Here is a 55893-nt window from a genome sequence, read left to right as displayed (position 1 = left end):
CTACCAGCACGGCGCCGGCACCCGTACGGCGTACGTCGACGGCGAGGTCGTGCTCGCGGGCGGCGCGGTCAACTCCCCGCAGCTGCTGATGCTCTCCGGCATCGGGCCCGGCGCGCACCTGCGCGAGGTCGGGGTCGACGTGGTCGTCGACCTGCCCGGCGTGGGTCAGAACCTGCACGACCACCCGGCCGTGCCGCTGGTCTTCCGCACCCGCGGGACGAGCGACCTGATGGACCACAACAACCTCGGCCAGCTCCTCCGCGCCAAGGCGACCGGCACCGGCCCGCTGGTCTCCAACGTCGGGGAGGGCGGCGGCTTCTGGCGCTCCCGGGACGACCTGCCGGCCCCCGACCTCCAGGCCCACGTGGCGCCGACCGGCTTCTGGGACAACGGCCTGCACGAGGCGACGGCCCGCAAGGTGACGCTCGCCCCGACCCTGGTCTCGGTGGCCAGCCGCGGCACCCTGCGGCTGCGCTCGACCGACCCGCGGTGGCACCCCGACATCGACCCCGGCTACTACGACGACCCCGCCGACCTCGACGCGATGGTCGCGGGGATGCGCCGGATGCTGGAGACCACCGCCACCGGCCCGCTCGCCGAGCACGTCGCCGGGCCGGGCCTGCCGACGATGGAGGCGTGGGGCGACGACCCGACCGACGCCCAGCTCGCCGACCACGTCCGCGCCTACACCCAGACGCTCTACCACCCGGTCGGCACCTGCGCGATGGGCGGCGACGAGCGCTCCGTGGTCGACCCCGAGCTGCGGGTGCGGGGCGTCGACGGCCTCCGCGTCGCCGACGCCAGCGTCATGCCGATGGTGACCCGCGGCAACACCAACGCCCCCACGATCATGATCGGCGAGCGGGCCGCCGACCTGCTGCGCGGAAAGGCCTGAGATGACCACCACGACCACCGCCCCCTCCGACGCGGCGCCCGGCGGCGACCGGCCGACGCTGGAGTCGATCAATCCCGCCACCGGCGACGTCGTCGGGGTCCACCCGGTCCACGAGGAGGCCGACGTCCGCGCGGCGGTCGCCCGCGCCCGCGCCAGCGCGGAGTGGTGGGCCGGGCTCGGCTTCGACGGCCGCCGCGAGGTGCTCACCCAGTGGCGCGGGGTGATCACCCGCCGGCTCGCGCAGCTGTGCGACGTCGTGCACCAGGAGACCGGCAAGCCCCACGGCGACGCCCAGCTCGAGTGCGCGCTGGCCATCGACCACCTCGCCTGGGCCGGCTCCCACGCCGAGAAGGTGCTCGGCCGCCGCCGGGTCTCGCCGGGCCTGATGCTGGCCAACCAGGCGGCGTCGGTGGAGTACCGCCCGCTCGGGGTCGTCGGCGTCATCGGGCCGTGGAACTACCCCGTCTTCACCCCGATGGGCTCGATCGCCTACGCCCTGGCCGCCGGCAACACGGTCGTCTTCAAGCCCAGCGAGCTCACCCCCGGGGTCGGCACCTGGCTGGCCGACAGCCTGCGCGAGGTCGTGCCCGACCACGACCTGCTCCAGGTGGTGACCGGGTACGGCGAGACCGGCGCGGCGCTGTGCCGGGCCGGGGTCGACAAGGTCGCCTTCACCGGCTCGACCGCCACCGGCAAGCGGGTGATGGCCGCCTGCGCCGAGACCCTGACCCCGGTGGTGATCGAGGCCGGCGGCAAGGACGCGCTGCTCGTCGACGAGGACGCCGACCTCGAGGCCGCCGCCGACGCGGCCGCCTGGGGCGCCTTCGCCAACGCCGGGCAGACCTGCGCCGGGGTCGAGCGGGTCTACGTCCACGAGCGGGTCCACGACCGGTTCGTCGAGCTCCTCGCGGAGCGGGCCCGGGCCGTGCACGCCGGCACGGACGTCGACGCCAAGATCGGCCCGATGACGATGCCCGGCCAGCTCGACGTCGTACGACGCCACGTCGCGGACGCGCTCGCCCGCGGCGGGCGCGCGGTGGTCGGCGGCAACGAGGCGGTGGGGGACCGGTTCGTCCAGCCGACCGTGCTGGTCGACGTGCCCGAGGACAGCGAGGCGGTCACCGAGGAGACCTTCGGGCCGACGGTGACCGTGCGCCGGGTCCGCGACATGGACGAGGCCGTGGAGCTGACCAACGCCGGGAAGTACGGCCTGGGCTCGGCGATCTTCACCGCCAAGCGCGGCGAGGACCTGGCCCGGCGGCTGCGCACCGGGATGACCTCGATCAACTCGGTGATCTCGTTCGCGGGCGTGCCGACCCTGCCGTTCGGTGGCGTGGGCGACTCCGGCTTCGGGCGGATCCACGGGCCCGACGGGCTGCGGGAGTTCACCTACGCCAAGGCGGTCACCCGCACCCGGTTCAAGGCCCCGCTCAACCTCACGACCTTCGACCGCACCCCCGAGCAGGACTCGACGGTGGCCACGCTGCTGCTGGCCCTGCACGGGCACGCGACGCAGCTGCCCAAGCTCCCGCGCCGGCCGCTGGAGACCATCCGCGGGCGACGCCGGGAGCAGGCGGGAGCAGGCCGAGGTCAGGCGACCAGGTCGTCCCAGCCGGCGGCGAGGTAGTCGATGAAGGCCGGGCCGACCTTCTCCTCCCGCAGCACCTCGCGGGGGACGGGCCGCTCGCGCACGCGGAAGTCGGGGTCGGCCACGGCCCGCGCCGCGAAGTCGTGGTGCAGGATCGCGCCGGTGCCGACGGAGACGAAGTCGGCGCCCTGCTCCAGGCACCAGCGGGCGTCGGTGGCCGAGACGACCTTGCCCGCGACGCCGAGCCGGGTGCCCTCGCGGGGCAGGTCGGTGAAGTGCTCGATGAGCAGCCCCTCGGCGCCGAAGCGCGAGCCCATGAAGACGTCCCACAGCGACATGTCGAGGTGGTCCAGCAGCCCCGAGGCCATCACCCGGCGGGCGGTCTCGCGGCCCTCCTCCAGCGTGATCCCGCTGCCCTCGGGGGTCAGCCGCAGCCCCAGCTGGAAGTCGGGGCCGGTGGCGGCGCGGATGCCCTCGAGCACCTCCTGCACGACGCGGAAGCGGTCGTCGAAGGAGCCGCCGTACCCGTCGGTGCGCTGGTTGTGCCGGCCGTCGAGGAACTGCCCGATCAGGTAGCCGTGGGCGCCGTGCACCTGGACGCCGTCGAAGCCGGCGCGCTCGGCGCGGACCGCGGCGGCCACGAAGTCGGCGACCATCTGCTCGACCTCGCCGGTAGTCATCGCGACCGCGCCCTTGGCGGGCTCGTCCCACGGGCACTGGTTCGGTCGGCCGCTGACCGCGGGGTCGGCCCGCCGGCCGCCGTGGTGCAGCTGCACCGCGGACGCGGCGCCGGTCGCCCGCAGGGCCTCGGCGAGCCGGGCCAGGCCGGGGAGGTGGTCGTCGGAGGCGATGCCGAGCTGGCCGGCCCACGCCTGCCCCGCCGGCGCGACGTACGCCGCCGCCGTCATGACCAGGCCGAAGCCGCCGCGGCCGCGCGCCTCGAGCCAGTGGTGCTCGTCGTCGGACAGCGTGCCGTCCGCGTGGCTCTGGGTGTTGGTGAGCGGGGCGAGGGCGAACCGGTTGGCCCACGCCGGGCCGTGGGTGAACGCGAGCGGGTCGGCGAGTGAGGTCACCGCACCATCCTGCCGAGCGGGCGGTCACGGGCGCGGGCTCGGGTACCTTCGACGACGATGAGCGACTCACGCCGCGGCCTGCGCGCCGTACCCTCCAGCCTCGCGCGCGGCCGCGACCGCCTGACCGGCGCGCTCCAGCACCGCTACCCGACCGTGGCCGTCACCGGCATGACCGGCGTCGGCAAGAGCGAGCTGGTCGACCACCTCGCCGGCCGGCCGCGCCGCGAGGAGCCCTCGGAGGCCGGATCGGCGGTCATGGAGCGGCGGGTCCGCCGGGACCGGCGGCTGCGCGGCTTCCGGTTCCGGGTGGTGCCGGGGGAGAACGCCGCGACCCGGCTGGGCGCGCTCGACGAGGTCTTCCACGACGACCCGGTCGACGGCGTGCTGCACGTGGTCGCGAACGGCTACGCCACCGGCCGGCGCCCGGCCGGCACGACCGGCGCGGTGCCCGTCGACCGCGAGGAGCAGCTGGCTCGCGAGCTGGAGGACTGGACCGTCACCGCCCACCGGATCGCCTCGATGGCGGTGCGCCGCCCCCGGCCGACCTGGCTGGTCGTCGTGGTGACCAAGGTCGACCTCTTCCTCGACGACGTCGACGAGGTCGTCCGCTCCTACTCACCGGGCAGCGGCACGCCGTTCGGCGACCGGGTCGACGAGCTGCGCGCCCTCGCCGGGGCGGCGAAGCTCTCGATCGACGTGCTGCCCGCGTGCAGCCGGCTCGAGCCGGACAGCCGGCTCAGCCCGCAGCAGCGCGACGCCTACCTGGCCGCGCTCGAGACCCGGATGGGGCAGCTCGCCGGCCACGTCTAGGCCGGGCCCGTCCAGGCTGGCACGTCCCGGTCGGGCGCCCGCTCAGATGGTGAGGACCGCCCGGCCGTGGACCTCGCCGCGCTGCTGACGGGTCCACGCCTCGGCGGCGTCCTCGAGCGGGAACGCCTCGTAGGGCACCGCGAGCCGGCCGGCCGCGGCGTGCGCCTCGATGGCGGCCATCGCCGCGCGACGCTCCTCGGCGGTGAGGTCGTTGTTGGTGTAGCCCAGCACCTGGCGGGTGCCGCTGCGCAGGTGGGCGGAGGAGAACGTCGCGACCTCGCCGGCGCTGCTGCCGAGGTTGACCAGCCGCCCGCGCGGCGCCAGGCACAGCAGCGCGGCTGAGGCGGGCACCCCGCACAGCGGGTCGAGCACCAGGTCGACCTCGCCGACGACCTCGCGCATCCGGGCGGCCAGCCCCGCGACGTCGTCCTCGCGGCGCAGCGGCACGAAGCCGTCGGCGCCCAGGGCCGCGGCGTCGCCGTCGGCCGTCGGCTCGAGCGCCGCGCCGAAGACGGCCCCCGCGCCGATGAGCCGGGCGGCCTGCAGCCCCACCCGGCCGACCACGCCGCTGGAGCCCAGCACGAGCACCCGCTCACCCGCCTCGAGCCGGCCGGTCAGCGTCAGCGCGGTCCACGCGGCGATCGCGGAGAGCCCGAGGGCGGCGAGGTGCACGTCGTCGACGCGACCGGTCAGCGGCACCAGGTCGGCGTCGGGCACGACGGCACGCTCGGCCATCGCGCCGTCCCCGGGCGCCATCCCGGCGGAGGTCGGGAACCACACGCGCGTCCCCGGGGCGTGCACGGCCGAGGCCACGACGGTGCCGACCCCCTGCACGCCGGGGACGTACGGCGTCGCCGGCTCCCCGAAGTACGACGTGCCGCTCGCGCAGAGCAGGTCGAGCGGGGTGATCGGCGCGGCGGAGACCGCGACCAGCGCCCGGCCCTCGCCCGGGAGCGGCTCGGGGACGTCGATGGCCTGCGGCGGCTCGCCGCAGGTGTGGAGCCGGGCGGCGCGCATCAGGCGTCCTCGCCGCCGGTCGCGGGGGCTGGGTCGGGGGCGACGTACACCGCGTGCCGCTCGACGTCGGCGAAGACGTCCGCGGCCACGTGGTGGCCGCGGGCCTCCTCGGCGATGTGCCCGAGCAGCCCGGCACACCGGGCCAGGAGCACCACGCCGCGCAGCAGCTCCAGCGGGATGCCGATGTCGGCCAGCGCCGCCCCGCAGGCGCCCGCCCCGTTGAGCGGCAGCGCCTTGCCGGTCACCTCGGGGGCGACCCGGCCGACGGCCTCGAAGAGCGCGAGGTGCGGGCCGAGCTGGCCCTCCTCGCGGGCGATGTCGTACAGCGCCGGGATGCGTGGGTCGCCGTCCTTGTGCAGGTGGTGGCCCAGGCCGGGGACGAACCGGCCGGCCGCTTGCTGGCGGCGGACGGCGTCGGCGGCGAGTGCGTCCCAGCCCTCGGGCGTCGTCGGCAGCTCGTCGGCTCCCGCGAGCGCGTCGGCCAGGAACCGGCCGGTGTCCTCGCTGACCCCGAGGAACCGCGACCCGCCGCCGAGCAGCCCCGAGGCCAGGGCGCCCTGGATCGACTCGGGCGCGCTGAGGTAGGTCATCCGCGCCGCGATCGCGGTGGGGGTGAACCCGTGGTCGGCCAGCGCGACCAGGACGGCCTCGAAGACGCGGGCCTGCGGGGCGGTCGGCTCCCGCAGCGTGATCAGCCGGTAGGCGAGGTGGCCGAAGCTCACCTTGCCGATCAGGTCGGTGGAGAGGTCCTGGCCCAGCAACGAGATCGTGTGCCGGTCGGAGACGCCCAGCGAGGTGGGGTACGTCGGATGGTCGCTCATCGCGATGGTCGGGTCCTCTCGGGCGGGCGGGGTGCGGGTCAGGCGGGTCAGGCGGGTCAGGCGGAGGGCGCGGGCGGCTCGGCGGGGGCGGCGCCGGCGTGGGCGTGCGGCGCGAAGCCGAGCCAGCGGCGGATCTCCTCGCCGTGGCCGTCCAGCGCCGGCGGCGGCAGGTCGTAGCGGGCCGGGGTCGCGCTGAGCCGGATCGGGTTGCGGACCGTCGGCACGCCGGCGACCTCCACGACCGGGTCCAGGCCGAGGGAGGTGGCCAGCTCGACGCCACCGCGCACGTCGTTGATCGGGCCGCAGGGGATGCCGGCGGCACTGAGGTCGGCGAACCACTCCTGCGCCGAGCGGGTGGCGAGCCGGTCCAGCAGCAGCGGCCGCAGCTCCTCGCGGTGGTCGTTGCGCAGCCCCACGCTGCGGAACCGCTCGTCCTCGGCGAGCTCGGGCAGCCCCATCGCCTCCACCAGCTTGCGGAACTGGCCGTCGTTGCCCGCGGCGATCACGAGGTCGCCGTCGCCCGTCGCGAGCGGCTCGTAGGGGAACAGGCTGAGGTGGGCGTTGCCCATCCGTCCGGGGACGACCCCGCCGGCGACGTACGCCGAGGTCTGGTTGACCAGGGAGGACATCGCCGTCGCGAGCAGGTTGGTCTCGACGTGCTGGCCCTCGCCGGTGGCGTCGCGGTGGCGCAGCGCGGCGAGGATGCCGATGACCGAGTGCAGGCCGGTCATCACGTCGAAGACCGAGATGCCGGCGCGGTACGGCGGCCCGTCGGGGTCGCCGGTGAGGCTCATCAACCCCGACATCGCCTGGACGAGCAGGTCGTAGCCGGGCAGGTGCGCGCCGCCGGTGGAGCCGAACCCGCTGATCGAGCAGTAGACGCTGCCGGGGTTGCGGGCCGCGACGTCGTCGTACCCGAGGCCGAACCGGTCGAGGCCGCCGGGCTTGAAGTTGTGGATGAACACGTCGGCGCGGCGCGACAGCTCGTGGGCGACCTCGACGTCGTCCTCGTCCTTGAGGTCCAGGACGATCGAGCGCTTGCCGCGGTTGATGGCCAGGTAGTAGGTGCCGGTCTCGCCGCGGCGCGGGGGCACCCAGTGGCGGGTGTCGTCGCCGGCGGGGCTCTCCACCTTGACCACCTCGGCGCCGAGGTCGGCCAGCAGCATCGTGGCGTACGGCCCGGCGAGCACGCGGGAGAAGTCGGCGACCAGGAGGCCGGCCAGCGGTCCGTCCGCGCGGGGGTCGGGCACGGACGGGGGATCGGTGCTCACTACGGTGGCTCCATCCGTATAGCGGACAACTGTCCGGCTCACAGTGCCCGATCGGCCGGAGCGGCGTCAACGGCCGCCGTCTTGCTCGCTGTGGGTCGGGATGCCCGCGGGCAAGTCGGTGCGCCAAACCCTTGACGTGTGACCGGCGTTACAGCCAGGCTGGCGCGAAACGGACAGATGTCCGCTGGCCCGGACCACCGGAGGTCGAGATGCCCACGCCTGCCACTCCCGCGACCGACCTCGCCGGCGCGCCCGCCGTCGTCCTGCGCGGCGGCACCGTGCTCACGATGGACGATCGCCGCACCGTGCTGACCGACGCGGACGTGCTCGTCGTGGGCCAGCGAATCGAGGCGGTCGGCCCCTCGCTGGAGGTCCCCGAGGGCACCGTCGAGATCGACGCCACCGGCGGCATCGTGATGCCCGGCATGGTCGACACCCACCGGCACATGTGGCAGACCGCCGTGCGGGGGTACGGCGCGGACTGGACGCTGACCCAGTACTTCGTGTGGAACTACCTCGAGCACGGCAAGAAGTTCCGCCCCCAGGACATCTACGCCGGCAACCTGCTCAGCGGTCTCGAGGCGCTCGAGGCGGGGGTGACGACCAGCGTCGACTGGTCGCACAACCTGCACACCGTCGACCACGCCGACGCGGCGGTCGACGCCCTCGAGGAGGTGCCGGGGCGCTTCGTCTTCGCCTACGGCAACATCCAGGCCGGCCCCTGGGAGTGGTCGGCGAGCCCGGAGTTCCGCGACTTCGTCGAGCGCCGGATGACGCGCAGCGACATGCTCGGCTTCCAGATGGCCTTCGACGTCACCGGCGACCCGGAGTTCCCCGAGCGGGCCGCCTTCGAGGTCGCCCGCGACCTCGGCGTCCCCGTCACCACCCACGCCGGGGTGTGGGGCGCGACCAACGACAACGGCATCCGGCTGATGCACGAGCACGGCTTCATGACGCCCGAGACCGTCTACGTCCACGCCGCCACGCTCAGCGACGACTCCTACCAGCGGATCGCGGCCACCGGCGGGCACGCCTCGGTCGCGGCGGAGAGCGAGGCCAGCTGCGGCCAGGGCTACCCCTCGAGCTGGTCGCTGCGCCGCCACGGCATCCCGATCTCGCTGTCGATGGACACCAGCGTGTGGATGAGCGCCGACATCTTCTCCGCGATGCGCTCCACGCTCAACGCCGACCGCACCCGCGAGCACCACGAGGCGCACGCCGGGAACGAGACCGTCACCCACCTCGCCGTCCGCGCCGCGGACGTCGTGGAGTGGGCCACGCGCGGCGGCGCCCGGGCCCTCGGCCTCGACGACGTCACCGGCAGCATCGAGGCCGGCAAGAAGGCCGACGTGGTGCTGATCAAGAACGACGACTCACCGGTGATGTTCCCGGTGCTCAACCCCTACGGCCACGTGGTGCTGCAGGCCCAGCGCGGCGACGTCCACACCGTCCTGGTCGACGGCCGGGTCGTCAAGCACGACCACAAGCTCGTCGACGTCGACCTCGCCCAGGCCCGCCGGGTCGTCGAGGACACCGTGACCCACCTCCAGGACACCCTCGGCGCGGAGGCGTGGGCGGCCGGGATGAGCCCGGACGTGGTGGCCGGCTCGGCGGTGCTGGACAACCCCTACACCTACACCGAGTACGCCGACTCCTCGACGCACCAGCGCTGAGCCGGCGATGCGTGGGGGAGGGGAGTGCTCAGCCGCCGACCTGCGGGCGGGCCTGCCACAGCGCCCAGTCCGCGGCGACGTCGCTCGCGGTCTGCATCAGCCACGGGAGGTACTCCCCGGTCAGGGTCTCCACGCTGGTCTCGGCCGCGTGCACGGTGACGTTCATGGCCGCGCGGACCACGCCGTCGCCGTCGCGCACCGGCACCGCGATCGAGCGGATGCCGCGGGCGAGCTCCTCGTCGGCCAGGGCCCAGCCGCGGGCGCGGACGGTCCGCAGGTCGGCCTCCAGCTCCTCGGGGTCGTAGGCCGGGGCGGGCAGGCCCGACCGGGTCGGCTCGGCGAGCGCGGCGGCCCGGGCGGCCGGGTCGAGCGCGGCGAGCAGGACCTTGCCCTGCGAGGTCGGCACGGCCGGGAAGCGGGTGCCGATGTCGACGCGGAGCGCGATGATCTTCGGCACGGCCACGCGGGCGACGTACACCACGTCGGAGCCGTCGAGCTGGGTCATCGAGGAGGACTCCCCGGTCCGCGCGACGAGCGACTCCAGGTGCGGCCGGGCCATGTCCCACAGCCCCAGCGAGGCGGCGTACGCCGCACCCAGGCGCAGGACGCGCGGGGTGAGGGCGAAGCGGCCCTCGCTCGTGCGCACGTAGCCGAGCTCCTCGAGGGTGAGCAGCAGGCGTCGAGCGGTCGGTCGCGCCAACCCGGTCGCCCCCGCGACGTCGGCGAGCGTCATCTCCCGCCGCTCGGCGTCGAAGCAGGTGAGCACGTCGAGCCCGCGCGCGAGCGCCTCGACGAAGTCGGGTCCGGTGCCACGTCCTGCCATGGACCGATGCTCGCACAGCGGACGCTCATCGGTCGGCTGAAGCCACGGATCGGCCGCACCGCGGACACCTGTACGCACCGTCTCGGAGAGCCGGTCCGCGAGCGCGGGCCGTACGGAAGGACCCGCTGATGGCGAAGCTGGTGGCGATCCTCGCCACGACCCACCACCCCTTCTTCTACAAGACCAGCCGGCTCCCGGCGGAGGAGGCGCCGCCGTTCGCGGCGGACTGGGTGCGGAAGGTGGAGGCCTACCGCGAGACGCTCACCCGCGCCCGGCCCGACGTGTTGGTGATGGTCGGCTCGGACCACTTCCACCAGATGTGGCTCGACAACATGCCTCAGTTCCTCGTCGGCAAGGCGCCGTACTACGACGGCAACTGGGACAACGAGGTCCGCGAGTTCGGCATGCCGAAGCTGTTCTTCCAGGGCCACGAGGAGCTCTCGGCCTACATGCTGCGGGAGGGCATCGACCGCGGCTTCGACCTCGCCTTCTCCCACGAGCTGCGGGTCGACCACTCGATCACCTGCCCGATCTTCACCGTGCGCCCGCAGAACGACCTGCCGATCGTGCCGATCTACACCAACATCTTCGCGCCGCCGCTGCCCCGGCCCGAGCGCTTCGTGAAGCTGGGGCAGACGATCCGCGAGATCATCGACGCCTGGCCCAGCGAGCTGCGCGTCGCGGTGATCGGCACCGGCCACCTCTCCCTCGAGCTCGGCGGACCGCGCCAGTTCGGCCCGCACGGCCCGGACCCGGAGTTCGACGCCCGGGCCGTGGAGTGGATCCGGACCGGCGACATCGACGGGGCGCTGGCGAACGTGACGCTCGACAGCCTCCACGCGCCGGGCAACGCCACCCACGGGTTCATGGACTTCATGCTGATGATGGGGATCGCGGGCTACGAGAAGGCCGACTACGCCGACAACCTCGACCTGTTCCACACCATGGAGGCCTACTTCACCTGGTACCCCGACCCGAGCCTCGTCCCGGGCCTCCCGCTCGTCTCGAAGGGGTCCCTCTCGTGACCTCACCCCACGGCATCGCTCCGCTGGCGCTCCACGATCCCGAGGGGACCCCGAGATGAGCAAGTACCTGGTCAACAAGTTCCTCTTCACCATCGATCGCGACGCCGCGCTCACCGAGCGCTACCGCGAGGACCCCGCCGGCACCGTCGCGTGGTGGGAGGCCGAGGAGGGCAACCGGATCCTCAACTGCGTCGCGGCGGAGCGCTCGACCTGGCTCGCGTTCACCGAGGAGGAGCGGCAGGCGCTGGCCACCCACGACCACGTCGCGCTCTTCGAGATGGGCGCCCACCCGTTCCTGACGCTGACGCTGTGGATCGCGATGTTCGAGCGGGACTGGGAGGAGCCGCTGGGCATGCAGCTGGACTACGCCGCGCGGCTGGCGCACGTCACCCAGCCTTATCCCGACATCGGCTGCTGAGTCGCTGCTGAGCCGCTGCTCCGCGGCCGCCAGGAAGCAGCCCGCCCCGGACGGGCTGCGTGAGTCACCGGCCGGGGCGGGCGCTGTTCCCGGTGGGTCGATACCCCCTGCGGGTGTCCGCCAAACCACGGCGCTGAGCCGGCGCGACCCGGGAACGGAGAAGGGCCCCGCCGGTTCCGGCGGGGCCCTTCTCGCAGGCCGGGGCCTGCTTCGCTGGGTGGGCAGGGGCGGGGTCGAACCGCCGACCTTCCACTTTTCAGGCGGACGCTCGTACCAACTGAGCTACCTGCCCCACTCCGGGCCCCGACGGGTCGGCCTGGCCGTCCCGTCCGGCAGCGTCCCGGACGGGCAGCAGCATACATGCTCGCGGGGCCGCCCCTCGCCGCCCCCACGCCCGCGTGCCCGGACCCCGCGGGGGCAGGCGATCTCGTATGCTGTGCGGGCAGTCCGGCCCCCATCGTCTAGCGGCCCAGGACCCCGCCCTTTCACGGCGGTAGCACGGGTTCGAATCCCGTTGGGGGTACTCCGTCCGCCGCCCGTCGTCCCCGATTGGGTCCGCCGGGCGGGTCTGGGTTAGAGTTCCACCGCTTCGCCGATGTGCGAGGCGCAGCACGATCAGCAGTACAGCGAGGCCCCGTAGCGCAGTTGGTTAGCGCGCCGCCCTGTCACGGCGGAGGCCGCGGGTTCGAGTCCCGTCGGGGTCGCCACCGAGCGCCCCGGACCACCAGGTCCGGGGCGCTCAGTCGTTTCCCGGGCCCTTCCGAGGGGTGTTCCCGGGGTCCGGCACACTGGCAGCGTGCCGATCGACATGGAACCCGACCGCTTCGACGCGCTCGTCGACCAGGCGCTGGACGGCATCCCGGACGAGCTGGCCCGGCTCGTCAGCAACGTCGTCGTCCTGGTCGAGGAGGAGCCGCCCGAGGGCGAGCCCGACGACCTGCTGGGGCTCTACGACGGCGTCGCGCTGACCGAGCGGACCAGCTGGACCGAGGGCGCGCACCTCCCCGACCGGATCTTCGTCTTCCGCGGTCCGCTGCTCGACCTGTGCGAGAGCGAGGAGGAGCTCGTCGAGGAGGTCCGGATCACCGTCGTGCACGAGGTCGCCCACCACTTCGGCATCGACGACGCGCGGCTGCACGACCTCGGCTACGCCTGAGCGCCCACCCAGAAGCCCAGCGCGCACGCCGCCAGCGCCGACCCGAGCGTCACGGCCGCGTACGTCGCCCCCGACCGCGGCCCGAGGTCGTGGGTCTGCACCGCGAACGCCGACCAGGTGGTCAGCCCGCCGCAGAACCCCACGCCGAGGAGCGCGTACGCCGCGTCGCCGGTGTCCCGGCCGACGAGCAGCCCGAGCAGCGCCGAGCCGGCGAGGTTGACCGCCAGCGTGCCGCGGGGCCAGCGGGCGTCGAGCGCCGACGCGGCGACGTACCGCAGCAGCGAGCCGAGCGCCCCGCCGGCGGCGACGAGCAGCAGGGTCACGCCGCGCTCCTCGAGCGGGCCGTCCACCGGCCGGCCAGGGCGACGGCGGCCAGCGTGGCGGCCAGCGTGCCGAGGAGGTAGCCCAGCGCCAGGGCCGGGCGGCCGCCGGCGAGCAGCGCCCGGGTCTGCTCCGAGGCGGCCGAGAGCGTCGTGAAGCCGCCGAGCAGGCCCGGGCCGGCGGCGGCGCAGAGGGCGGGGGAGCGCCGGACGACCGCGAGGGCGGGCAGCAGCGCCAGCAGCAGGCTGCCGACGACGTTGATCGCCAGCGTGGTGCCGGGCAGGCCGGCGCCGTCGGGCACCGCCTCGCCGCACGCCCAGCGCAGGGCCGCGCCGGTCGCGCCGCCCGCGGCCACCGCCGCGAGCAGCCGCGGGGTCACGACACGCTGCTCTGCCGACCCGGGTCGGCAACGGCCTCGAGGTGCCCGGCCGCGGAGCCCTCGGCGTCCGTCTCCCGCCCGCCGGTCCACCGGCGCGGCGGGGCGCCGTGCGCCTGGCGGACCAGCTCGCCGAGGAACCAGCGCTGGAAGTCGCGCTGCTCGGGGGTCCGCGCCAGCGACAGCAGCCGCTGCTGGCGGCAGAACTCGTCGGCGAGGTCGAGCAGCTCGAGGAACCGGTCGATCGTCTGCGCGCCGCGGCGCGGCATCACGATGCGCAGGTCGGCCGTCTCGAGGCCGGAGGCCTGCGCGGTCTCGATCTGCTCGGAGCCGATGCCCTCGCGCAGCTGCCGCTCGAGGGAGCTGAAGAGGTCGGAGAGGTTCTTGGCGAGGGGGTAGTCCGCCTCGTGGGCCAGCGCGAGCAGGCGGACCTCGCGGCGCAGCTCGCGGTAGTGGCGCTGGAAGCCGAGGTAGCTGCGGAGCGGGACGGAGAGGACCTCGATCTCGAGGAGGTCCTCGTCGTCGGTGCCGGCGAGGACGGTCTCCTCGGCCACCCCCGTGATGACGCCCGGGGCCCCGTCGTCCTCGGCGAAGCTCGCGGCCGGCGCGAACCACACCGTCTTGCCGTCCTCCTCGATCTCCGCCCCCCAGGCATCGGAGCTGCGGGCGACGATGGACAGGCCGCGGCCGAAGGTGAGCAGCACGTCGTCGTCCTGGTCCTCGGCCGGGGTCGGCAGCACAGGCCGCTCGCGGGAGGCGTCCCGCACCTCCACGCGGGGGTGCTGCACGGTGCCGCGGACCCGGACCTGGATCGGCTGCTCGCCGTGGAGCAACGCGTTGGTCACCAGCTCCGAGACGCCGAGCTCGGCGCACTCCGCGAGGTCCTCGCGCCCGATGTCCAGGCACGTCGCGACCACCCAGCGGCGGGCGTCTTGCACTCCGCGGGGGCCTGGACCCAGGGAGAGTGCGGGCCGGTTCAACGGCACGGTGCGGCTCCGGGACGGACGGTGGACGGGGGACGACCGAGAGGTGGTGCGGGGAATGCTCGAGGACGTCCCCCATTCTCGGCCTGCATACCCGCCACCGCTGTGACCAAACCCATGTCGTTGAAAATTGCTCCATGGAATCGGCTCCGCGGTGGCGCTGTTCACCTGGTAGCCCGTCCTCACCGTTCGCAGAACCCCGACCTGCCCGCCGTCGTACGGCTCGCCGCCCGAGGCGTGTGGCCAGGGGCGGAACGGTCACCGGATTCGTGATCGGCGTTCGCGGCGGGACAATGATCCAGACTTCGGCGGAGCTCGGTGCACGTCACGCGCACGGCCCCACCCCTCGCACCAGGAGGAAATGATGGCAGCGACCGCGCCCCTCGACGACGAGACCCGGACGACCGGCCAGGGTGGCCGGGGCCAGGGGGACCGCCACCAGGTGGTGGTCATCGGCTCGGGCTTCGGCGGCCTCTTCGGGACCAAGGCGCTGCGGCGCGCCGACGTCGACGTCACGATGATCGCGAAGACGACCCACCACCTGTTCCAGCCACTGCTCTACCAGGTCGCCACCGGCATCCTCTCCGAGGGCGAGATCGCCCCGCCGACGCGCGAGATCCTGGCGGGCCAGAAGAACGCCAAGGTGCTGCTGGGCGAGGTCACCGAGATCGACCTCGAGGCCCAGACGGTCCGCTCGCACGTCCTCGGGCGCGAGACGGTGACGCCGTACGACTCCCTCATCGTCGCCGCCGGCGCCGGCCAGTCCTACTTCGGCAACGACCAGTTCGCCGAGTTCGCACCCGGCATGAAGTCCATCGACGACGCCCTCGAGCTCCGCGGCCGCATCTTCGGCGCGTTCGAGCTCGCCGAGCTCGGCGCCTCCCGCGGGGAGGACGTCGACCACCTGCTCACCTTCGTCGTCGTCGGCGCGGGCCCGACCGGGGTGGAGATGGCCGGGCAGATCGCCGAGCTCGCGCACCGCACGCTGCGTCGCGACTTCCGCGCCATCAACACCCGCCAGGCCCGCGTCGTCCTCGTCGACGCCGCCCCGCAGGTGCTGCCGCCGTTCGGGCAGAAGCTCGGCGGCAGGGCCCAGAAGGAGCTCGAGGGCCTCGGCGTCGAGGTCGTCCTCGGCGCGATGGTGACCGACGTCGACGAGCGCGGCCTGTCGATGAAGTTCAAGGACGGCCGGGTCGAGCGGATGGAAGCGGTGACCAAGATCTGGGCCGCCGGCGTCCAGGCCTCGCCGCTGGGCAAGCAGCTGGCCGAGCAGACCGGCGCCCCCCTCGACCGCGCCGGCCGGATCGGCGTGAACCCCGACCTGACCCTCCCCGGCCACCCCGAGGTCTTCGTCGTCGGCGACATGATCGCCCTCGACAACCTCCCCGGCGTCGCTCAGGTCGCCATCCAGGGCGCGAAGTACGCCGCCAAGGAGATCGAGGGCCGGGTCCAGGGCGCGGCGCCGCAGAAGCCGTTCAAGTACTTCGACAAGGGCTCGATGGCGATCATCAGCCGGTTCCGCGCGGTCGCCATGGTCGGCAAGCTGCGCCTGACCGGCGTGCTCGCCTGGCTGATGTGGCTCGCGGTGCACCTCGTCTACATCACCGGCTTCAAGAACCGGCTCACCGCCGTCCTGCACTGGGCGGTCTCGTTCCTCGGCCGTGGTCGCTCGGAGCGGACCACCACCGAGCAGCAGATCTTCGCCCGGTCCGCCCTGCAGCGGCTCGAGCGGGGCGCGACCGACCTCGTCTCGCAACCGGGCGACTACGACGCCCAGCGCGAGCAGGCGCGACGCGACGAGCTGGAGGCGCAGGCCGCCGAGGAGGTCCGCCTCACCGACGCCGGCGAGCGCGGCACCCGCCCCTCCGAGCGCGTCTGAGGAGGTACGTCGTCGAGCCCGGCCCTCCCCGAGGGCCGGGCTCGTTCGTCGTCACTCGAAGGTCGGCGGCACCTCGGTGGCCCCGCGCGCCGCGAGCAGCTCGCGGGCCCAGCGGGGGAGGACGAAGAGCCCCTCGGCCTCCACCGTCGGTCCGTCCGGGCCGATGACCTGCCCGCGGGCGTACGTCTTGTGGCCCTCGCTGCGCTCGACCCACGCCTCGAGCCGCAGCGGGCCCAGCGGGGTCGGCTGGCGGTAGGTGAGGTTGAGGTACGCCGTCATCCCGGGCTTGCGCGCCGCGGCGGCGGCGTTGCCGAGCATCTGGTCGAGCAGGAGCGAGGAGACGCCGCCGTGGACCAGCCCGGGCGGTCCCTCGTACGCCGCGCCGAGCGCGACCTCGGCGTGCACCTCGCCCAGCCGGTCTCCGGCCGGCACCGCCCGCAGCGGCGGCGCCACCGGGTTGCGCAGGCCGACGACGGTGTTGCCCCACGGCTGCCGCGCGCGGCCGTGGCCGAAGTGCGCGCCGAGGGGGCCGTCGACCTGCTGCTCGCGCAGCCGGGCGGTGATCGCCTCGATCTCGGCCTGGGCCGCGCGCACGGTGGCGGGGTCGACAGTGGTGCGGATGGTCGCGTCGACGAGCTCGCGCACGGCCTGCGTGAACGGCTCGTAGAGCGCTGCCTGCTCGGCGAGCTCCTCGGGGGTGATCTCCGGCGGCCGGTCGGGGTTCAGGCTCACGCGCGGAGTCTAGGTAGGGCGTCCACGGTCGGCGGCCCGTGTCGCGCCGCTGGGCCTGTGACCTCGCTCGCGCCGCCCGGGGCCGGTCAGCGTCTGCTCAGTGCTGGTCGACGCGCTCGGGCCGGTGCTGGTGCAGCACCTGCATGAACTCCTCGGGGTCGACCATCGAGGAGTCGATCACGAACGGCGCCATGCTCCGGCGCACGAACAGCACCTTCCACCCCCGGGAGCCGGGCTCGCCGACCACCTCGATCGGGGTGTACCGGCTGCGCAGGTCGAACACGAACCGGCCGCCCCCGCGGAGCACCTCGAGCTGGCCCGCGGTCACCGACATCCGGGTGACGGCCGATCCCGCCCGGACCGCCCAGAGGACCAGGGTCAGGGCGCCGAGCGTCCCGGCGAGGCCGAGGGTGAAGGTGGTCGGGTCCTCCGAGGCGAGGTACGCCGCTCCCGCGGTCGCCACCAGCACCACCAGGAGCAGGATCCCCACCGCGCGCCGCGGGCCGGTGCGGGGTTTGAAGACGTGGTTCGTCGACGCGGTCGGTGCGGTGTCCACGGGTTGGGCGGGTTCGGCCTCGGTCGTGGGCGTGGCCGGCGGGGCCGGGGGCGCCACGGCCATTGCGCGCGGAGCGTCGGTCGGTACGGCGCGGGCGGCCGCGGCCTGAGCGGCGAGCCGCTCCTCCTCGGCCGCGCGGGCGGCCTCGGCCTGGGTGGCGAGGCGGGCCGCGGCCTCGCGGCGGGCCTGTTCGGCGATGCGTTCCTGCTCGGCGATGCGTTCCTGCTCGGCGGCGCGGGCGGCCTCGGCTGCGGCTCGCTCCTCCTCGGCGCGCCGGGCGGCTTCCGCGGCGAGGCGGGCTTCCTCGGCGCGCTGCTCGGCCTGACGGGCTTCCTCGGCCGCGCGGGCGGCCTCGACCTGGGCGGCGAGGCGGGCCTCGGCCTCGCGGCGCGCCTGCTCGGCGATGCGTTCCTGCTCGGCGGCGCGGGCGGCCTCGGCCGCGAGTCGCTCCTCCTCGGCGCGCCGGGCGGCTTCCGCGGCGAGGCGGTCTGCCTCGGCGCGCTGCTCGGCCTGACGGGCTTCCTCGGCCGCGCGGGCGGCCTCGACCTGGGCGGCGAGGCGGGCCTCGGCCTCGCGGTGCGCCTGCTCGGCGAGACCGGCGGCCTCGACCTGGGCGGGCTCGGACGGGTCGGCCGGGGGTGCCTCCGGACGGCGCGGCCGTCGTCGGGTGAGCCGTGCGGACTTCTCGTTCCGCTTGCGCGCGGAGGGAATGATCACCGGCTCGAAGTCGAGCTGCAGCTGATCGGGGGCAGTCGCCTCGAACAGCGGTGGCGCGGCCGGCTCCGACGCACTCGGCACGAACAAGTCGTCGAACAGCGGGTCCTCGGACCCCGCGTCGTCGGTCGGTGTCGCGGCCGCGGCCGGCTCGGCAGGCGGTTCCGGGGACGACGCCTCCGGCCGCACCTCCTCGCGCGCGGCGGCGGGCTGCGGCGTACGCGCCCCGCCGCCCTGCTCGCGGTGCGTCAACCACCGGTCGAACAGGTCGGCCGCCGGCTGCTTGTCCTCCGCCATGGCGCTCAAACTACGCGCGGAGACGGGTGTCGCGTGGCCGTACGGCGGGAGGAGACCCGGGCCGGGTCAGCGGTTGCGCCACTGCGGGGGGCGCTTCTCGGCGAACGCGCGGGCTCCCTCCTGGGCGTCCTCGGAGCCGAACACCGGGCCCATCACCTCCAGCTGGCGCTGCCAGACCTCGTCGGCCGCCCAGTCGGCCTGCGCGGCGAGGATCCGCTTGGTGGCGGCCATCGCGAGAGGGCCGTTCGCGGTCATCCGAGTGGCCAGCTCCAGCGCGGCGTCGAGCGCCCCGCCGGGCTCGGTCAGGACGTTGACGAGGCCTACCCGCTCGGCGCGCTCGGCGGTGATCGGGTCACCGGTGAGGGCGAGCTCGTTGGCGAGGTTCTGCGGGATCTTCCGGGGCAGCCGCACCAGGCCGCCCGCGCCCGCGACGAGGCCGCGCTTGACCTCGGGGATGCCGAGCTTCGCCTCGCGGGACGCGACGACGACGTCGCAGGCCAGCACGACCTCGCAGCCGCCGGCGAGCGCCCAGCCCTCGACCGCCGCGACGAGCGGCTTGGTCGGCGGCCGCTCGCAGACCCCCGCCAGGCCCCGGCCGCCGGCCGTGACGTCCTCGCCGGTGAGGAACGCCTTGAGGTCCATCCCGGAGCAGAACGTGCCGCCCGCGCCGGTGATGACGCCGACCGAGAGGTCGTCGCGCGCCTCCAGGTCGTCCATCGCGGCGGCGACCGCCGCGGAGACCTCGGCGTTGACCGCGTTCTTGGCGTGCGGTCGGTTGAGGGTGACGACGAGGACGCGATCGCGCTCCTCGACGAGGACGGCTGCTTCGCTCATGCGGGTCACCCTGCTGGCGGCGCGCGGACCTGTCCAGGGGTACGCCGCGGACACCTGACGACGACCCATCGACGCCGAGGTGGCACCCCTGCAGCGCCGAGGTGGCACTCCTGCAGGGTCGAGGTGGCACTCCTGCAGGGTCGAGGTGGCACTCCTGCAGCGCCGAGGCGACCGTGGTGCAGGCCACGCGTGCTCCCGGAATCCGGGCCCGGCAAGGTTCGTTGACCTTCTCAGCCGGTCCGGTCCATGCCCCCGGGCTCACCCCTTGCCGCTACGAGCGGCCTTCCGCCGAGAGGCGGCTGTCGGGCCGGTGAGCAACAGCACGCAGCCACCCGTCGGGTAAGCCCCGATCCGGGTGGCTGTCGTGTTCCCGCGGCGTTCCCGCGGGTCGTGGTGGTGCCGGCACACGACGGGTATGGCGCGTGCCAAATCGATTGGCTAGCGTGCCTCCCACCCGGTGCCGAGGAAGGACCGCCATGGACAACGCACGTACCCGTCAGGCCCTCGTCGTCCGCGGTGGGTGGGAGGGCCACAGCCCCGTCGGGGCCACCGAGCGCTTCATTCCGTTCCTGGTCGAGCACGGCTTCGAGGTCGACGTTCGCGACGGCCCGGAGGTGTACGCCGACGCCGACACGCTCGCCGCGACGGACCTGGTGGTGCAGTGCTACACCCAGGGCGAGGCGACCGACGAGCAGGTGCTCGGTCTCTCGGCGGCCGTCGCGAACGGCACCGGCCTCGCCGGGTGGCACGGCGGCGTGTGCGACTCCTTCCGCGGGTCGCCTGACTACCTGCACCTGACCGGTGGCCAGTGGGCCGCGCATCCGGGCGGGTTCGTCGAGCACGAGGTGGAGGTGCGGCCCGAGCGGGCCGACCACGAGCTGGTCGCCGGCCTGCGCCCGCGCTGGTCCTTGGACACCGAGCAGTACTGGGTGCTCACCGACGGGCTCAACGACGTGCTGGCCACGACGACCTTCCAGCCGGCCGAGGGCACGCCGTGGCGCGAGCCGCTCACCTGCCCCGCCGTGTGGACCCGGCGCTGGGGCGCGGGCCGGGTCTTCGTCTCGACCATCGGCCACAAGCTCGAGGACCTCGACCACCCCGACGTACGCACGCTGACGCAGCGAGGCCTGCTCTGGGCGAGCCGGTGAGCACCTCGGGGAGCGGGGGGCGGGATCGCGAGCCGGTCCGGATCGTCCTCGACACCGATCTCGCCATGGGGGCGCCGGGCTCCGACGTCGACGACGGGTTCGCCCTCGCCCTCGCGGTCGCCGACCCGGGCCTGCGCCTGGAGCTGGTCACCACGGTCGGCGGGAACAGCGACGTCGCGACCTCGACCCGCCTGACCCGCGAGCTGCTCGCACTGCTCGGGCGGGAGGAGGTGCCGGTCGTGCAGGGTGCACCCGCCGACGACGGCGCCGCCCGGGAGATCGCCCGCCGGGTCCTGGCCGAGTCCGGCCGGATCACGGTGGTGGCGATCGGCCCCCTCACCAACATCGCCCGCGCACTCGAGCTTGCCCCTGGGGTCGCCGACGCGGTGCACGAGGTCGTCGTCATGGGCGGGGTCTACCTCGAGCAGACCAACGTCGCCGCGATGCCCGGTGAGTACAACTTCTGGTGCGACCCCGACGCGGCCCAGGCGGTGCTGCACAGCGGTGCCCCGCTCCGCCTCGTCGGCCTCGACGTCACTCGGCGGGTCCGCCTCAGCCGCCGCGACGCGCGGGCGCTGGCGGACGGAGGCAGGTTCGGTCGGCTGGCCGCGCGGCATGCCGAGGAGTGGATCGACTTCCAGGAGTCCGCGAAGCCGGGGGAGCGGCGCGAGCAGGGCAGCTGCGCGCTGCACGACCCGCTCGCCGTGGCCGTCGTGGGCACCCCGGAGCTGGTGACGTGGCGCGAGGCGTACGTCGCCGTGGAGGCTCGCGGCCTGGTCACGCGGGGCGTGGCGGTGGCGGACCTGTTGATGTGGGCCGACCCACCGGCGCCGAACTGCCGGATCGCGACCGCGGTCGACGCGGAGGCGTTCCGCGAGCTGTTCGCCGAGCGGATGGCCGCGCTGCCATGAGCCGAGAGGTCGACGTCGTGGTCGTCGGCTCGGTCAACCGGGACCACGTGTGCCGGGTCGAGCGCCTCCCCGCGCCGGGGGAGACGGTGCTGGGCGGGGAGGCCTGGGTCGGGTCCGGCGGCAAGGGCGGCAACCAGGCCGTGGCCGCGAGCCTGCTCGGTGCACGGACCGCGCTCGTGGCCCGGGTCGGCCGCGACGACGACGGCCGGGCGCTCGTCCGGGACCTCGCCGAAGCCTGGGTCGACACCACCGAGGTGCTCGCCACCGGCGCCCGAACCGGCCTGGCTTTCGTGATGGTCGACGCGGCGGGGGAGAACTCCATCGTGGTCGCCCCCGGCGCCAACGAGCTGCTGGAACCCACGACCACCGCGCGGGCGGTGCGGGCGCTCGCTCGCCCGCCCGCGGTGCTGGTCGTGCAGGCGGAGATCCCGGAGGCGGCGTTCGACGCCGCGGTGGGCGCGGCCGGTGCCCAGGGGTGCCGGGCGGTGGTCAACCTGGCGCCGTACCGGCCGGTGCCCGCCGCCGTCCTCGCCCTCTGTGACCCCCTCGTCCTCAACGAGTCGGAGGCGGCGGGGTTGCTCGGGCGGCCGGTGAGGGGTGTCGCGTCGGCGCGAGAAGCCGTGGTCGAGCTCGTCGGCCGCTGCCGGTCGGTGGTCGTGACCCTCGGCCCCCACGGTGCCGTCGTCGCCACCGGGGAGCGCGTCGAGCACGTGGCCGCAGAGCGGGTCGAGGTCGTCGACACCACCGGCGCCGGCGACGCGTTCACCGGTGCCCTCGCGGCCGCGCTCAGCGGGGGCGCGGACCTCCTGGACGCGGTCGCCGTCGGGGTGCGGGCGGGGACCTTCTCCGTCGGGCGGCCGGGGGCGCAGGCGTCGTTCGCCCGGGCGGCCGAGCTCGGCATGGGTCCGTTCGACCGGCCGGCCTGAGAGCCGTTGACCCAGCCGCGGCCAAGGCCTAGCGTGCACCATCACCAAACCGATTTGCATCGCAGTCGTCCCCGCCCGCCGGACCACCCAGGAGCACGTCGTGCCACGACCCGTCACCCGGCCCACCGGGCAGCCCGCCGTCCTTCCGGCCGCCGGAGCCCCCCGCGGGGTCGCCACCACCGCGAGGCGGCCGTGACCAGGCTCCGGGTCGGGGTCGTCGGGCTGGGCGAGGTCGCCCAGGTCATCCACCTGCCCGTCCTGGAGTCCCTGCCCGACCGGTTCGAGCTCGCCGCCGTCTGCGACATCTCCCCGGGCCTGGTCAAGCGGGTGGGGGAGCGCCACCGCGCCCCACGGGGCTACACCGACGTCCACGAGATGATCCGGGCCGGCGGCCTGGACTGCGTGCTGGTCCTCAACAGCGACGAGTTCCACGCCGAGTGCACCATCGCGGCGCTCGACGCCGGCCTCGACGTGCTCGTGGAGAAGCCGATGTGCCTGAGCCCCCGGGAGGCCGAGGAGATCATCGCGGCTCGGGACCGGTCGGGGAGGACCGTGATGGTCGCCTACATGCGTCGGTTCGCTCCGGCGTTCACCGAGGCGGTCCAGCGCCTCCCCGAGCTCGGCGAGGTGCGCTACGCCCGGGTCCACGACGTCATCGGCGAGAACCGGCTCATCGTCGACCAGACCGCCCACGTCGACCGCCCCGACGACGTCCCGCAGGAGGCGGTCGAGGAGAAGTGGGCGCGACGCTCCGCGCTGGTGAAGGAGGCGCTGGGCGAGGTCCCGCAGGAGCTGGAGTGGACCTACGGGCTCCTGTGCGGGCTCGGCAGCCACGACCTGTCCGCCCTGCGGGAGCTCCTCGGGAGCCCCCGGAGCGTCTCGGCGGCGAGGATGTGGCGCAGCGGCGGCTACGTCGTGGCGCTGCTCGACTACGGCGATTTCGTCGTCACCTACGAGACCGGGGTGGACGAGCAGCTGCGCTACGACACCTACATCGAGGTCTACGGCGCCACCGGCACCATGCGGGTGCAGTACGACACCCCCTACGTGCGCCACTTCCCGACCACGCTCCAGCTCGAGCTCACGGCCGGCGACTCCTACGAGCGCTCCGTGCGGCGCCCGCACCTGAAGGACCCCTACACCTATGAGCTCGAGTACTTCCACGACGTCGTCACCACCGGCGTCCGCCCGAAGACCAGTCCGGAGGACTTCGTCCAGGACATGGCCCTCTTCGTCGACATCATCCGCGCGATCGAGCGCTCCTGACGACCCGTCGAGCGGACCCACATCCCGAGAGGCACGTGAGATGACCGAGACCCTGACCGACAGTGACGTCGCGTTCTTCCGCGAGAACGGCTACCTGCTGCCGGGGCGCCAGCTGCTCACCGAGGAGAGGCTGACCCGCCTGGAGCAGATCTTCAACGAGCACCTCGCCCAGAAGGGCGACAAGCTCTCCGACGAGCTCGACACCCCGCACTACCGCGACGAGCGGTTGCTGGACTTCCTGCTCTCCGACGAGGTCCTCGACTGGATCGAGCCGCTGGTCGGGCCCGACATCGCGCTGTGGTCGAGCCACTTCATCTCCAAGGACCCCCGCACCGGCCGGGCCACCCCCTGGCACGAGGACAGCGCCTTCTGGGAGGGACGCTTCGACAGCTACGACAACATCGTCACCATCTGGCTGGCCCTCGAGGACGGGTCGTTCCGCGAGAACGGCTGCATGCGGGTCATCCCCGGCTCGCACCTCGGCGGCGGCTTCTCCGAGGGCTACGAGCCCACCGACATCCGCGAGCAGACCTTCCACGCGGGGCTCGCCGGCGTGGACGAGGAGCAGGCGGTCTACTTCGAGCTCCCGCGCGGTCAGTTCTCGATGCACGACGGGCGGATCGTCCACGGGGCCCGGGCCAACACCAGCGACGTCCGGCGCACCGGCTACACGATGCGGTACTTCCCGTCCTCGGTGCGGATGCAGGACGTCCCGCAGAACGAGGGCTGGAAGATCTGGCTCGCGCGCGGTGAGGACCGAGCCGGCAACGACTACGTCAACGCGCCGGTCACCGCATGAGGCTCGGCCTGCTGACCGCCTGCCTGCCCGGCGAGTCCCTGGACGACGTCGCGGCGTGGGCGGGCTCCCACGGCTACCGCGCGCTGGAGGTGGCGGCCTGGCCGGACCTCCCCGGCCGGGACTGGGAGGCCAGCCACCTCGACGTCGAGTCGTTCGGGGCCGCCGACGCCGCGCGGGTGCGCGACCTGCTGGCCGAGCACGACCTGGAGATCTCGGCGGTCGCCTACTACGAGAACAACCTCCACGAGGACGAGCAGGTCCGCGAGGCGACCCACGAGCACCTGCGGCGCTGCATCGACGCGGCCCACCTGCTGGGCGTCGGCCTGGTGGGGACCTTCGTCGGTCGCGACGTCTCGCGCACCGTGGCGGAGAACCTCCGCCTGGCCGAGGAGGCGCTCCCGCCGCTGGTCGCGTACGCCGCGGCGCGCGGCGTACGCCTGGTGGTGGAGAACTGCCCGATGGAGGGCTGGCACCCCGACGGCTACCCGGCCAACCTCGCCTACTCACCCGAGCTGTGGGGGTGGATGGGCGACCTGGGGCTGTGGTTGAACTACGACCCCTCGCACCTGGTCTGGCTCGGCATCGACCCGCTCGCCGCCCTCGAGGCGCACGTCGACCGGGTGCTCCACGTCCAGGCCAAGGACGTCGAGGTGCACCCGGCCGCGCGCGACCGCTACGGGGTCTTCGGCCAGGTGCTGGACCGGCAGCCCTGGGTGAGTGGCTGGTGGCGCTACCGCGTGCCCGGCCTGGGCGAGGTCGACTGGCGCCGACTGGTCGACGCGCTCTACCAGGCCGGGTACGACGGCGTGGTGTCCGTCGAGCACGAGGACCCGGTCTGGAGCGGCACCCGCGAGCGGGTGTGCCAGGGCCTCACGGTCGCCGAGCGCACCCTCGCCCCCCTGATCGTCGGCTGATCACCGGCCGATCACCGGCCGAGCGTCCGGCCCCGCACGAGCCCCCACCCCGCCGACCAGAGAGGCCGCCCATGCACCGCGGTGTGTACTTCGACGCCTGGTTCCCCCGGCAGCACTGCTACCACCCCAGCCTGCCGCCGCGCCGGTTGCGGATGATCGACGACCTCGTCGACCTCCGCGCCACCGTGCTCGTGTGGGCCGCGATGGGGGGCGGGTCGCTGTCGCTGCCCTACCTCGAGCAGGAGGCGTTCGGCCCGGTCGACGCCCGCTCGCGCTTCTACGGCTTCGTCAACGACAGCGAGTTCGTCGCGGCCTGCCACGCGCGCGGCATCCAGGTCCTCGGGATCGTCTTCGAGGCCCAGGGCTGGGAGTTCCCCGTCGAGCTCAACGAGGCCGAGGACGAGGTGCTCGCGATCAACGAGCTGCGCGGCGCGGGCAAGCGCGACTGGATGGGGCTGCGCGAGTTCTCCGCGAACCGCTACCCCCGGCTCTGGAGACCGGTCGAGCACTACTTCCCCGACGGCTTGGTGAACTCCGCGGGCGAGCCGGTGACCGACCTGATCGAGGAGTGCGTGGTCCGCGACATCCACGGGCAGCCCTGCCACGCCCACTGGGTGGAGTGCCCCGACCGCGAGCACCGGTGCTTCTACATGGACCGGAACAACCCGGTGTGGCGGGAGTACCTCAAGGCCGTGATCCGGATCCAGGTCGACGCCGGCGTGGACGGGATCCAGCTCGACGAGGCCGAGCTCCCGATGGGCGCCTTCCAGTACGGCGCGTGCTTCTGCCGGGACTGCATGCAGGGGTTCCGCGAGCACCTGCGGGCGCTGCCGCCCGAGCGGCTCGCCGAGGTCTCCGGGGGTGCGCTGGCCGGGGCCGACCTCGCGACGTTCCACTACGGCGCCTGGCTGCTGGAGCGCGGCCACGACTTCAAGCAGGACCGCGGGTCCACCCCGCTCTTCGGCGAGTACTACGCCTTCCAGTGCCGGCAGATCGCGACGTACTTCGGCGAGCTGGCCACCTATGCCCGCACCTACGCCCGCTCCCGGGGACGCGAGATCGTCGTCTCGGGCAACTTCTTCAACCTCGAGCCGATGTACCTCGCGCTGGTCGACGACGTCGACCTCGTGATCACCGAGATGCGGAACACGACGTACCGCCAGCCCGAGTGGTACCGCTACGTGGCGGCGTTCGCGGGGGACAAGGACGTCGTCGTGGTCGAGAACCCGTACGGCGGCGTGGTGCCCGAGCTGATCGGGCTGCTCGCCGAGGGCCGGGGCCACGACCTCTTCCGGCTCTCGCTCTTCGAGGCCGCGGCGTTCGGGGCGAACATGTCGGTGCCCTACGGCTCCTGGATGGGCTCGGTCATCGAGGACTCCTTCTACGCCCCGCACGGCCTGGCGGCCGAGATCCAGACGTTCCTGGCCGACCACGAGCACCTGGTCACGCGGCGGACCGCCAACGAGGTCGCGGTCGTCTTCAGCGTGGCGAGCACCCGCGAGCTCATCGGCCGGGCCGACGCCGGCGACAACACGACCAACGCCCGGGACGAGTCGGTCGTCGTGCCCTACCGGGTGGCGACCCGCGCCCTCGCGGACGCGGCGGTCCCCTTCGACGTGGTCATCTGGGCCGACGGCGCCACCGCGCCGGACCGGGCGACGGCCGCGGCGCTGGCGCGCTACTCCACGGTCGTCCTCCCCGACGTCCACGCGGTCACCGACGCCCAGGTGGCCGCGGTCGAGGGCTACCTCGCCGGCGGCGGCACCGTCGTGGTCACGGACCGCGCCGCCGACGCGCTGCCGCGCCACGAGCGGGTCCGGGTCGCGGGTCACGCGGCCGTCGACGACCTGCTGCCGCGGGGCCGCCAGGTGGTGACCGCCGGGTCGTTCGCGACGAACCTGCAGCACCTCGCCGACGGCTCCTACGCCCTGCACCTGGTCGGCTACGGCTACGACGCGGAGCTCGACGCCGTGCCTCTCCAACGCGACGTGGAGGTGCGGGTCCGGCTTCCCGAGGACCGGTCCTGCGCCACCCTGGTCACCCCCGACGGAGGCCGCACGACCCTCGCGGTCGCCCGGGAGGGCGGCGCACACGTGCTGGTGCTGCCCGCGGTCGGCGTCTACGGGATCGTCGTCCTCCACGACGGGGAGCTGCCATGAGGATCGCGGTCCTGCGCGGGCCGGAGACCTTCGCGGTCGAGGAGGTGCCGCTGCCGTCGATCCGCCCCGACGAGGTGCTCGTCCGGGTCGCGGTCTGCGGGGTGTGCGCCTCCGAGCTCGAGCCCTGGCTCGTCGGCCCGCCGGCGGGGGAGTCGCGCTTCCTGGGCCACGAGGTCAGTGGCGTCGTCGTCGAGGTGGGCGCGGACGTGTCGAGCGTGCAGGTGGGTGACCGGGTGGGGGTCTGGGTCACCGAGCGGGGGTTCGCGGAGTACGTCGCGGTGCGGGCGGCGTACTGCTTCCCGGCGGGCGACGGGCCGCTCGACGTGGCCCTGGCCGAGCCGCTCGCCTGCGCGGTCAACGCGGTCGAGGCGGCCGACGTCCGGCTCGGGGACGACGTCGTCGTCCTCGGCGCGGGGTTCATGGGCAACCTGGTCCAGGAGCTCGCGGCGCTTCGGGGACCCCGCCGGGTCATCGTCGCCGACCCCCGCCCGGAGGCGCTCGCGCGCGCGGCGGAGCTCGGCGCGAGCGCCGTCGTCGACGTGAACCTCGGACCGGTGGGGGACGCCGTCCGCGGATTGACCGACGGCAGGGGCGCGGACGTCACCTTCGAGTGCACCGGCACCCAGGACGCCTTGACGACCTGCGGCGAGGTGACCCGGATGAGCGGGCGGATCGCCGTGGTGGGCTACCACCAGGGCGCGGCGCGGACCCTGCCCCTCGGCCTGTGGAACTGGATGGCCTTCGACCTGGTCAACGCCCACGTCCGCGACATCGACGTGATCTCGCGGGGCATGGCGGTCGGCATGCGGCTGCACGCCGCCGGGATGCTCTCGCTGGACCGCCTCGTCACGCACCGCTTCGCCCTCGAGGACGTCGACGCGGCCTTCGCCGCCCTGCGTGACAAGCCCGAGGGCTTCGTGAAGGCGGTGGTCACCTTTCCCGAGGCCTGAAGCCGGCGGGTCAGGCCGTCCCGCGCTCGACGAGCGGGCAGGGCAGCACCACGGTGCGTCCGGGCCCGCTGTAGCGCCCCGAGAGGCGGCTGAGTGCGAGGTCGCCGGCGGCGCTCCCCAGGTCGTACGCCGGGTTGCGCACGGTCGTGAGCTGCGGGGTGACGATCGTGGCGGCGTCCACGTCGTCGAAGCCGACGACCGCCACGTCGTCGGGCACGGCCAGGCCGAGCTCGTGGGCGACGTCGAGCGCGCCGATCGCCATCAGGTCGTTGGCGCAGAACACCGCATCCGGTCGCCGGGGCAGCGCCATCAGGGTCTGCATCGCCGCGTAGCCACCGCGGCGGGTCCAGTCGCCGCGGACCATCCGCTCGGCGGGCAGCTGGTGGCCGGCGGCCCGCACCGCGTCGCGGAAGCCGGCGCTGCGGTCGTTGCCGTAGCCCGGCGGTCCCTGGATCATCGCCAGCCGCTCGTAGCCCCGCCCCGCGAGGAAGGCGCCGGCCTCCCGGGACCCCGACTCGTCGTCGGGGATGACCGCATCGCACAGGGGGTGGTCGAGGTGGTCGCCGATGCAGACGATCGGGGTGGCCCGGTCGCCGGGGCCGAAGGTGATCTCCGAGGCGATCTCGCCCGAGGCGAAGACGATCCCGTCGACGCCACGGTCCATGACGTCCTCGAAGAACTTCCGTTCGCGGTCGTGCTGCCCGTCGGTGCTGCACACGAAGGTGCCGTAGCCGGCCGCGTCAACCGCGTCGGCCAGGCCGCGCGTCAGCACGGCGTAGAACGGGTTGGTGATGTCCGGGACGAGCACCGCGAGCATGTGCGACTGTCGCGTGCGCAGGTGCCGGGCCACGTGGTTGGGCCGGTAGCCCAGCTCGTCGATGGCGTCCAGCACGGTGCGACGGGTCGCCTGCCCCACGACCCGCTTCCCCGACAGCACGTGGGACACCGTCGTCGGGCTGACGCCGGCGCGGACGGCCACGTCCGCGATCGTGACGCGCGTGGGCGCGGTCGTGCTCGCGGTCGACGGGGGCTGCGACATGGCGGCCACGCTAGCGGACCAAACCGATTTGAGGCGGCCGGTCCGCCAGGCCCGGACCGGCCGGCGAGGCGCGTTCGTCGGGGCGTCGAGGGCGGTTCGGTCTCGACTGTGACGCAATGCACACCGGTCCATTGACAAACCCCGCACCCGGAAACGATGCTTCCGGCCAACGGAGCCAAACGATTTGCATGAGGTCTCGTCGGGTCTCCGACCGCTGCTGTTCCGAGGCAAGGGAGTGGAGTCAGTGAGAGTCGAGACGTCCCGCAGGATCGCGTCGGTGGCCGTCACGGTCGCCCTGGCGTCGCTGGGGCTGGCCGCGTGCGGCGGCGAGTCGGGCGGCAACGAGCCGGAGCCCAAGGGGGAGGGCCCCGGCGCGGTGGAGCAGCCCAGCGAGCCGACCACCGTCACGTTCTTCTCCTGGCTGGGCAACAGCCCGGAGTGGAAGAAGCTGGCGGCGGAGTTCCACGAGGAGTACCCCAACATCACGATCAAGTTCGAGAACGTGCCGGCCGAGCAGGCCTCGCAGGTGCTCTCGACGCGGATCGCCGGCAACAACGCCCCCGACGTCGCGTACGTCAACGCCAGCGACGTCGCGGACTACGCCTCGCGCGGCGCGGCGGTCGACCTGGTCAACTACGTGGAGCGCAGCAAGGTCGTCGAGCCCGACGACTACGTCGGGGCCTTCCGCGAGTTCGTGACCTACGACGACAAGCTCTGGGGCCTGCCGATGGGCGGGGAGACGACCGGCCTGTTCTACCGCACCGACCTCTTCGAGGAGGCCGGGATCGACGGGCCCCCGACGACGTGGGAGGAGTTCGAGGAGACCGCCGCGGCGCTCACCGACGAGTCCGCGAACCAGTACGGCTTCGAGGTCTTCGCGCCCGAGTCGGCCTACTACTTCCAGCCCTGGCTCTACCAGGCCGGCGGGAACCTGATGAGCCCCGACGGCACCGAGATCGCCTTCGACACCGACGAGGCCCTGGCTGCCGCGGAGTACTACGTCGATCTCGCGCAGTACGCCCCCAAGGACTACCTGAACTCCAACTCGTGGGACGGCCGGGTCGCCTTCGCCGAGGGCCAGGTGGGGATGTACATGGCCGGGGCCTGGTTCGCCGGGACGCTGACCGAGGAGTTCCCGGACATCGAGGGCAAGTGGGCCACCGCGCCGCTTCCGGAGGGCGAGGCCGGGTGCAAGACCACCATCGCCGGCGACTCCCTGGTGATGATGGACCAGACGGAGAGCCCCGACGCCGCGTGGTTGTGGATGGAGTTCCTCTCCCGGCCCGACACCCTCGCCCGCACGACGTACCGCACCGAGGGCACCCTGCTCCCGCCGCTGACCTCGCTGCTCGAGGGGGACGAGATCACCGCGGAGAAGCCGGTGCTCAAGGGCTTCATCGACCTGATGGAGTGCGGCGTCGCGCCGACCGCCTCCAACCCGAAGTGGCCCCGCATCGAGACGATCCTCAACGACGAGCTCGGCAAGGCGATGTACGGCGACCAGACCGCCGAGGAGGCTCTGGAGAACACGGCGCAGCAGGCCGAGGCGATCCTGGCTCGCGGCTAGGACCCGCCCCGTCCGTCCTTCCCCGTCTGCCCGGTCTGCCTCCGCCCGGGCGCACGGGACGGTTCCAGCGACCACACAGCGAGGAGCAGGTATGGCCACGGCGGTGGCGCCCAACGAGGCGCCGAACGGGGCGCCGGCCCCGCACCGGGGACCGGCGCGCGAGGAGCGGTCCCTGCGCACGCGGAGGTTCTTCCGCCGGCTGTGGCGCGAGCGGTCGGCCTACCTCTTCATCGCTCCGGGGTTGATCATCTTCTCGGTCTTCACGCTGGCGGCGCTGGTCTTCGCGTTCTACCTGACCTTCCACCGCTGGAGCATCATCGAGCCCGACAAGCCCTACGTCGGCATGCAGAACTACGAGGACATGGTCCACGACGAGCGCTTCGTCCAGGCCGTCCTCAACACCGCGTACTTCGCCGGCGCCTCCGTCCCGGTGACGATGCTCATCGGCCTGGGCCTCGCCCTGCTGCTCAACCAGCCGCTGCGGGGCCGCGCGATCTTCCGCACCGCCTACTACCTGCCGGTCGTCACGCCGTTCGTGGTCTCCGCGCTGCTGTGGAAGTGGCTCTACAACGGCGACTTCGGTCTCTTCAACTACTACCTGGTCAAGGGGCACATCATCGACGAGCCCCTGCTGTGGCTCTCCGACAAGGACCTCGCGATGCCGGCCGTGATCCTGATGAGCGTGTGGAGCGGGGTGGGCTTCTCGATGGTCGTCTACCTCGCCGGGCTGCAGTCGATCCCCTACGAGCTCTACGAGTCCGCGAAGCTCGACGGTGCCGGCGCCTGGGGGCGGATCCGGCACGTGACGATCCCGCTGCTGCGACCGACCACGCTCTTCCTGCTGGTCATGGGGATCATCGGCTCGCTCCAGGTCTTCACCCAGATCTTCGTGATGACCAGCGGCGGGCCCGTCAACAAGACGACGACGATGGTCTATTACATGTACCTGTGGGCCTTCAAGTACTACGACATGGGCTACGCCAGCACGTTGGCGTTCGCGCTGTTCGCGATGCTGCTGGTCTTCACCGCCTTCCAGCTGCGCCTGTTCCGTGACGGGGGCTCGGAGTGACCGGGCTGACCGGGGAGCCGGTGGCCACCCGGTTCGTCAGCGAGGTCGAGCCGGTCGTCCCGCGCCGGGTGCGGCGGCGCAGCCGGCGGCGCGGGCCGGGCGCCCGGCTGGACAAGGAGCACATGACCCTGCGGGCCAAGGTCGGCACCTACCTGGTGCTGGCACCCGTCGCGATCCTCTTCGTCGCGCCGTTCGTGTGGATGATCAGCGCGTCCTTCCAGCCGATGAGCACGATCTTCGCCAACCCGCCGACCTGGGTTCCCGACGACCCGACGGTCGACGGGTACAAGGGCTTCCTCAACCTCGGCACCCTGACCCAGGCGCAGGAGTCGCAGGGCAGCGGTGACTGGCGCTGGTTCGCCAACAGCGCCTTCGTCGCGATCACGATCACGGTGGTGCAGACCTTCTTCAACGCCCTGTGCGCCTACGCCTTCGCCAAGCGGCGCTTCCCCGGACGCAACGTCATCTTCGTGCTGTTCCTGGCCACGATGATGGTGCCCGGCCAGATCACGCTGATCCCGAACTACATCATCGTCCAGCACATCCCGTTCTTCGGCGGGAACGACTGGATGGGGATGGGCGGCCACGGCTGGCTGAACTCCTACTGGGGACTGATCATGCCCGGCGTGGTGAGCGCCTTCGGCATCTTCCTGCTGCGCCAGTTCATGCTCTCGATCCCCGACTCGCTGCTCGACGCGGCCCGCATCGACGGCGCGGGGGAGTTCCGCATCTTCTGGAACGTCGTGCTGCCGCTGTGCGTGCCGGCCCTGGCCGCGAACGCGATCTTCACCTTCCAGGGCGCGTGGGAGGACTTCCTCTGGCCGCTGCTGATCACCTCCGGGGACCCGGACAAGACGACCGCCCCGGTCGGGCTGGCGCTGTTCGTCGTCCAGAACAAGACCGACTGGAACCTGCTCTTCGCGGGTTCGGTGATCGCGACCCTGCCGATGATCATCGTCTTCGTCATCTTCCAACGGCAGTTCGTCCGCGGCATCGCGGTCACCGGGATCAAGGAGTGAGCGCCGAGCGCGACCTGCTGCACCGCCTCCTGGCCGAGGGCGACGGGGTGTTGCGCTGCGACCCCGCCTGGGTCGCACGGGACTTCCTGCCGCCCGGTCGCCGGCTCGGGCTGCCCGAGGACGCCTACGACGTCGGGGAGCGCGGCTCCATCTGCGAGCGGTGGCTGGCCTCGACCACCCGGGCCGACAACCGCGTCGGGCCCGACGACGAGGGGCTCAGCCGGGTCGTGGGAGACCGCGGCGAGCACCTGCTGCTCCGCGACGCCGTCGCCGCCGACCCTGCCGCGGTGCTCGGGGCGTCGTACGCCGCGACGCACCCGGGAGGGCTGGGCCGGCTGGCCAAGATCTTCGACTACGCCTACCGCCTGCCCTACCACGTCCATCCGCCGCAGGAGCTCGCGTCCCTCGTCGGCTGCCGTGCGAAGGACGAGTCCTACCACTTCCTGCCGGGCGTCGACCTCGGCCGGCACCCCGAGACGTTCTTCGGCGTGCACCCATGGATCGGCGAGCAGGGCGCGCACGAGGTGCTGCTGCCCTACCTCGTGGACTGGGACAGCGACCTGATCCTGCGCCACGCGCGGGCGGAGCTGCAGGTGTCCGGGGAGGGCTTCCACGTGCCGTCCGGCGTGCTCCACGCTCCGGGCACCGCACTGACCCTGGAGCTGCAGGAGGACTCCGACGTCCTCTCGATGTTCCAGGCGCTGAACGCGGGCCGGATCATCTCCAAGGAGCTGCTGTTCAAGGACGTGCGGCCCGAGGACCGGGTCGCCGAGGGGGAGCGGTTCCCCCTCCGGTTCGTCGACTGGGAGGTCAACGCCGACCCGTGGTTCTACGAGAACCGGCACCTCACGCCGCAGCCGGTTGCTGACGCCGCCGACCCCGGCGACGGGGGTGCCGGCGAGGAGAGCTGGGTCTTCTACAACACGACCAAGTACGCCGGGAAGCGGCTGAGGATCCCTCCGGGCGGCGCCCGGCGGCTGTGTGAGCCGGGGGTCTACTCGGTCTTCGTCTGGTCGGGCACCGGCACCCTCGCCGGGCACGAGGTGCGCGGCGGGGAGCCGGGCCGCGACGAGCTGGTGGTGACCCACGAGGCGGCCACCCGCGAGCACGAGCTCTGCAACACCGGCGCGGAGGACCTGGTCGTCTTCACCTTCTTCGGGCCCGACCTGCACGCCGAGGTCCCGAGGATCCCGACCTCCCGCTGAGGCTCGGCCCTCCCGGTCAGCCCTTCTTGGACCGCCACAGCCGCTTGCGCACCGGCGCGTGCCGGATGGCGTTGCTGATCGCGGTGTACGCCGGCTTCGGGCGCAGCGAGCGGTCGAAGGCCAGCGGTCGGCGCGGGGCGCCGTCCTCCCGTGGTTGGTCCTCCTCCAGCCAGGTGTAGCGGTCGGTCAGGCCGAAGGCGATGACCGCCTTGACGGCCGGCTCGTCGAGGGTGACGTCCAGGTAGTGCCGGTAGACGTCGGCGACCTTGCGGTCCCGGGGGCGCGGAGCCTTCGGCAGCCCCTCGTCGAGGACGTCGAGCTCGGTGATGAGGATCGGCAGGCCGCGGTCGGCGACCTCACGCAGGAAGGCGCGGTAGGCCTTGTCGCGGAACGTGCGGTGGAAGCCGTCGGCCAGCAGGTGGCCCTGGATCCCCACGGCCTGCACCGGCACCTTCTGGTCGAGGAGCCGGTCGATGGCCTTGAGGTAGGCGCGCCGGCGCGGCTCGGGCCGGTCGCCCCACTCGTTGACCGTCTCGAAGCCGAACTCGTTGATGATCCGCAGCGCCCCGGGGTCGTGCTCCTCGGCGAGGTGGAAGCTCCTGGCGATGTAGCCGGGGCCGATCGTGCGGTACCACGGCACGTTGGTGCGGAAGCCGTGCTTGTCCGCCTCCTCCGGGTCGGTGACCTCGTTGGCGACGATCCACCCGTCGGCGCGGCCCCGGTAGTGCTGGACCTCGCGCCGGATGACGCCGTAGAGAAGCTTCTTGGCGTCCGCGCGGGAGAGGCCCCAGAGGTCGTCCTCGGACCAGCCCTCGCCGAAGCCCTCGTCCCAGGCGAGGTGCGCGGCGATCACGCGCTGGTCGTTGGCCTCGGCGAAGTCGATGATGCGGTCGCCCGGCTCGAAGTTCAGCGGCTCGTCGGGCCCGGGCTTGAGCTGGTACCAGAGCAGGTCGTCCTCGGTGAAGAGCAGCCCGGCCTCGCGGGCGTGGAGCTTCGGGTAGTTCCTGTCGAGCTGCCAGGTCGCGATCGAGGAGCCGAAGACCAGGCCCTTGCGGTCGGCCTGTCGCCACAGCGGCGGCCGGCCGGTGGGCGGCGGTTTCGCGGCGGCCGCGGCCTCCGCGGTGCCGGCCAGGACGGTGCCGGACGCGCCGGCTGCGGCGACCCCGATGGCCCCGGCCGTGGCGCCGCGCAGCAGCGACCGGCGGTCGAGGTGGAGGTCCCCGGAGAGCCGGGTCGGGGGAAGGGTGCGCGGCGGGGGAACGGACACGGTCATGGGCACCTCCGGCGGTGTGACGGGTGTCACGCAAATCGATTGGGTCGACCGTAGGCGTCGGGCGCGGGCCGGGGCAAGACCCCCGGCGGCACGACGTACGACGGAGGCTTCGGCGGCGCCGGTCGGGCTCAGGTGTGCAGGACGACGTCGCCGTCCTGCTGGGTCACCCGCCAGGTCCGCAGCGCACGGCGCCGGGGCTCGAGCAGTGACCGACCGGTCTCGAGGTCGAACTCCCACCCGTGCCAGGGGCATCGGATGACGCGGTCGGCCAGGCCGTAGACGTACTCGTGGGGCCGGGAGGCGAGCATCGTGCCGCCCAGGGAGCCCGCGCACATCGAGGCTCCCATGTGCGGACACCGGTCGGTGATCGCGTAGAAGTCCTCGCCGACGCTGATCACGCCGACCGCGCGTCCGTCGACCTCGACGATCCGGCAGCCGTCCCGGCGGACCTCCTCGACGGTCCCCACGCGTACGTCCATGTGTGCACCCCTATCGCAATGCCAAACGATTTGCTATCCATGACTCTGACGCCTGGTCGGCGTCGACCGCAACGGTTCGCCCCGAGGAGTCATGCGATGTCCGACGTGCTCGACCGACCTGCCGGCGCCGCGACGGCCCCCGGCCGCTACGAGCTGGTCGACTGCGACGTGCACCCGATCATGCGGGGCGGCATGGGCGACCTGCGTCCCCATCTCTCGCGTGGGGCGCAGCGCCGGCTGGGCCTCGACGACCGCCGCAGCCTCTCGACCGTCGGGCACCGGGAGGCGGTCTCGGTCCCGCGCAACATGCTCTACGTCAACCCGTCCGGGGTGCTCCGGGACGACGCCCGGGCCCCCGACGGCTCCTCGCCCGGGTCGGACCCGGCGTTCACGGCGCGCCAGCTGCTCGACGGCAACGGCATCGACCGGGCGGTGCTCATCGGCGGCGAGGTGCTCGGCCTGGGCGCCCTGCCGGACCCGGACGCCGCGGCGATGATCGCGGCGGCGTACAACGACTGGCTCGCCGCGACCTGGCTCTCGGCCGACGAGCGCTTTCGGGGGTACGTCGTCGTCGGGGCCCAGGACCCGCAGCTGGCCGCCCAGGAGATCCGGCGCTCGGCGCAGGACCAGCGCTTCGTCGGCGTGCTCCTGCCGCTCACGAACATCCTCATGGGGCAGCGGCACTACTACCCGATCTACGAGGCGGCCGCCGAGCTCGGCCTGCCCGTCGCCGTCCACCCGAACTCGGGGGAGGGCATCTTCCGCACCTCGCCGCCGATGGCCGGCGGCACCCCGACCTACTACGTGGAGTGGCACACCGGCCTGAGCCAGGTCTTCCAGGCCAACGTCATCAGCCTGGTCTGCCACGGGGTGTTCGAGCGCTTCCCGAGGCTGAAGGTCGTCATCACCGAGGGCGGGCTCGGCTGGATCCCCGACGTCATGTGGCGCCTGGACAAGAACGTGCGTGGCCTGCGCGACGAGGTCCCGTGGATGAAGCGGCTCCCCAGCGAGTACCTCGTCGACCACGTCCGGTTCACCTCCCAGCCGATGCCCGAGCCGCGGCGCCGCGCCCACCTCCACACGCTGCTGGAGATCGCGCAGGCCGAGCGCACCTTGATGTTCAGCTCCGACTACCCGCACTGGGACTTCGACGACCCCCGGCACGTCCTCACCACGCTCCCCGAGGGCATGCGGGACCGCGTCAAGGCGCTGAACGCCATCGAGACCTACGGAGACCGGCTGTGAACGACGCCCACCTGACCTCCTCGATGGAGGAGCAGCCCGACCACGGCGAGGACAGCTACCGGGGGCACGGTCGGCTGGACGGCAAGGTCGCCCTGGTGACCGGGGGCGACTCCGGGATCGGCCGGGCGGTCGCGCTGGCGTTCGCCCGCGAGGGCGCCGACCTCGTCATCTGCTACCTGGAGAGCGACGAGGACGACGCCCAGGTGACCGCCGGGCTGGTCCGGGACGCGGGTCGCACGATCACCCTGGTGCCGACCGACCTGACGATCGAGGAGAACTGCCGCGCGATGGTCGACCGGACCGTCGCCGAGCACGGCCGGATCGACGTGCTGGTCAACAACGCGGCCTACCAGCTCGCGCAGCCGGGCGGGATCGCCGACATCACGACCGAGCAGTTCGACCGCACGATGCGCACGAACCTGTACGCCACGTTCTGGCTCTGCAAGATGTCCCTGCCCCACATGCCGGCCGGGTCCTCGATCATCAACACCTCCTCGGTCCAGGCGTCGTCCCCCTCACCCGAGCTGCTCGACTATGCGACGACCAAGGCCGGCATCGCGACCTTCACCCGCGCGCTCGCCTGGTCCGCCGCCTCCCAGGGCGTGCGGGTGAACTCGGTCGCCCCCGGCCCGACCTGGACACCCCTCGTCCGGGCGACGATGCCCGAGGAGATGGTCGAGGGCTTCGGGGAGAACACGCCCATGGGTCGCGCCGGCCAGCCGGTCGAGGTCGCGGGGGCGTTCGTCTACCTGGCCAGCAAGGAGTCGGCGTACGTCACCGGCGAGGTGCTCGCCGTGACCGGCGGCCTGCCGGTCATCGCCTGAGGGCGGCGGGCGGCCGGACGCGGTGGGCCCCGTGGGACTCGAACCCACAACCAAGAGATTAAAAGTCTCCTGCTCTGCCGATTGAGCTAGGGGCCCGGGGATGGAAAGACCTTGCGCGCTCCGTGGGAAGAAACCTGGGGCCAAGCCATACCGGGTCGGCAGCCTAGTGCGCGCTCGGCGCCGACCGGGGCGCGGCTCAGCGCTGCAGCACCAGCTGCCAGGCGAACCCCACGCGGTTGAAGGGTTCTCGGTCGCAGAGCTCCAGCTCGAGCGCGAGCAGCTCCTCGAAGAAGGCTGGGTCGTGCTTGGAGGTGTTGTCGACGAGCAGGTCGTTCGCGATCCGGTTGCCGTAGATCCCGACGGGTGTCATGCCCGCCTCGGTTGCTTCGCTCGCGATGGCGTCGACGCTGACCTTCCGGGCGTCGGTCTGGAACGTCTCGACCGTGGCTCGCTCGGCCTGCAGCTCGGCGAGTGCTGCAGCGGGGCCTCCGTTCAGCAGCTCGCGAAGGACGCGGCCGTCGGGGTTGACGTCCATGATCGAGAGCCGCCCGCCGGGACGGACGCGACTCGCGAGGGCGGCGACGTCGTCGTCGCCGCCACTGCGGTAGCGCAGCACGAAGTGACACATCACCAGGTCCCACTGACCGGCTGGCAGGTCATCGAGGCCACCTCGGATCGTCGCGACGCTGGTGCCCGCGGCTGCTGCTCGACGATCGGCTTCAGCGAGCCACTCCGCGGAGGGATCGACGATGGTCACGTCGTGCCCCGCCAGCGCGAGCGGCAGTGCGTCCATGCCGTCGCCACCGCCGACATCGAGGACGCGGATCTGCTCACCGAGGTGCTCGGTCTGTCGGCGCAGGACAGCGCCGACGACGCCGTACCGGATCCGCGCCCACGGCGTCTCGGTGTAGTCGCGCCAGGCCGCCAGCTTCTCACTGAACACGTCAGTCACGTGGCGAGTCTGCCCTGCCCGCCCGCCGCGCGACGTGCTTGCGCGGACCTGCCGGTCGGCGGGGTAGTCCGCCACGTACGCGCCCTTTCATCAGCGGGAAAGGGCGCGCGTGTGGCGGACTATCCCCCCAGCCGACGCCTCAGCTCGCCTCGAGCGCTCCCAGCGCAACCTCGGCGGCGTCGGCGACCAGCGCGTCGTCGTACGGCGCGCTGGGGTCGAGGCGGGTGGTGAGGACGGCGAGGAGCACGGGCGCGCGACCATCGGGTGGCGTGAGGACCGCGACGTCGTTCCGGACGGGGCCGGCGCCGCCGGACTTCTGCGCGACCCGCCAGCCGGCGGGGGCGCCGGCCCGGATGAGCGGGTCCCCGCCGGGGTTGCCGCTCATCCAGCCCAGGAGCAGGCGGCGGTCGGCGTCGGTCAGCCACTCCGGTCCGAGCAGGGCGCGGAGGTCGGCGACGAAGGCGTCCGGCGTGGTGGTGTTGGCCGGGCTGCCGGGCGACACCTCGTTGAGGCCCGGCTCGTCGTCGGCCAGCACGGTCGTGGTGTCGCCGCGGCCAAGCAGCCCCCGGGTGAGGCCGGCCGGGCCGTCGAGGCGCTCCAGCACCAGGTTGGTCGCGGTGTTGTCGCTCTCGCGCACGGCCGCCTCGGCGAGCCGGAGCAGCGGGAGCCCGCGGTCGACGTGGGCCTCCGTGACGGGGGAGTACCCGGCCGCGTCGACGTCGTCCTGGGTCCACCGCACCAGCTCGGCGCGCTCGGCCGAACCCGTGCGTCGCAGCAGCTCGGCCGCCACGAGCACCTTGACGCTGGAGGCGAACCCGAACCGCTGGTCGCCGCGATAGGAGTACGCCGCGCCGTCGCCCGTGTCGAGCAGGCTCACGCCGACCCGCGCGTCGTACCGCTCCTCGAGCGCGGCCAGCCGCCGGTCGATCGGAGCCGCGGCCACGGCGGGCGCGGAGGACGACGGCGACGACGGGGTCGGGCCCGACGATGGTTCCGACGACGGCTCCGGCGTGGGCTCGGACCCGCTGCTGCAGGCCACCAGCAGCAGGACGGCGGCGACGGCGATGGTGAGCCGGATGACGGTTCCTCCCGAGGCGTGTGAACGGTCGTTGCGGCCCGCCCCGCCCGCCCGCAGCGGAAGGGGACAGGTGCGCACGCGACCGTACGGGTCTGCTGCCACCACCAGGTCGGCCGACCTCGCCTGGCCAGGACGCTAGGTCAGGCTGATGACGGTCTTCGCCCGGGCGTGGCCACCACTGATGTGCTCGAGGGCCGCCGCGACCTCGTGCAGGGGGAAGACCCGGTCCACCACAGGCTTGACGCCGCCGGCCTCGATGAGCCCGGCCAGGACTCGGAGATCTGCGCTGTTCTGCGTGGCCATCAGCGGCACGAGGCGTTGACGGACCAGGGGTGACCACAGGAGGGCCCGCAGCTGGCGGTCGAAGCCCTGGAGCAGGATGCCGTCGCCTGCTTCGCCGCCGACCACGACCAGCACGCCGCGGGGGCTCAGAGCTCGACGCAGCCGGGTGAGTGGCCGGTTGCCGGCCGTGTCGATCACGACGTCGAACTCGCCTGCGCAGGTGGGGTCGGACCGCGTGTAGTCGATGACGCCGTCGGCCCCGAGGGACCGTACGTAGTCGACCTTGGCGGCGCTGCAGGCCGCGGTGACGTGTGCGCCCTGGGCCTTGGCGATCTGCACCGCGAAGGTCCCCACGCCTCCGCCTGCCCCGATCACCATGACCCGCTTGCCGGCGACACCGCGGGCCTTCCTGATGGCGGCGAGGGCGGTCTGTCCCGAGATGGGCACGGCTGCCGCCTCCTCGAAGGTCAGGCACGCCGGCAGTGGTGCCAGCTTCCCGGCCGCGGCCACGGCGTACTCGGCGTAGCTGCCACGCCCGGTACCGAAGACGGCGTCGCCGGGGGCGAAGTCGCGCACGCCGCGTCCCACGGAGACCACCACCCCGGCCAGGTCGAGACCTGGCACGGGGTTCCTCGGCCTGCGCAGGCCGAAGCCGAGGCGCACCCCGTACGGCAACCCCGTGACGACGTGCCACACGCCCGGGTCGACCCCGGCGGCCTCGACGTGGACCAGGACCTCGTCGTCGCGCGGCTCCGGGACTCCCCGGGAGGTCACCTGCAGGGCTCCCGGTGGGCCGTACCGATCCTGGACGACCGCTCTCATCGGGGGTCCTCCTCGTTGCTGGGGTGGTGGAAGACCTCGGTGATGGGGACGCCGAGGACCGCGGCGATCTGGAAGGCCATCTCGAGAGAGGGCGAGTAGCGGCCCTGCTCGATGGCGATGATGGTCTGTCGGGTGGCGCCGACCCGCCGGGCGAGCTCGGCCTGCGTCAACCCTCCCCGGGCAGCCCGCAGGTCCCGCATGGAGTTGGTGATGCTGGTGGGCTTCACCACGTCTGGAAGCCCCGCCGGTACGCAAGGATCTTCGCCACCGACGCGACGACCGCCGAGAGCGTGAAGCCGAGGTAGATCACGTTCGCGACCCAGAACGCATCCCACCGGGCCAGGGACATGGCGAGCGCGGCGACGGCGCCCAGGATCACGAACGACTGGCCGATGTACTGGCCCGTGCGGTGGATCTCCCGGTCCCGCCGGTCCTTCTGGCGGGCGCCGTCGCGCGCGAAGCCCGAGGTCAGGATCTCCCACACGATCGTGGCCGCGATCGAGCCGCCGACGCTCAGCAGCAAGGCCGACGCGTAGGGGACCGAGGCAGCGGATGCCTCGGCCAGCCGTGGTCCGACCTGGACGGCGTAGGTCGCGTAGGCGACGAGCGCCACCACCGCCATGACCCACGCCCGCTTCTCCTCGTACGCCATCCGACCCTCCGTGATGTCAAGAATATTTGACGTCGGCGACGATAGGGACCTGACCTGGTGGTGTCAAGAATATTTGACAGGCGCGGTCGTGCCCTGTGTCTCGGCGCCACCGGCATCGCTCGTCCCCCGGTCACCGGGTCCAGTCGATGGCCTCGTGCTCCGTTAGCAGCCGGGCGCCGCGGACGGGGTCGTGCTGGGCCACCCACGCGATCCGCCCGCGCAGGTGCTGCTCGTAGGCGGGCACCCCGTCGCGGTTCTGAGTGCTCGGTCCGTGTCGGCGGCAGTTGTGCAGGATCGCGCGGAGCAGGTCGACCTCACGGCGTGCGACACGTGGCTGTTCGTTCACGACGAGACCGCCGAGGGCCTGGCGTCCGGCACGAGGCATGACGCCGGTCTTGCGCGTGTTGAGCCGGAACCCCTCGTCCCGCACGATCTCCTCGATGACCTCGAGCAGCCGCGACGTCCCGGTTCCCCAGCTCCTCGCGCCCGAGAAGGCGAGGTCGTCGGCGTAGCGGGTGTACCGGCCGCCCCACGACTCGGCCAACGCGGTGAGGCGTACGTCGAGTCCGAACGCCGCGAGGTTCGCCATCGCCGGTGAGGTCGGGGCGCCCTGGGGCAGGTGGGGTGCGGCCAGCCGGCGTCCCAGCCGCCAGTGCGCGTCCAGGAGGTCGTCGTCGGCGGGGCGCGGGACGGCCCGCCACGCCGCGTGCGGCAGGACAGTCGTCGTCAACCCGGCCAGGCAGTGCGCGACCGGCTCGGGGTAGCCCGCCGAACGCCACAGGCCGTAGATCCGCGACACGGTGACGCTCGCGAAGAAGGCTTCGAGATCGAGGCGCACCACGACGGGTCTGCCCGCATGTGGCGCGGCATAGGACCGCACCGAGCCCCCGGGACGGAACCCGCGCGCAGCGTCGTGGGGCGGGATCAGCGACGCGACCTCGTCGAGGAGGACCCGCTGGATGCCCTTGAGACGCCGCTTGGGTGCCTCGAGCACGCGGATCCCCCCGCTGGCGGCCACCCGGTGGCTGACCAGGTAGTGCTGGAGACGCCCGTCCGCAGCCGTACGCGCCAGGTGTCGGGGGTCAGCGAACCAGTCGAGCTCGGAGGAGGTGAGGCCCAGGAGGTCGGCGAGGTCGCCGAGCCCATCGAGCACCGGCAACCGCCAGCGGTTGGTCATCATCCGGGTGGGGGACACGGGCTGCACCAGCGGCCGGACGCCCGCGGCCTTCGCGGCAGCCGGCCGGGCGCTGATGCTGGCGGCCAGCTCTCGAGGCCGGTCGTGGGGCGGCCGGGGGTAGAGGTCGATCGTCTGCCGCGCGAGGGGAGCCAGCCAGCGGGGGCGACGGCCGAGGACCACCGACCCGCTCTCCACGAGCCCGGGCCGCGTCCACTCCCCAGCGAGGAAGCCGGCCGCCAGCGCCCGGGCCAGGTCGGCTCTCACCCGGGCAGCGACGCGATGATCAGGTGAGGGTGCGGCAGCGCTGCTCGACCAGTCCCGTCGTGCGCGCGAAGACCTGCAGCGAAGCGCAGCGAGTCGCGCGCGGTGCTGTGCCCGAACATGCCGGTGGCCCCCGGGGTATCCCCGGGGAGGCAGACCGGTGTCATGCACCGGTTCGCCGTCTCGAGAGAACGCTGCCGCACGCTCGGCACGATATAGCCCCGCACGCCCCCTCGGCGCGGATCCGTGATCGGCGACCCGAACCGTCCGGCGCACCCAGAAGCCGAGCATCGATGCGCCGCGGCGTGCGTCCTCACGTGACGCCCCGCCGTTAGGGTTGCGTGGGTGCTCAGCGTCCTAGCGCTCGTGGTCCCCCTGGCCCTCGCGGGCGCTGTCAGCCCGGTCATGCTCACCGAGCAGACCGTGCTGCTGGCCGGGCGCGACGGACGCCGCGTCGCGGGGTGCTACGCCATCGGGGTCGGCGGAACGGCGCTGGCGATCCTGTCGCTCCTGGTCCTCTTCGGCCGCTCCATCGCCCTCCCTGAGGAGCCGAGGCTGAGCGCCTCCCTCGACATCGTCCTGGGGTCCCTGCTCGTCCTCATCGCTGCCGTGCTGCGGTACCGCCGGCCGCGGGCTCCGAAGCCGAAGAAGACCCGCGACCACGGGCTCAGCCCGATCCCAGCGCTGGGCTTCGGTGTGTTCTCGATGGCGACGAACTTCACGACGCTGGCGGTCATGGTCCCCGTGGCCAAGGAGGTCGCCGCCGGTCATCTCGACGTTCCCTCGCGCCTGGTCGTGATCTGCCTCGTGGCCGCCGCCATGGCGTTGCCGGCGTGGCTGCCCATCGCGATGACGCTGGTGGCGCCCGACCCTGCGCGCCGCGGTCTGCAGGCGCTGTCCGACGTCATCGACAAGCGGGGTCGACTGGCGACGGTGCTGCTGCTGGCCGCGGTGGGACTGTTCCTGGTGGGCCGCGGGATCGTGCGGGTGATCGGCTGGTGAGGCGCCGGTCGTCGGCCTAGTGGCCTGCGGCCAGGCCCTCGTGACCACCGGGATGCTGGGCGAGCGCCGTGTCCCGCTCGAGGTCGTCGATGGCCTTGAGGTGGGCGGGATGCGCAGGCAACGGGCGGGAGCTGTGCACGTCCAGGTCGGGGCCGACGTGGAGAACCTCCCCGGAGTCCAGCAGCCGCCAGCCGGGGTCGTCGGTCATCGGCTCACTGGCGATCACCACGCTGCGCAGCCCGGCGAGCTCCTCGCTGCGCGTGCTGATCCGGCTGGTGCCGTGCGAGAGCGCGTCGAGGCCGTCGCGGCCGGAGACCTCGAGCACGTGGAGCTCGTGGGTGTCGGGGTAGCGCACCGCCCACAGGTCGGTGGGGGTGACCAGGATGATGTTGACCGCGTACAGCGTCAGGTTCGCAGCGATCCAGCTCAGCGCAGCGGTGATGGCGGCGCCGACGTCCCCTCCGTTGCGGCGCGCCTCCGCGCTGATCAGCGCGAACACCCGCTCGGAGTCGGTCTGCCCCTGGACCAGGCTCATCGCGTCGAGGTCCCGCAGGCGGTCCTCGAGCCGGTCCAGGTCCTCCACCACGCCGTTGTGGGCGAACAGGCGCCCGTCCTGCTCGAAGGGATGGGTGTTCTCAGGCTGGACAGGGCCGGTGGTCGCGTAGCGCACGTGGGCCACGAAGGTGGTGCTGGCGAGGTCCTTGGCCTCGGTGGCGAACGCCCGGTCCTCGAAGGCGGCCAGCGGCTGCTTGTCCAGGACAGGGTGGCCGTCGGGTCCGAACACCCCCAGTCCCGTGCCGTCGGGCATCCGGTGGCTCTGCTCGGCCAAGCTGTCCGGAGCACTCAGCAGCCAGAACGTCGCTCGTCGCGGCGTGCGCCCCGCGTGCATCCCGAACAACCGGCACATGGTTCCTCCCGAGGTCATCTGCCCTGTGCCTTCCAGTGGCCACCCAGGCCGATGCCAACCGCCCGGGCAGCAGACCCACGAGCGGGACACGGGTCAGAGCGGTCTCGTCATCACCAGGTTGGTCCCGTGGACGGTCTCCTCACGGGCCGTCTCGATGAATCCCACCTTCGCCAGGACGCGTCGAGAAGCGGTGTTCCAGTCCCAGACGGAGGCCCACAACCGCTCGTGCCCGGCAGACCTCGCCCGGTCCAGCACCGCCCAGGACGCCTCGGTCGCGTAGCCCTGTCCCCAGGACCGACGCAGGAGCTCGAAGGCCAGCTCCGGTCCGTGCGCGCCTTGCACCAGGCCGCAGTAGCCGATGGGGTCGCTACCAGCCTTCAGCTCCACCGCCAGCAGCTGGAGCGACGACGGCTCGTCGGCGCGGATCGCCTCCTCGAGCTCCGCGAGCGTGGGGTGTCCGTCCGCGTCGATGCGGCGGTGCGGTGGCACGCGGGGATCGCGTTCGATCCACAGCTCCCGCCGGACCGAGGCCTCCTCCACCCGCCACGGCCTGAGCAGCAGGCGCTCGGTCTCGAGCACGACCCGGTCGTCCCCGGTTGCTCCTCCTGCCACACCGGCGACCATCCCACGGTCCGAGGGGGAGGCGCCGGTAGCGTCCGGGGGTGGCCAGCTCCCGTCGTACCGGTGCTCGTGGGCGCAGCGGCCCATCCCGTCGCGGCGGTAAGCGGCAGCCGCCGCGGCCGCTGCCGGTGGCGGGGCCGGGGGAGCGGCTGTGGGTGCTCGACGTGCCGTACGGCACCCAGGTCGACGGCGCCACCTGGCACCCCGCGGTGCGGACCCACCTGTACGTCGGGCGAGCGCTGCCCGCGCACCTCGCGCCGTACGCCCCGGGGCCGCACACGCTCGGCCGGTTCATCGAGAACACCCTCAACCCCGGCGACCCCACACCCGCCCCGGAGCCGACCGACGCGCTCGAGCCGCGGCGGATCCAGTTCGAGGCGGCCGACGCGATCGCGGAGCGCGCCGCGGCGGGCGGACGGCAGTTCCTGCTGGCCGACGAGCCCGGCGTGGGCAAGACGATCTCCGCGGTCCTCGGCGCGACGGCGGTCGGCGACCTCCGCGGCGCGAGCCGGGTGCTCGTCGTGGCCGACCGGCCCGCCGCGATCACCATCGGCCACTGGTGCCGCACGATCACCGCGCTCGGCGACGGCGGGCTGGAGTGGGTGGTCATCACCTGGGACCGCCTGGACAAGGTCGCCGACCACACCTGGGACGTGATCATCGCCGACGAGGCCCACGCGCTGCGCCGGACGACCACCAAGCGGTGGAAGCTGTGGGCGCGGATCTCGGGGCACGGCCGCCCGCACGACCAGGCGCCGTTCGTCATCGCGACCACCGCGACCCCCGGGCACACGCCGCTGGAACTGCCCTACCTCGCGCCCGCCTACGCGCAGGTCCTCGGCGAGCCGATGCGGGAGTGGACCTCGGCGACGCAGCCGGGGGCGACGTTCGCCGCCGCGCTGGAGCGCCACGGCGTCGCGGTGGAGCAGGGCCGGTACGGCGCCACCTGGACCACCGACCCCGCCCGACGGGCCGCGGACCTCAAGCTCGTGCGCGGCTGGCTCGCCGACGAGCGGCCCCCGGCGATGCTGCACCGCGCCGCCCCGTGGGGGCCGGTCCCGATCTCCGGCATGCCGGTGGCGCTCACGCCGGCCGAGCGGACCGCCTACGAGGCCGAGTGGGGCGAGTTCTGCCGCGAGATGGACATCGCCCGCCGCGGCCGCAACGTCGCGAAGGGCCGGGCCGCGCTGCTGCGCTTCCGGCAGAAGGCCGGGCTGATCCGGGTCGACTCCACCGTCGCCTGGATCGCCCAGCAGGTCGAGGCCGAGCGGCAGGTGGCGTGCTCGGTGGAGTTCGTCGCGACCGCCGCCGACCCCATCGCCGACCGGCTGCGCGACTCCGGGATCGAGGTCGCCACGATCTACGGCCGCGACCGGTTCGACGTCGAGGCCGAGCGGCTCCGGTTCCAGACCGGCGAGGCGAAGGTCTGCGTCTTCACCACGGTCGCCTCGATCAGCCTGCACGCCGGGGAGACCCTCGCCGACGGCCGCCGGGCGAGCGCCGACCCGCGGGTCGGGGTCTTCCACCAGGCGCGCTTCTCCGGCATCGCCGGGCGGCAGGTGACCGGCCGCACCCACCGCGACCACCAGGTCTCGCCGTGGCACATCGCCTACGCCGAGGGCACGGTCGAGGAGCAGGTCGGCAAGGTGATGGTCGAGCGGATCGCCGCGGCCTCCGACACGGTCGGCAGCGACACCACCGGCCTCGCCGACCTCGCGGAGCTGCTCGGCGCCGACTGGCTGCCCGCCACGACGCTGACCGAGGACGGCGCCTGACGCTTGCCGAGCGGGGTGGTCGGGGCGGCTGCCGCTACCGCGCGGCCCCGCGGGGCCGCCGGAGGCCGACGAGGTACGGCGTACCCGCCCCCGCCACGGCCAGGGTCCGGCGCAGCCGGGAGCGCAGGGTCGGGTCGGGTGACGGCAGCGCCGCGGTGGCCGGGAGGTCGGAGACGTCGACGGCGAAGGCGCGGGTCGGGCCGATGCCCTCGAGGTCCTGGTCGATCGGCGTCCCGAGGGGCGGGGAGGTGGCGCCGGCGAGCCGGTGGAGGTCGTCGGAGAGCAGGACGTACTCCGGGATCTCGACCGCGTTCTTGAGCATCCGGTGGACCTGGATGACGTCGATGCCGACCAGCTTCTGCCGCTGGCGGATCGTCTGGGTCGCGACCTCGCCGACGTGGGCGACGAACTTCAGCCGCAGCCGGTCGACCTCCGTGCAGCCCCGGCAGGGGCACAGGTTCGAGCCGACGTACCGCCGCTCGACGTGGAAGGCCTGGTGCATCGCCGCCGCGACCTCGAGCGTGGCGCGGACCAGGTCGGCCTCGGTCATCCCGGCGGCGGGACGCGACATGAAGGCGGCGTCGCCCTCGATCTCGACGAGGTCGAAGCCGGGCGCCGCGTCGACGACCCGGTCGAGCAGCCTCGCCATGTTCACCTCGGCGTGGGCCAGGCTCAGCCGGTGGGTGCGCATGTAGTCGGTGTAGCCGCCGATGTCGGCGATGAGCAGCAAGGACCGCCGGACGGGCGTCGATTGAGATCTAGGCATCGGTGTCTCCTCGGGGGGCGTAGCGGGTGAGCATGGAGTCGACCGTCGTGCCCGCGTCCCGGGCGCTCGGCGGGAAGCCGAGGACGACGGCGCGGAACCGGTCGGCCTGCAGGGACTGCAGGTGGACCTCGTCGAGGGTGCGGACCGTGGCGGTGCGGGGGACCTGCCGCACCAGGGCGACCTCGCCGAACCCCTCGCCCGGGCCGAGGGTGGTGATCACCGTGCCGTCGCCGACGACCTCGACCCGGCCGGACTCGATGACGTAGTAGTGCTCGGCCAGGTCGCCCTGGCGGAAGACCACCTGCCCGGCGGGGACCTCGAGCCGCCCCGCGCCGCGAGCCAGCTGCTCGATGGAGGGCAGGGGCAGTGCGCCGAGCATCGGGACCTCCCGCAGCGTCGCGATGTCGCGGTCGCGGATGTCGAGCGAGCCGTCCATGCGCCGCAGCCGCGGCCAGGACAGCACCGCGCACAGCGGGCACAGCGCCCCGACGGCCACGAGGGTGACCCGGACGCCCGCGCCCTCCACGAGGTACGACGCGGCCAGCGCGCCCACCCCCATCGACAGCGCGACGAGGCTCTCCAGCACGCCGAAGACACGGGCCAGGACGTCGTCGGGCGCGATCCGCCCGAGCAGGGTGAACCCGCCGAGGTCGATCAGGGCGTTGCCGACCCCGACGAACGCGAGGAGCGCGAGGGCCGCGGCCTGCTGCGGTACGGCGGCGATGAGCGCGACCGGGAGCCCCCACAGTGCGACGCCGACGGCGAACCAGCCGCCGAGGCGCCGGGTGTCGACGAGCAGCGAGGCCCCCAGCGAGCCCAGCACGGCGCCGGCGCCGAGGCCGGCGTTGAGCAGGCCGACCCCGGACTCGCCGGTGTCCAGCAGGTCGATGGCGATGACCACGGTGAGCACCGTCAGCGCGCCCCGGGTCAGGGTCTGCACGACCGCCAGCCCCATGATCAGCGCGAGGTCGGGGCTGCGGGAGACCGCGCGCAGGCCCACCACCGCGGACCGGAGCAGCGGCGGGGGCGCCTCGGCCGCCGGCCGCGGCGGCGCGTCGTACTTCAGGCCGACGACCAGCCCCGCCGCGGCGATGGAGGCGACCGAGGCCAGCACGAACACCGACGTCACGCCGGTCGAGCCGAGCAGGACGGCGGCCAGGAGCGGGCCGATCAGCGAGGCGGCCGAGTCCAGCAGCCCCCGGACGACGTTGGCGCTGGCGAGCTCGTACCCCGTGCGGCACAGGGAGGGCAGCAGCGCCGAGTGCGCCGGCCGGTAGAGCGTCGCGGCCATCGTCGAGACCACCGCGAGCAGGTAGACGAGGGGGATGGGGCCGGAGAGCGCGAGCACGACGGCGCACGCGCCGGTCGCGATCCCGCGGACCAGGGAGACCGCGACCAGCACCCGCTCGCGGCGGCCGCGGTCGGCCAGCGGCGAGAGCAGGGGCGCGAGCACCGCCGCCGGCGCCATCCGCAGCAGCCCGACCAGGCCCACGGCGGTCGGCCCGCCGTCGCGGTAGGCCACGATCCCGAGCGCGACCGTGAAGGACCACTCGGCGCTCCACGCCGCGAGGAAGCTGAGCTGCGCGCGCCGCAGGTCGGGGTTGCGGGCGCTGCCGGCGATCGCGGCGGCGGCGCGGCCCAGCCGCGCCCGGGGGCGGTTCGGCGGGTCCTCGGCCAGGTGCCGCACGGCTCGGCTCGATTCTGTCGCGGGCCTGTCCAGGACGATAGGCGCCGCCGCGCCCGGGGCGCGTCGTCCAGATCGGGTACGTCGGGAGGCCTTCCGGCCGGGTCGCTCCCGGGTCGAGTCCCGGGTCGATCGGCCCGTGGCGGACGCCCGGGAGAGGCGTCAGGAGGCGGCCCGGGGCGACCTGACAGGGCCTGGTGGCACCCGTGCTCAGCAGAACCTTCAGGGACGTGTTGCAGAGAACTCGGGCCGAAAGGTTTGCAACCGGCTCAGGGTTGGTACTGTCGTGCGTGCAACAGGTGCAAGTTCCAGCTGGTCTGACGCCCGCGGAGTTTGTGAGCCAACGGCGTTTTCGTTCTGTGGTGCAACCAATCACGGGTCGGAGCGACGTGTCACCGCATCTGCTGCGGGTCGCCGAGGTGGCGACTCTCGCCCCGACGAAAGAGGATTGAGCACTATGGCTCAGGGCACTGTGAAGTGGTTCAACGCTGAGAAGGGCTTCGGCTTCATTGCGCAGGAGGACGGCGGCGACGACGTCTTCGTGCACTACTCCGCGATCCAGACCCAGGGCTACAAGTCCCTGGACGAGAACCAGAAGGTCGAGTTCGACGTCACCCAGGGCCCCAAGGGTCCCCAGGCTGAGAACGTCCGCCCCGTCTGATCCTTCGAGCCTGAGCTCGTAGGACGAACGGAGCGCCGGGCAGCACCTGCCCAGGTCTCACGCACGAGGCCCCATCCCGCAAGGGATGGGGCCTCGTGTGCGTCTCGGCCCGCTTGTCGGCCCGCGTCGCCGCCCCCCGCCCGGCCGTCCGGGCCGTGCCGCGAACCACCCGGACGGGCCACGGTCGCGGACCAGGTTTGGCCCTAGAGTGGTGGGGGAAGGTTGGAGCGGATGAACGAGGAGAGCCGCGCGGCCGGCGAGCAGAAGGAGGCCAGGGTGCACGATCAGTTCGACGTGACGCTCGAGGACGCCGACCTTCTCGGCGAGGTCGAGCTCACCACCAACCTGATCATCGCGGCCAGCGAGTCCGACGAGCACCTCAGTGACGAGGAGATCGATCGCATCCTCGGTGTCACCCCGCAGCGTCGCCAGGACTGAGCGCCCACCGCCGTCCACGGCCGCCCCCGCGCACCGCGCATCCGAGCACTTCCCGAGCCCGCCCGACCGCCAGGTCGGCGGGCTCGATGCACGTGCGGGGTCGCGACACGTCCCTGGATTCCCTTACCCCCTAGGGGTATGGTGGTCGGTGTGGACGACCAGACCGCAGCCCCCGCGCACCAGCACGGCTACCTCTCCCACAAGGACGACTACCTCAAGCGGCTGCGCCGCATCGAGGGGCAGGCCCGCGGCCTGCAGCGGATGGTCGAGGAGGAGCAGTACTGCATCGACATCCTCACCCAGGTCTCCGCGATGACGAAGGCCCTCCAGGCCGTCTCGCTCGGCCTGCTCGAGGAGCACATGAACCACTGCGTCGTCGACGCCGCGCGCGCCGGCGACGAGGAGGGCCGGGTCAAGGTCGACGAGGCGATGGCCGCGATCACCCGGCTCGTGAAGTCCTGACCCCGCCGCCGCACACCCACCCCCGAGGACCCGAGGAAGGCACGAGATGAGCACCAGCAGCACCTGGACCGTGACCGGCATGACCTGCGCCCACTGCGAGGCGTCCGTCCGCGAGGAGATCGGCGAGCTCGCCGGCGTGGAGTCGGTGACCGCGGACCACACCACCGGCGAGGTCGTCGTGACCAGCGCCGAGCCGCTCGACCGCGCGGCGGTGGCCTCCGCCGTCACCGAAGCCGGCTACGAGCTGGTCTGATGCGTACGTCGACCCGCGTGCTCGGCTTCCTCGCCGTGCTCGTCCTCGTGCTCGGCCTCGGCTGGGCCGCCGGCCGCTGGCTCGGCCCGGACGAGGGCTCGGTCGCCGCCGACACCGGCGAGCACGGGGAGCACGCCGAGCCCGGCCGCCCCGGCGCGGACGGGGCCGCCGCGGGTCACGGGGAGGCGGTCGCCGCGGGGCTCCAGGTCAGCGAGCACGGCCACACGCTGACGCTGGCCGAGGCCACGCTGCCGGCGGGGCGCCAGGAGCTGGCGTTCACGATCGAGGGTGAGGACGGGCCGGTGACGGCGTACGACGTCGTGCACGAGAAGCAGCTGCACCTCATCGTCGTCCGCCGCGACCTGACCGGCTTCCAGCACGTCCACCCGACGATGGACGCCGACGGCACCTGGCGCGTCGAGGTGGACCTCGACCCGGGGCCGTGGCGGGTGCTGGCGGACTTCGCGCCCACGGGCGGCGAGCCGCACGTGCTCGGCGCGGACCTGTTCGTGCCGGGCGACTTCGAGCCCGCGCCGCTGGGGGAGCAGGACCTCTCCGCGAGCGTGGACACCTACGACGTGAACCTGGGCGGCAGCTTCGTCGCAGGCGCCGAGGCGACCCTGACCGCGACGGTCAGCCGGGACGGTGAGGTCGTCGACCTCGAGCCGTACCTCGGCGCGACCGGCCACCTGGTGGCCCTGCGCGCCGGTGACCTGGGCTACCTGCATGTGCACCCCGAGGAGGACGCGGACCGGGCGGAGTTCCACACGGCGTTCCCGTCGGTCGGGACCTACCGGCTGTTCCTGGACTTCAAGCACGACGGCGTCGTGCACACCGCCGCCTTCACCGCGCAGGTCGACGGCGCCGGCCACGACCACGGCACGCACAGCCACGGCGAGGACGAGGGTGAGGGTGAGGGTGATGACCACGGCCACGACCACTGACGTGGAGCTCGCGATCTCCGGGATGACCTGCGCCTCGTGCGCGAACCGGATCGAGCGCAAGCTCAACAAGCTCGACGGTGTCGAGGCGAGCGTCAACTACGCGACCGAGAAGGCGCGGGTGCGCTTCCCCGAGACCGTCACGCCCGAGGACCTGCTCCGCACGGTGGAGGCCGCCGGCTACTCCGCGACCCTGCCGCGGGATCGGCACGCGCCCGCCGACGAGGCGGGCGGGGGGACCGGGACCGGCGACCCCGAGCTCGACGGGCTGCGGACCCGGCTGCTGGTCAGCGCCCTGCTCAGCGTCCCGGTGATCGCGATGGCGATGGTGCCCGCGCTCCAGGTGGACCACTGGCAGTGGCTCTCGTTGACCCTGGCCGCGCCGGTCGCGGTCTGGGGTGCCTGGCCCTTCCACCGGGCCGCGTTCACCAACCTGCGCCACGGCGCGACGACGATGGACACGCTGGTCTCGGTCGGCGTGCTGGCGGCGTTCGGCTGGTCCCTGGTCGCGCTGTTCGCGGGCTCCGCGGGCGAGCCGGGGATGACCCACGCGTTCGAGCTGAGCGTCGACCGCGGCGACGGGCTGTCCAACATCTACCTCGAGACCGCCGCCGGCGTGACCACCTTCCTGCTGGCCGGGCGGTACTTCGAGAAGCGCTCCAAGCGGCGCGCCGGCGACGCCCTGCGGGCCCTGCTCGACCTCGGCGCCAAGGACGTCGTGGTGCTGCGGAACGGCGTGGAGACGCCGATGCCGGCCGACCGCCTCGCCGTGGACGACGTCTTCGTCGTCCGCCCGGGGGAGAAGATCGCCACCGACGGCGTCGTGGAGAGCGGTACGTCGGCGGTGGACGCCTCGATGCTCACCGGCGAGCCCGTGCCGGTCGAGGTCGGCCCCGGCGACGCGGTCACCGGCGCGACGATCAACGCCGGCGGGCGGCTCGTGGTCCGGGCGACCCGGGTCGGCGCGGACACCCGGCTGGCGCAGATGGCCCGCCTGGTCGAGGACGCCCAGAGCGGCAAGGCCCGCGCCCAGCGGCTCGCCGACCGCGTCTCCGGGGTGTTCGTGCCGGTCGTGGTCGCGCTCGCCGTCGGCACGCTCGGCTTCTGGCTCGGCACCGGGGTGTCGACCTCGGCCGCGTTCGCCGCGGCCGTCTCGGTGCTGATCATCGCCTGCCCGTGCGCGCTGGGCCTGGCCACGCCGACCGCGCTGCTGGTCGGCACCGGCCGCGGCGCGCAGCTCGGCATCCTGGTCCGCGGGCCCGAGGCGCTCGAGCAGACGCGACGGGTCGACACGGTCGTCCTCGACAAGACCGGCACGGTCACCACCGGCCGGATGACGCTCGTCGACGCGATCGCCGCGGACGGCACCGACCCCGCCGACGTACGTCGCCTGGCCGGCGTGCTGGAGTCGGCCTCGGAGCACCCGGTCGCGCGGGCGGTCGCCGAGGGCCACACCGGCGCGGTCGACGACTTCGTGAACCTCCCCGGTCGCGGGGTGCGCGGCACCGTCGAGGGCCACGACGTCGTGGTCGGCCGGCCGGCGCTGCTGGCCGAGCTCGGCCAGCCGCTGGACGACCTGCTGGCCGGCGCGGTCGAGGCGGCCGAGGCGGCCGGTCGCACCGCGATCGCCGTCGGGTGGGACGGCGCGGCCCGCGGCGTGCTCGTCGTGGCCGACGCGGTCAAGGACACCTCCGCCGAGGCGGTGCGGCGCTTCCGCGCGCTCGGCCTGTCGCCGGTGCTGCTCACCGGCGACAACGAGCGCGCCGCCCGGGCGGTCGCGCGGGAGGTCGGCATCGACGACGTCGTCGCGGGCGTGCTGCCCGAGGACAAGGTCGAGCACGTGCGCCGGCTCCAGGCCGAGGGTCGCGTCGTGGCCATGGTCGGCGACGGCGTCAACGACGCGGCGGCGCTCGCGCAGGCCGACCTCGGCATCGCGATGGGCGCCGGCACCGACGTGGCCATCGAGGCCAGCGACCTCACCCTCGTGCGCGGGGACCTCCGGGTCGCCGCGGACGCCGTACGGCTCTCCCGCCGCACCCTCGGCACGATCCGCTCGAACCTGGTGTGGGCGTTCGGCTACAACGTCGCCGCGCTGCCGCTGGCCGCGGCCGGGCTGCTCAACCCGATGCTGGCGGGCGCCGCGATGGCGCTGTCGTCGGTGTTCGTGGTGGGCAACAGCCTGCGGCTGCGGCGGTTCCGCTAGCAGGTCGCGAAGAGGACCGGCCCGGTCGAGAGGTCGCTGAGCACGTAGCTGCCCGGCGCCGGCTCGAGGTCCATGGTCACCACGTCGCCCTCGGCGGCGACCCGGCCGAGGGCGAACCGGTCGGCGAACTCCCCGCCCTGCCCGGGCGCGGGCCCCGCCGCGAGCGTCGCGCGGGCGTCGGCGTCCGCGCGGGCGCGGTCGCCGTCCTCCAGCGCCATCGCGACGCGTACGTCGCCGCCCGGCTGGAGCCCCATGGCGAACCCGGTCAGCGGGTGCACGCCGCCGGCCTCGTCGACCAGCCGGTCCGCCTCGGCCGCGTCGGCGGGGTCGGCCTGCGACATCGCCAGCGCCCCGCAGGCGTGGTCGCCGGTGTAGACCGCGGCCGCGACCGGCTCGCCGGCGTGGTCGACGGCCGCGTCGAGGCCGTCGTCGTCGAGGCGGCCGAGGCCGGGGTCGTCGCCCTCGACCAGCCCGCGGAGGTAGTCGGCGTTGTCGCTGCCGAGCACCAGGCCGCGGTCGGCGTCGAGCGCCAGGTGGGTCAGCTCGGGGGTCACCGACCCGAGGCCGGCGAGCAGGGTGTCGCTGCCGGTCCACACGTCGGTCTCGCCGGCCGGCTCGTCGTACCCGAGGTGGGCCAGGCGGTCCGCGACGCCCTCGACCGCGTCGTCGGGCAGGCGCAGGATGACGACCGCGCCGGCCGCGCCCTGGCTGAACAGCTCCCACTCGACGCTGGCGGGGGAGAAGCCGAACCGGGCCTGGAGCACCTCGGCGCTCTGCACCAGCGCCGAGGTGGCGCCCAGGTCGGCGTCGAAGGCCTCCGAGAGCATCGCGGCGACCTCGTCGGTGGGGGAGTCGGCGTCCAGGTCGCTGTCGAGCTCGGCGCGCACGCCGGCCCAGTCGG

At 73.4% G+C, this 55893-nt stretch carries 55 protein-coding genes and 4 tRNA genes (2 of these 59 only partly in view); 32 read left to right on the top strand and 27 right to left on the bottom strand.

What is annotated here, in order from left to right:
- Both HPC71_RS18830 and HPC71_RS18825 read left to right on the top strand, forming a co-directional pair.
- Window positions 1–895, top strand: the 3' portion of a protein-coding gene (locus HPC71_RS18830) for a GMC family oxidoreductase (protein WP_171897051.1). The gene continues 704 nt to the left of window position 1, outside the view; the window shows 895 of its 1599 coding nt (coding positions 705–1599); the start codon falls outside the window, past its left edge; the stop codon is at window positions 893–895.
- Between the two features lies 1 nt (window position 896).
- A complete protein-coding gene (locus HPC71_RS18825) occupies window positions 897–2522 on the top strand; it encodes an aldehyde dehydrogenase family protein (protein WP_154615217.1) in 1626 nt (541 codons plus the stop codon).
- On the opposite strand, the gene HPC71_RS18820 is transcribed toward HPC71_RS18825, so the two are convergent.
- Window positions 2486–3556: an NADH:flavin oxidoreductase gene (locus tag HPC71_RS18820; RefSeq protein WP_171897050.1), complete on the bottom strand. Its 1071-nt coding sequence runs from the start codon at window positions 3554–3556 to the stop codon at window positions 2486–2488. The genes HPC71_RS18825 and HPC71_RS18820 overlap by 37 nt on opposite strands.
- Before the next feature lie 57 nt (window positions 3557–3613).
- Here HPC71_RS18820 and HPC71_RS18815 point away from each other — a divergent pair, with 57 nt between their 5' ends.
- Window positions 3614–4366 carry a GTPase domain-containing protein gene (locus HPC71_RS18815; protein ID WP_154615218.1) on the top strand — a complete coding sequence of 251 codons (753 nt, stop codon included), beginning with the start codon at window positions 3614–3616 and terminating at the stop codon, window positions 4364–4366.
- A gap of 42 nt (window positions 4367–4408) precedes the next feature.
- Here the strand turns inward: HPC71_RS18815 and HPC71_RS18810 are convergent, their stop codons facing one another.
- Genes HPC71_RS18810 through HPC71_RS18800 form a run of 3 tightly spaced genes read right to left on the bottom strand, consistent with a single transcriptional unit; the run spans window position 4409 to window position 7454 of the window.
- Window positions 4409–5383: a quinone oxidoreductase family protein gene (locus HPC71_RS18810; RefSeq protein ID WP_154615219.1), complete on the bottom strand. Its 975-nt coding sequence runs from the start codon at window positions 5381–5383 to the stop codon at window positions 4409–4411.
- Window positions 5383–6204 carry a citryl-CoA lyase gene (locus tag HPC71_RS18805; RefSeq protein ID WP_154615220.1) on the bottom strand — a complete coding sequence of 274 codons (822 nt, stop codon included), beginning with the start codon at window positions 6202–6204 and terminating at the stop codon, window positions 5383–5385. Before HPC71_RS18805 ends, HPC71_RS18810 begins: the two co-directional genes overlap by 1 nt.
- 56 nt (window positions 6205–6260) lie before the next feature.
- On the bottom strand, window positions 6261–7454 hold the full coding sequence (locus HPC71_RS18800) for a CaiB/BaiF CoA transferase family protein (RefSeq protein ID WP_171897049.1): 1194 nt from the start codon (window positions 7452–7454) through the stop codon (window positions 6261–6263).
- 230 nt (window positions 7455–7684) lie between these two features.
- Here HPC71_RS18800 and HPC71_RS18795 point away from each other — a divergent pair, with 230 nt between their 5' ends.
- On the top strand, window positions 7685–9148 hold the full coding sequence (locus HPC71_RS18795; RefSeq protein WP_154615221.1) for an amidohydrolase family protein: 1464 nt from the start codon (window positions 7685–7687) through the stop codon (window positions 9146–9148).
- A gap of 28 nt (window positions 9149–9176) precedes the next feature.
- On the opposite strand, the gene HPC71_RS18790 is transcribed toward HPC71_RS18795, so the two are convergent.
- Entirely contained in the window at window positions 9177–9971 is a 795-nt protein-coding gene (locus HPC71_RS18790; protein ID WP_154615222.1) for an IclR family transcriptional regulator domain-containing protein, read from the bottom strand.
- A gap of 128 nt (window positions 9972–10099) precedes the next feature.
- Between HPC71_RS18790 and HPC71_RS18785 the strand changes: the two genes are divergently transcribed.
- A complete protein-coding gene (locus HPC71_RS18785) occupies window positions 10100–10996 on the top strand; it encodes a DODA-type extradiol aromatic ring-opening family dioxygenase (protein ID WP_154615223.1) in 897 nt (298 codons plus the stop codon).
- A gap of 55 nt (window positions 10997–11051) precedes the next feature.
- Window positions 11052–11414, top strand: coding sequence for a hypothetical protein (locus HPC71_RS18780; protein WP_154615224.1), 363 nt, complete (start codon window positions 11052–11054; stop codon window positions 11412–11414).
- Between the two features lie 218 nt (window positions 11415–11632).
- On the opposite strand, the gene HPC71_RS18775 is transcribed toward HPC71_RS18780, so the two are convergent.
- Window positions 11633–11706, bottom strand: a tRNA-Phe gene (locus HPC71_RS18775).
- Window positions 11707–11864: 158 nt separating this feature from the next.
- Here HPC71_RS18775 and HPC71_RS18770 point away from each other — a divergent pair.
- From HPC71_RS18770 to HPC71_RS18760, 3 genes are all read left to right on the top strand, one after another.
- Window positions 11865–11937, top strand: a tRNA-Glu gene (locus HPC71_RS18770).
- A gap of 107 nt (window positions 11938–12044) precedes the next feature.
- Window positions 12045–12121: transfer RNA gene (locus tag HPC71_RS18765), tRNA-Asp, on the top strand.
- An 89-nt stretch (window positions 12122–12210) separates the two neighbouring features.
- Window positions 12211–12570: a metallopeptidase family protein gene (locus HPC71_RS18760; protein ID WP_253943790.1), complete on the top strand. Its 360-nt coding sequence runs from the start codon at window positions 12211–12213 to the stop codon at window positions 12568–12570.
- On the opposite strand, the gene HPC71_RS18755 is transcribed toward HPC71_RS18760, so the two are convergent.
- From HPC71_RS18755 to HPC71_RS18745, 3 genes are read right to left on the bottom strand one after another with little or no spacing between them, the layout of a single operon-like run.
- Window positions 12561–12893 (bottom strand): fluoride efflux transporter FluC, encoded by a 333-nt coding sequence (locus HPC71_RS18755; RefSeq protein WP_154615225.1) that lies wholly within the window; start codon window positions 12891–12893, stop codon window positions 12561–12563. The two genes, HPC71_RS18760 and HPC71_RS18755, sit on opposite strands and share 10 nt — an antisense overlap.
- Complete coding sequence (locus HPC71_RS18750) at window positions 12890–13270, bottom strand: FluC/FEX family fluoride channel (RefSeq protein WP_171897048.1); 381 nt, start codon at window positions 13268–13270, stop codon at window positions 12890–12892. The genes HPC71_RS18755 and HPC71_RS18750 overlap by 4 nt, the downstream gene beginning before the upstream one ends.
- Complete coding sequence (locus tag HPC71_RS18745) at window positions 13267–14205, bottom strand: ATP-binding protein (protein ID WP_253943789.1); 939 nt, start codon at window positions 14203–14205, stop codon at window positions 13267–13269. Before HPC71_RS18745 ends, HPC71_RS18750 begins: the two co-directional genes overlap by 4 nt.
- 409 nt (window positions 14206–14614) lie before the next feature.
- On the opposite strand from HPC71_RS18745, the gene HPC71_RS18740 reads away from it, so the two are divergent.
- A complete protein-coding gene (locus tag HPC71_RS18740) occupies window positions 14615–16129 on the top strand; it encodes an NAD(P)/FAD-dependent oxidoreductase (RefSeq protein WP_154615227.1) in 1515 nt (504 codons plus the stop codon).
- A 51-nt stretch (window positions 16130–16180) separates the two neighbouring features.
- Here the strand turns inward: HPC71_RS18740 and HPC71_RS18735 are convergent, their stop codons facing one another.
- The 3 genes from HPC71_RS18735 to HPC71_RS18725 form a co-directional block, all read right to left on the bottom strand.
- Window positions 16181–16861 carry a PaaI family thioesterase gene (locus HPC71_RS18735; RefSeq protein WP_253943788.1) on the bottom strand — a complete coding sequence of 227 codons (681 nt, stop codon included), beginning with the start codon at window positions 16859–16861 and terminating at the stop codon, window positions 16181–16183.
- 97 nt (window positions 16862–16958) lie between these two features.
- Window positions 16959–18428, bottom strand: coding sequence for a hypothetical protein (locus HPC71_RS18730; protein ID WP_154615228.1), 1470 nt, complete (start codon window positions 18426–18428; stop codon window positions 16959–16961).
- Between the two features lie 66 nt (window positions 18429–18494).
- Window positions 18495–19262, bottom strand: coding sequence for a crotonase/enoyl-CoA hydratase family protein (locus HPC71_RS18725; protein ID WP_154615229.1), 768 nt, complete (start codon window positions 19260–19262; stop codon window positions 18495–18497).
- A gap of 476 nt (window positions 19263–19738) precedes the next feature.
- On the opposite strand from HPC71_RS18725, the gene HPC71_RS18720 reads away from it, so the two are divergent.
- From HPC71_RS18720 to HPC71_RS18685, 8 genes are all read left to right on the top strand, one after another.
- Window positions 19739–20410, top strand: coding sequence for a ThuA domain-containing protein (locus HPC71_RS18720; RefSeq protein ID WP_154615230.1), 672 nt, complete (start codon window positions 19739–19741; stop codon window positions 20408–20410).
- On the top strand, window positions 20407–21321 hold the full coding sequence (locus HPC71_RS18715) for a nucleoside hydrolase (RefSeq protein ID WP_154615231.1): 915 nt from the start codon (window positions 20407–20409) through the stop codon (window positions 21319–21321). The genes HPC71_RS18720 and HPC71_RS18715 overlap by 4 nt, the downstream gene beginning before the upstream one ends.
- Window positions 21318–22247, top strand: coding sequence for a ribokinase (locus HPC71_RS18710; RefSeq protein ID WP_154615232.1), 930 nt, complete (start codon window positions 21318–21320; stop codon window positions 22245–22247). The genes HPC71_RS18715 and HPC71_RS18710 overlap by 4 nt, the downstream gene beginning before the upstream one ends.
- 192 nt (window positions 22248–22439) lie before the next feature.
- The gene (locus HPC71_RS18705) at window positions 22440–23513 is read left to right on the top strand and encodes a Gfo/Idh/MocA family oxidoreductase (protein ID WP_171897046.1); all 1074 of its coding nucleotides are present in this window, start codon (window positions 22440–22442) and stop codon (window positions 23511–23513) included.
- 40 nt (window positions 23514–23553) lie between these two features.
- Window positions 23554–24312, top strand: a complete 759-nt coding sequence (locus HPC71_RS18700) for a phytanoyl-CoA dioxygenase family protein (RefSeq protein WP_154615234.1) — start codon at window positions 23554–23556, stop codon at window positions 24310–24312.
- A complete protein-coding gene (locus tag HPC71_RS18695) occupies window positions 24309–25226 on the top strand; it encodes a sugar phosphate isomerase/epimerase family protein (protein WP_154615235.1) in 918 nt (305 codons plus the stop codon). Before HPC71_RS18700 ends, HPC71_RS18695 begins: the two co-directional genes overlap by 4 nt.
- Before the next feature lie 71 nt (window positions 25227–25297).
- Window positions 25298–27385 (top strand): type 1 glutamine amidotransferase family protein, encoded by a 2088-nt coding sequence (locus HPC71_RS18690; protein WP_154615236.1) that lies wholly within the window; start codon window positions 25298–25300, stop codon window positions 27383–27385.
- Entirely contained in the window at window positions 27382–28335 is a 954-nt protein-coding gene (locus HPC71_RS18685; protein WP_154615237.1) for a zinc-binding dehydrogenase, read from the top strand. The genes HPC71_RS18690 and HPC71_RS18685 overlap by 4 nt, the downstream gene beginning before the upstream one ends.
- Window positions 28336–28345: 10 nt before the next feature.
- Here the strand turns inward: HPC71_RS18685 and HPC71_RS18680 are convergent, their stop codons facing one another.
- Window positions 28346–29374: a LacI family DNA-binding transcriptional regulator gene (locus HPC71_RS18680; RefSeq protein ID WP_171897045.1), complete on the bottom strand. Its 1029-nt coding sequence runs from the start codon at window positions 29372–29374 to the stop codon at window positions 28346–28348.
- 277 nt (window positions 29375–29651) lie between these two features.
- Between HPC71_RS18680 and HPC71_RS18675 the strand changes: the two genes are divergently transcribed.
- From HPC71_RS18675 to HPC71_RS18660, 4 genes are all read left to right on the top strand, one after another.
- Window positions 29652–30941 (top strand): ABC transporter substrate-binding protein, encoded by a 1290-nt coding sequence (locus HPC71_RS18675; protein ID WP_171897044.1) that lies wholly within the window; start codon window positions 29652–29654, stop codon window positions 30939–30941.
- A gap of 91 nt (window positions 30942–31032) precedes the next feature.
- Window positions 31033–32010, top strand: a complete 978-nt coding sequence (locus HPC71_RS18670) for a carbohydrate ABC transporter permease (RefSeq protein WP_154615240.1) — start codon at window positions 31033–31035, stop codon at window positions 32008–32010.
- Window positions 32007–33029, top strand: a complete 1023-nt coding sequence (locus HPC71_RS18665) for a carbohydrate ABC transporter permease (protein ID WP_216656464.1) — start codon at window positions 32007–32009, stop codon at window positions 33027–33029. Before HPC71_RS18670 ends, HPC71_RS18665 begins: the two co-directional genes overlap by 4 nt.
- Complete coding sequence (locus tag HPC71_RS18660; protein ID WP_154615241.1) at window positions 33026–34234, top strand: hypothetical protein; 1209 nt, start codon at window positions 33026–33028, stop codon at window positions 34232–34234. Before HPC71_RS18665 ends, HPC71_RS18660 begins: the two co-directional genes overlap by 4 nt.
- 16 nt (window positions 34235–34250) lie before the next feature.
- Here HPC71_RS18660 and HPC71_RS18655 read toward each other — a convergent pair whose 3' ends face one another.
- Both HPC71_RS18655 and HPC71_RS18650 read right to left on the bottom strand, forming a co-directional pair.
- Window positions 34251–35507: an endo-1,4-beta-xylanase gene (locus tag HPC71_RS18655; RefSeq protein ID WP_171897043.1), complete on the bottom strand. Its 1257-nt coding sequence runs from the start codon at window positions 35505–35507 to the stop codon at window positions 34251–34253.
- A 128-nt stretch (window positions 35508–35635) separates the two neighbouring features.
- Window positions 35636–35986, bottom strand: a complete 351-nt coding sequence (locus HPC71_RS18650) for a Rieske (2Fe-2S) protein (RefSeq protein WP_154615243.1) — start codon at window positions 35984–35986, stop codon at window positions 35636–35638.
- Window positions 35987–36082: 96 nt separating this feature from the next.
- Here HPC71_RS18650 and HPC71_RS18645 point away from each other — a divergent pair, with 96 nt between their 5' ends.
- Window positions 36083–37231 (top strand): amidohydrolase family protein, encoded by a 1149-nt coding sequence (locus tag HPC71_RS18645; RefSeq protein ID WP_171897042.1) that lies wholly within the window; start codon window positions 36083–36085, stop codon window positions 37229–37231.
- Window positions 37228–38055 (top strand): SDR family oxidoreductase, encoded by an 828-nt coding sequence (locus HPC71_RS18640; protein ID WP_253943787.1) that lies wholly within the window; start codon window positions 37228–37230, stop codon window positions 38053–38055. The genes HPC71_RS18645 and HPC71_RS18640 overlap by 4 nt, the downstream gene beginning before the upstream one ends.
- 23 nt (window positions 38056–38078) lie before the next feature.
- Here HPC71_RS18640 and HPC71_RS18635 read toward each other — a convergent pair.
- From HPC71_RS18635 to HPC71_RS18605, 7 genes are all read right to left on the bottom strand, one after another.
- A tRNA-Lys gene (locus tag HPC71_RS18635) sits at window positions 38079–38151 on the bottom strand.
- Between the two features lie 100 nt (window positions 38152–38251).
- A complete protein-coding gene (locus HPC71_RS18630) occupies window positions 38252–39007 on the bottom strand; it encodes a class I SAM-dependent methyltransferase (protein ID WP_154615245.1) in 756 nt (251 codons plus the stop codon).
- A 139-nt stretch (window positions 39008–39146) separates the two neighbouring features.
- A complete protein-coding gene (bla, locus tag HPC71_RS18625; RefSeq protein WP_171897041.1) occupies window positions 39147–40163 on the bottom strand; it encodes a class A beta-lactamase in 1017 nt (338 codons plus the stop codon).
- A gap of 57 nt (window positions 40164–40220) precedes the next feature.
- Window positions 40221–41141: an NAD(P)-dependent alcohol dehydrogenase gene (locus tag HPC71_RS18620; RefSeq protein WP_253943785.1), complete on the bottom strand. Its 921-nt coding sequence runs from the start codon at window positions 41139–41141 to the stop codon at window positions 40221–40223.
- A gap of 44 nt (window positions 41142–41185) precedes the next feature.
- Window positions 41186–41419, bottom strand: a complete 234-nt coding sequence (locus tag HPC71_RS18615) for a helix-turn-helix transcriptional regulator (protein WP_171897040.1) — start codon at window positions 41417–41419, stop codon at window positions 41186–41188.
- A complete protein-coding gene (locus HPC71_RS18610; protein WP_154615248.1) occupies window positions 41413–41841 on the bottom strand; it encodes a hypothetical protein in 429 nt (142 codons plus the stop codon). The genes HPC71_RS18615 and HPC71_RS18610 overlap by 7 nt, the downstream gene beginning before the upstream one ends.
- A gap of 130 nt (window positions 41842–41971) precedes the next feature.
- Entirely contained in the window at window positions 41972–43282 is a 1311-nt protein-coding gene (locus tag HPC71_RS18605) for a reverse transcriptase family protein (RefSeq protein WP_171897039.1), read from the bottom strand.
- Window positions 43283–43624: 342 nt separating this feature from the next.
- Here HPC71_RS18605 and HPC71_RS18600 point away from each other — a divergent pair, with 342 nt between their 5' ends.
- Entirely contained in the window at window positions 43625–44281 is a 657-nt protein-coding gene (locus HPC71_RS18600) for a GAP family protein (protein ID WP_154615250.1), read from the top strand.
- Window positions 44282–44297: 16 nt separating this feature from the next.
- On the opposite strand, the gene HPC71_RS18595 is transcribed toward HPC71_RS18600, so the two are convergent.
- Together HPC71_RS18595 and HPC71_RS18590 are read right to left on the bottom strand one after the other, a co-directional pair.
- Window positions 44298–45206, bottom strand: coding sequence for a class II glutamine amidotransferase (locus HPC71_RS18595; RefSeq protein ID WP_216656462.1), 909 nt, complete (start codon window positions 45204–45206; stop codon window positions 44298–44300).
- A gap of 75 nt (window positions 45207–45281) precedes the next feature.
- Window positions 45282–45800 (bottom strand): GNAT family N-acetyltransferase, encoded by a 519-nt coding sequence (locus HPC71_RS18590; protein ID WP_216656460.1) that lies wholly within the window; start codon window positions 45798–45800, stop codon window positions 45282–45284.
- A gap of 164 nt (window positions 45801–45964) precedes the next feature.
- On the opposite strand from HPC71_RS18590, the gene HPC71_RS18585 reads away from it, so the two are divergent.
- The gene (locus HPC71_RS18585) at window positions 45965–47584 is read left to right on the top strand and encodes a DEAD/DEAH box helicase (protein ID WP_171897037.1); all 1620 of its coding nucleotides are present in this window, start codon (window positions 45965–45967) and stop codon (window positions 47582–47584) included.
- 34 nt (window positions 47585–47618) lie between these two features.
- On the opposite strand, the gene HPC71_RS18580 is transcribed toward HPC71_RS18585, so the two are convergent.
- On the bottom strand, window positions 47619–48350 hold the full coding sequence (locus HPC71_RS18580; RefSeq protein WP_154615252.1) for a DUF2652 domain-containing protein: 732 nt from the start codon (window positions 48348–48350) through the stop codon (window positions 47619–47621).
- The gene (locus HPC71_RS18575; RefSeq protein WP_154615253.1) at window positions 48343–50037 is read right to left on the bottom strand and encodes an MFS transporter; all 1695 of its coding nucleotides are present in this window, start codon (window positions 50035–50037) and stop codon (window positions 48343–48345) included. The genes HPC71_RS18580 and HPC71_RS18575 overlap by 8 nt, the downstream gene beginning before the upstream one ends.
- Before the next feature lie 454 nt (window positions 50038–50491).
- Here HPC71_RS18575 and HPC71_RS18570 point away from each other — a divergent pair, with 454 nt between their 5' ends.
- From HPC71_RS18570 to HPC71_RS18550, 6 genes are all read left to right on the top strand, one after another.
- Window positions 50492–50695: a cold-shock protein gene (locus HPC71_RS18570; protein WP_056863399.1), complete on the top strand. Its 204-nt coding sequence runs from the start codon at window positions 50492–50494 to the stop codon at window positions 50693–50695.
- Window positions 50696–50926: 231 nt separating this feature from the next.
- Window positions 50927–51133, top strand: a complete 207-nt coding sequence (locus HPC71_RS18565) for a hypothetical protein (protein WP_154615254.1) — start codon at window positions 50927–50929, stop codon at window positions 51131–51133.
- A gap of 150 nt (window positions 51134–51283) precedes the next feature.
- The gene (locus tag HPC71_RS18560) at window positions 51284–51595 is read left to right on the top strand and encodes a metal-sensitive transcriptional regulator (protein ID WP_257866213.1); all 312 of its coding nucleotides are present in this window, start codon (window positions 51284–51286) and stop codon (window positions 51593–51595) included.
- Between the two features lie 46 nt (window positions 51596–51641).
- Window positions 51642–51848: a heavy-metal-associated domain-containing protein gene (locus HPC71_RS18555; RefSeq protein WP_154615256.1), complete on the top strand. Its 207-nt coding sequence runs from the start codon at window positions 51642–51644 to the stop codon at window positions 51846–51848.
- A complete protein-coding gene (locus HPC71_RS20975; protein ID WP_154615257.1) occupies window positions 51848–52792 on the top strand; it encodes a DUF8832 domain-containing protein in 945 nt (314 codons plus the stop codon). Before HPC71_RS18555 ends, HPC71_RS20975 begins: the two co-directional genes overlap by 1 nt.
- The gene (locus tag HPC71_RS18550) at window positions 52770–54992 is read left to right on the top strand and encodes a heavy metal translocating P-type ATPase (RefSeq protein ID WP_154615258.1); all 2223 of its coding nucleotides are present in this window, start codon (window positions 52770–52772) and stop codon (window positions 54990–54992) included. Before HPC71_RS20975 ends, HPC71_RS18550 begins: the two co-directional genes overlap by 23 nt.
- Here HPC71_RS18550 and HPC71_RS18545 read toward each other — a convergent pair.
- Window positions 54989–55893: the 3' portion of a hypothetical protein gene (locus HPC71_RS18545; RefSeq protein ID WP_154615259.1), read on the bottom strand. The gene runs 166 nt beyond the window's last position; 905 of the gene's 1071 nt are visible here — the last part of the coding sequence; its start codon lies off the right edge, out of view; its stop codon occupies window positions 54989–54991. The two genes, HPC71_RS18550 and HPC71_RS18545, sit on opposite strands and share 4 nt — an antisense overlap.

The sequence above is a fragment of the Nocardioides marmotae genome (assembly GCF_013177455.1).
GTDB lineage: Bacteria > Actinomycetota > Actinomycetes > Propionibacteriales > Nocardioidaceae > Nocardioides > Nocardioides marmotae.
The sequence above is the reverse complement of the archived record's forward strand: the minus strand, read 5'-3'. Positions and strand labels throughout refer to the sequence as shown.

Bases quoted from the DNA above. Each gene is read 5' to 3' on its own strand.
- HPC71_RS18695 (WP_154615235.1), top strand. From the start codon at position 24,309: ATGAGGCTCGGCCTGCTGACCGCCTGCCTGCCCGGCGAGTCCCTGGAC.
- HPC71_RS18685 (WP_154615237.1), top strand. From the start codon at position 27,382: ATGAGGATCGCGGTCCTGCGCGGGCCGGAGACCTTCGCGGTCGAGGAG.
- HPC71_RS18785 (WP_154615223.1), top strand. From the start codon at position 10,100: ATGGCGAAGCTGGTGGCGATCCTCGCCACGACCCACCACCCCTTCTTC.
- HPC71_RS18710 (WP_154615232.1), top strand. From the start codon at position 21,318: ATGAGCCGAGAGGTCGACGTCGTGGTCGTCGGCTCGGTCAACCGGGAC.
- HPC71_RS18670 (WP_154615240.1), top strand. From the start codon at position 31,033: ATGGCCACGGCGGTGGCGCCCAACGAGGCGCCGAACGGGGCGCCGGCC.
- HPC71_RS18810 (WP_154615219.1), bottom strand. From the start codon at position 5,383: ATGCGCGCCGCCCGGCTCCACACCTGCGGCGAGCCGCCGCAGGCCATC.
- HPC71_RS18780 (WP_154615224.1), top strand. From the start codon at position 11,052: ATGAGCAAGTACCTGGTCAACAAGTTCCTCTTCACCATCGATCGCGAC.
- HPC71_RS18550 (WP_154615258.1), top strand. From the start codon at position 52,770: ATGACCACGGCCACGACCACTGACGTGGAGCTCGCGATCTCCGGGATG.
- HPC71_RS18565 (WP_154615254.1), top strand. From the start codon at position 50,927: ATGAACGAGGAGAGCCGCGCGGCCGGCGAGCAGAAGGAGGCCAGGGTG.
- HPC71_RS18690 (WP_154615236.1), top strand. From the start codon at position 25,298: ATGCACCGCGGTGTGTACTTCGACGCCTGGTTCCCCCGGCAGCACTGC.
- HPC71_RS18805 (WP_154615220.1), bottom strand. From the start codon at position 6,204: ATGAGCGACCATCCGACGTACCCCACCTCGCTGGGCGTCTCCGACCGG.
- HPC71_RS18680 (WP_171897045.1), bottom strand. From the start codon at position 29,374: ATGTCGCAGCCCCCGTCGACCGCGAGCACGACCGCGCCCACGCGCGTC.
- HPC71_RS18700 (WP_154615234.1), top strand. From the start codon at position 23,554: ATGACCGAGACCCTGACCGACAGTGACGTCGCGTTCTTCCGCGAGAAC.
- HPC71_RS18725 (WP_154615229.1), bottom strand. From the start codon at position 19,262: ATGAGCGAAGCAGCCGTCCTCGTCGAGGAGCGCGATCGCGTCCTCGTC.
- HPC71_RS18595 (WP_216656462.1), bottom strand. From the start codon at position 45,206: ATGACCTCGGGAGGAACCATGTGCCGGTTGTTCGGGATGCACGCGGGG.
- HPC71_RS18650 (WP_154615243.1), bottom strand. From the start codon at position 35,986: ATGGACGTACGCGTGGGGACCGTCGAGGAGGTCCGCCGGGACGGCTGC.
- HPC71_RS18570 (WP_056863399.1), top strand. From the start codon at position 50,492: ATGGCTCAGGGCACTGTGAAGTGGTTCAACGCTGAGAAGGGCTTCGGC.
- HPC71_RS20975 (WP_154615257.1), top strand. From the start codon at position 51,848: ATGCGTACGTCGACCCGCGTGCTCGGCTTCCTCGCCGTGCTCGTCCTC.
- HPC71_RS18795 (WP_154615221.1), top strand. From the start codon at position 7,685: ATGCCCACGCCTGCCACTCCCGCGACCGACCTCGCCGGCGCGCCCGCC.
- HPC71_RS18730 (WP_154615228.1), bottom strand. From the start codon at position 18,428: ATGGCGGAGGACAAGCAGCCGGCGGCCGACCTGTTCGACCGGTGGTTG.
- HPC71_RS18815 (WP_154615218.1), top strand. From the start codon at position 3,614: ATGAGCGACTCACGCCGCGGCCTGCGCGCCGTACCCTCCAGCCTCGCG.
- HPC71_RS18825 (WP_154615217.1), top strand. From the start codon at position 897: ATGACCACCACGACCACCGCCCCCTCCGACGCGGCGCCCGGCGGCGAC.
- HPC71_RS18610 (WP_154615248.1), bottom strand. From the start codon at position 41,841: ATGGCGTACGAGGAGAAGCGGGCGTGGGTCATGGCGGTGGTGGCGCTC.
- HPC71_RS18645 (WP_171897042.1), top strand. From the start codon at position 36,083: ATGTCCGACGTGCTCGACCGACCTGCCGGCGCCGCGACGGCCCCCGGC.
- HPC71_RS18790 (WP_154615222.1), bottom strand. From the start codon at position 9,971: ATGGCAGGACGTGGCACCGGACCCGACTTCGTCGAGGCGCTCGCGCGC.
- HPC71_RS18580 (WP_154615252.1), bottom strand. From the start codon at position 48,350: ATGCCTAGATCTCAATCGACGCCCGTCCGGCGGTCCTTGCTGCTCATC.
- HPC71_RS18555 (WP_154615256.1), top strand. From the start codon at position 51,642: ATGAGCACCAGCAGCACCTGGACCGTGACCGGCATGACCTGCGCCCAC.
- HPC71_RS18655 (WP_171897043.1), bottom strand. From the start codon at position 35,507: ATGACCGTGTCCGTTCCCCCGCCGCGCACCCTTCCCCCGACCCGGCTC.
- HPC71_RS18740 (WP_154615227.1), top strand. From the start codon at position 14,615: ATGGCAGCGACCGCGCCCCTCGACGACGAGACCCGGACGACCGGCCAG.
- HPC71_RS18720 (WP_154615230.1), top strand. From the start codon at position 19,739: ATGGACAACGCACGTACCCGTCAGGCCCTCGTCGTCCGCGGTGGGTGG.